Genomic DNA, 42890 nt, shown 5'->3' on the forward strand with positions numbered 1-42890 from the left:
GCGCTAGGTGGGGATTCAATTAATGGATTAAAGGTAACCAGTCAATGGCAGCAGCGTCATCACCTACCATTCAATATTAGACTATTGTGGCAAGCGCCAGATTTAAGCTCATTAGTAAACGCGTTATTGAATGATGCGATCCCCAGTGTACATAGTTTGAATTCGGTTATTACGACGGGGCCAAACCTTTTCTGTTTACATGAAGGTAGTGGACTCACAATAGCTTACCGACCACTAGCTCAGCGTTTAGAAGGGCGAGTAAATTGCATTGGTATTGCACCTGATGATGCTTTTGATATGCAATCTGATCTGCAACAATTGGCAAACCACTACGCGAGTGAAATTTTACGTTATCAGCAATCAGGGCCTTATTATTTAGCTGGTTGGTCAATGGGTGCACCGATAGCTTTGTTGGTAGCAAATGCACTTTCAGATTTGGGCCATACAGTTTCAATGGTGCAACTAATTGACAGTTGGAATCCATTTGAATACCAAAACAGCGAGGTCTTAATGTGGCATCAATGGGTCTCAAAGTGGGTTATGCAACATGTTATTGCGCAAGAAGATGAGGTTGAAGCTGTTGTTGAAACTTATATTGCAACCAATACTGAAGCAGTTATGCCATTGGTTGACTTATTGATGCAATATAAAGAGAGCTTTAGCGACGAGATTACTCATTTACCAGCGACAGAATTGGTAACATTAATTCAAGTTGCATATCATTTGTACACTATCTCACGTCGACCAATAAATTATAAAGTGGTGAACGCTGAAAGCATACACTGTTGGTGGTCGAGTGATACATCTACAGAAAGTATTGCCAATTACTATTGTGGGCTGGATCAATCTCTCCCTGAAACTAAATTGGAGTATGATCACCAAGGCATTGTAATGAGTTCTGAGGTATTAGATAGCATTGAACAAGCGATGGAAAAATTTCTATAAGTGTAAATTACTTTAATAATAACTGAGTAAAAGTGCCGTTTTCTTATAGATAACGGCATTTTTTATTGTCTTCTTTTTATCCTTTGAAAAGAGACGATTAGAAGATGCTAACACTGGTATAAATGACCATAAATATTACAGAGCTGAAAAGGCGCACTATATCAAAATGTATAAGATGAAAAGTCCAATAAGATAAGCGGGTGATGAGTGTGAAGTGAGAGGTTAAGTAACCCAATACTGATGATCGGGTTACTGGCGAGATATTTTAGCTTAGTTCGAGTGCATTGGCGATTTCAGCAGAGCGAATGGCTAAGATCGATAAAAGAGAATCACTGATCCCATGTGTCGCTTCATTAATTCCTTGCGTGAATATTTTAGGTTTAAAGGTTTCGACAGTCCGTAATTGATAGTCGCGGGCAATATCATTTTCTAACCATTGAGTTACTGACTCTAATAAAGGTGGTCGCGAGGAATAATGATAGCCTGTTGCGAGTATCATATGGTCATACTTTTCAAACTGACTATTGTGCTGTCCGTGACGCAGGGTCAAACAGATCTTATCTCCAGAGAGAGTCGCTGCGTCAATATGGGTATTATTTTTGATGGAAAAACGGGTTTCGTTTTTTAGCTTTTGTGTGTATAGGCGACCGTATATATCATTTAATAATGGCTCATCGACAACTGCATAATTGGTATTTCTAAATTCAGTTAAAAATGCACTGCGTTGCTCAGGCGTATTTTGGTACATTAAATCAGTGTAGCGAGGGTCAAAGATTTCATTTACAAATGGGCTTGAATCAGCTGGTTTCATTGCCCCTGCACGGAAAACTAAGTCGACTTGCGGTTGATGAGGAATATTTTGCACATCCACGAAGATCTCTGCTGCACTTTGGCCAGCGCCAATTACTGCGACCTTTTCGCCGGGCTTTATTTTGTCTTTATTCATTAAATATTGAGACGAGTGCCAAACGTTTTTATGCTGAAATACATCATTAAATACGTCGGGTATTTTTGCATTACCACCGGGGCTTAAAATGATATTCTTGGCATGGCGAGTTTGCTCATGACCTTCACTGTTACGAGTGGTAATTGCTAAGAACTCAACCCCGTTTTGTTCGATGATAGGGATGATATCGGTCACCTCTTCAGCATAGTGACAGAAGTCGTTAAAATGTGATGCGGCCCAGCTTAAATAACTGTTAAATTCTAACCTTGATGGATAAAACGTTTTTAAATTAATATAGCTATCTAGTCTATTTTGATGATGCAAAAAGTTAGTGAAACTAAAGTGACTGGTCGGGTTCCTTTGCGTTACGAGATCTTTCAGGTAAGAAATTTGCATTGTCGTATCATCAAGTAACATCCCACCATGCCATAAGAAATTGGGTTGTTTCTCAATGAAGCAAACCTTGTCGGTGAGTTTACCTTGCTCTTGTAACGCAATGGCTAAAGCTAGGTTAGCTGGACCAAATCCTATCCCGATAACGTCGTATAATTTCATGTTTGCCTCATCAAAGCGCATTTGCATGCTGCTGTAACTATTAGTAGTCACCATGAGACGAAAGCTTATAATAATTATTTAGGTTTTCTTTATTTTCTTTGTGGTTTTTCATTTTATCGCGGTAAAACAGCGTTGTGAGAGAAAGTTTATTTAGGAATAATTACGATAGTCTAACTTTCTCTGTTGTTGCTTCGTCTAGAGGGTCTAACACAAAGTATGTGCATACGTAAGTTGATGACATACTTTAGACGATTTACTACCAGCGATTAGCGAAGAATTATGACCAGCGTTTGTGATGTCGAACTAAATAATTTGTCACTTAAAAACAAAGCGATTGAGCTCACACAGCACTTAGTGCGATTCCCTTCTATCACGCCTGATGATGCGGGCAGCTTTGATTATGTTTATCAGTATCTAAAAGGATTAGGGTTTACGTGCCAAGAGGTAACTAAGCATGGTGTACGTAATTTAATTGCAACACAAACATTTGGCCAAGGTAAAACGTTTGCGTTTGCTGGCCATTTAGATGTTGTGCCTGCTGGACCTACAGAGCTTTGGACCAGTCCCCCTTTCGCTGGCAATATTATATCAGAGCGTTTATATGGCCGAGGTGTTGCGGATATGAAAGGGGGCATAGCCTGTTTTATTGCCGCTGTAGAGGGACTATTGTCACAGTGCAATAAAGGCAAAATTATGTTGCTAATAACGTGTGATGAAGAGGGGGAAGCGGAACATGGTACATCGTGTATTATGGATACGCTAAACGCATTGGGTACAGCGTACTTACCTGATTATTGCTTGGTTGGTGAGCCCTCAAGTAAGTCGCAGTTGGGTGATACGGTTAAAATTGGTCGACGAGGCTCCTTATCTGGTCATGTTCGCGTATTTGGGCAGCAAGGGCATGTTGCCTATCCTCATAATTGTCAAAATGCAGCGCATAGCGCCATTGTGCTGAGCCAACGTTTATTGGCATTAGAGTGGGATAATGGGTCGATCACAATGCCAGGTACTAGCTTACAGATCACTCAACTCAATAGTGGGGAGTTTGTAGATAATACTGTACCGGGTACAACGGATATTTGCTTCAATATTCGTTATAGTAGCTTACACTCGGAACACTCCCTGAAACAATTGATAAAAAAAGCATTGCGCAGTGACGACGTTCGCTTTGAAATTGAATGGCAGCGACCTTGTGCTCCCTACTTTAATCAAGCTAATAAGTTTGTAAATACCTTGAATTCAGCGATTGAAAATACAGTAGGCATAAAACCCATATTGACGACGGATGGTGGAACATCGGATGGACGGTTTATCGCGTCACGCCACACTGAAGTGATTGAGTTTGGGTTGCGCAATGATAATATTCATCAAGTTAATGAATCAGCATCACTTTCTGATATTGGTGACTTAGCGATGATTTACAAACAAGTAATCGCTGCATTTTGTGTTGATGAAAGGTGAGTTAGTTCCTTCAGAGAAATTGCTTTGGTCTAGGTGTTTTACGAACATGGGGCAATAGACTCTTTTAACGAGAAGGTATTAGGCAATATAGTAACTGCTTTTCGGTTCTTATGATTTAAATGATACACCATTGTTAATTAAGTGTTTTTTTCGAACCTTTATAAATTTTGTTCCTATAATTTTGTCACGTCGTCAAAGATAGTTACTATTTAATGATGATGAGGGTCGAATGACAAGAGTTTGAAAAATCGCTATAAGTATTGCTGTATTACTCAGCGCCTCTGTTTATGCGTCGGATAATGTCAATGTGAATAGCGAAGTAAACGATATTGAAAAAATAGAAGTACTTGGCAAACACTACCGTAATATTGGTGCAACAGGATTACCGCTTGCCATTGGTGATACACCACAATCGATTTCTTTAATTGATGCTGAATATATTGTATTGTATGACTTAAACTCTGTGGGTGAAGCGTTAGAACACAGTACGGCAATTCATACAGATCCTTCACCTTCTGGGCGTGACCGTTTTACGTATGCAAGAGGCTTTGCGATGAACCGTTATTTAGTTGACGGTATGGTCTCGGCGGGTCGCTCTTTTCAAAGTTCATTGCTTGATGCCAGTATGTTTGAGACGGTTGAAGTGATCCGCGGCTCAACAGGTATGCTACAGGAAGTCGGCCAGCCGTCAGGGACTGTTAATCTTATTCAAAAACGCGCACAAGAGGGTTTTTCTGGTTACGTAAATGCTGAACTAGGCTCTTGGGGTAAGCGTCGAGTTGAGGGGGATGTGACAGGTGCACTGACCAATGATGGTTCAATAAAAGCACGTGCGGTTGCGGTTTACGAAAACGTAGATTCTTTTCAAGAGCGTGTTAATACCGCACGTAAAGTGATTTACGGGACAATCAGCGCTGAGTTAACTGATGACCTTTCGGCTTCTGTATTTTGGTCGCAACAAGAAGATGAACTGGATGAGTATTCAGGCGGTTTACCATTTAGCTATAACGATGGCTTTGCGTTTCACGGTGACATTGGTCACAATGACAACCCAAGCTGGGTGTATGAAGATGTCAATCAAGATAGTGTGATGGTTGATCTACAATATTCTTTGAATGATGATTGGTCCATTCAGGGCCGCTACCATCGCTCAGATGTTGAATCAGACGGTATTTATTTTAGTGCAGATTCATTACCGGATGTTGAGTCTGGATTCTATTATTCGTACTTTAATCACTCTGATCGCAAGAATGAAAGTGAGCGGGCTGAGATCAATTTAACCGGTAACTTTATACTTTTAAACCGTGAGCATAATGTCACGTTTAGTGTAGCAGATGCCAGCTTTTCAGAAATTGAAACGCGTACATTTCCTCCGAGCTATCCTGATATAAATGCGAATGATCCTAGCAGTAGCTTAAGTATTCCAAAACCGTTATTTTCTGATCCTTCAATCACCAATTCAGAACAAGAATCTAAGAACTACCGTATTGCGGCTAATTTAAGTTTTGCGGAATCGCTTAATATTCTATTGGGTGCAAATTATAAAGACATTGATTCACGTGCAGGCGCTGGCGATATCTTGAGTGATTGGGTCAACGATAGTGATACTAGCCTATACATTGGCGCAACTTATGATGTAACAGAAGCGGTTTCGGTGTATAGCAGCTATACCGACATTTTTGAATTACCAATGGTGTTCGATAAAAATGGCGATTTACTTGATCCAACCGTTGGTAAAAATAGGGAAATCGGTGCACGTTATTCAACACTTGATGGTAATTTAAATATTGATGTGGCTTTATTTAAGATTAATCAAGAAAATTTCCCTATTACAGACACGAGCGCAGCAGCAGCCCGTATTTATAAGTCAGTCGATGGCGTAGAGTCGAAAGGCTATGAAATTGAAATCAGTGGTTATATTAATGATCATTGGCGCGCATCAATCGCGTATAGTAATTTAAGTCTGTCAGATAACAATGAAGGCCGTATTTCTAAAATTGTGCCTGATAAAGTGGCTAAGTTTAATACGGATTATGAGTTTGACGGCTCGTTAGCAGGGTTAACGGTCGGTGGCTTTATTAATTGGACGGGTGAAAGGCATGGCTTTATTGCTAACCCTGATTGGAGCTTTCGCTATCCAGAGTTAAGTGCTTATACTGTCATTGGTTTAGTGGCAAGCTATGACGTGACGGATAACCTAAGTATTAAAGCAAATATTAATAATGCATTTGACAAAGAATATGAAGGTAAGGTTTCGTGGTTTAGTAGCAGACCTGGCACCCCTCGTAATTACTCTGCACAGATAAATTATCGATTCTAAGATCGCCATACAGTGATACCCAAAAAAGGAGGCATATGCCTCCTTTTTGCTAATGATAAACCGAATTAAATAGGCTTAAAAAGTGGCGCCGCCGTCAATAGTAAGCACTTGCATTGTGGTGTGTGAGGAGAGCTTTGACGCAATAAAAACAACACTACGCGCTATTTCATTCGCAGTGGCAATTTTCTGTAATGGGATCCCCAGTTTATATTCTTGGGCAAAACCTGCAATGACATTGTTAGCACCAGACTCATCTAGCCACATGCCCGTTTGCATCGGGGTGAGCGTGGAACCAGGGGCTATCACGTTACAGCGTATGCCATAATTAGCAAGCTCTAATCCCGCAGTGAGTGTTAACTGAGTAACCGCCGCTTTGGATGCGCAATACGCTGCCATTTTTTGTCTAGGGGTATTCGCTGCATTTGAACCAACCGTGACGATGCTGCCGTTTTGCGTGGTTTTAAAGTGTTCATAACAGGCTTTTATAAATAAAAAAACGGCACTGCTATTAATAGTTTGGCATTGCATCCATTGCGCGAGAGAGAGTTGTTCAATGGTTTCAAACTCTAAAACGCCTGCGACATTAATCAAATTATAAGGTGCTAAACCTTGAGCAACCAATTGACTTAATATTGCTTCTAGTTCCGTTAATTTTGCTAAATCACACTGTACAGATTTATAGAGACAAGCGGTATCGCTGAAGTGTTTGTCAAAGCCGATGACTTTGGCCCCTAGCTTTGCGAAATGCTGCGCAGCGCTGAGCCCAATCCCTTGACCTACTCCGGTTATCCACACGACTTTGTCTTGGTATTCTGCCTTTAATTGTGCATCAAACGACATACTCAGGCTCCTTTATAAGACATTGTACAAGCTCAGATAAGGTAAGAGTCGGCTGATTTGCCCAGTGTATCGCGGCATCAAAAACCTGTGCTTGGATGGCATTGACTTGGCTTGGTTGATACCGTGCTTCGTTCACATCAAAGTCAATGTTCGCAGGGGTATCACCTAGCAAATGAATTTGCAGCATGATGTCATCAGTGGTGCCCGCACTGAGAATATGGCTATGGGTTTCAATGCCTGCATATTTCGGGTTGCTCGTAAACGGCAGCAAGTTAATGGTTGGACCAAAGACGGTCAATGATTTACCTTGCTTTTGCCGGTCGCGTTTTAAAGACTCTACCCGGTAGCTTTGTAATTGTTTCAATGCTTTTATCTGCAGGTTCACTAATGTGGTGGTGTCTTGCAATGTCATACTTTTCGTTAAGTTCAGTGGTAAAGGTAATACATTGCTTTGTACACAAGGCGCTGATAACTCAGCCATTGATTGACGATTCATCATGATAAGGCCGAGTGTGACATGATAATGCTGAGTTTTAGCAATTAATGCGGCGGCGATCGCAGCTAATAGTATTTCCGAGCTACTAGAGTTAATTAATGAAGCGGCCGATTGAATAGTTTGCCATTGAGTGCGCGTAAATTTCTGACTAGTTCTTTTATTTACGGTAGTGACGTCGGCTTTACTGTCGCTAAAGCTGTGAACTTCGCCTATATCATCCAGCCATTGGTTTAATGTTTCGCGTGCCGAATCAACCGTAGCTAAATAGGCGGTTTGTTGCTGTGCCTCCAGCAAGGTTTGTTGATCAGAAAAGCGTAAATTTGGCAGCGTTTTATTTTTCATGAGTGCGTTATAGCTGCGACTCAATGCTTGGCTAAATAGGCCAAATCCATAGCCGTCTAATAATAAGTGGTGCGCTAAAATCATCAAATAATCTTGAGACTCTCCTCTAAGGAGTTGCAACTGCATTAGTGGCTGTGATGATAAGTCAAATGACTGGCAAAACTTTGGAGCCATAAATTGTTGAGCATATTCAGCTATGTGTTCAATATCATGCTCAAGTTGAATGACCTCAATCACAGGGGGCGTATGTGTCGGTTGTAACGCCGGTGTGTAATCTGCATCATGCGGAAAGCGACAACTTAAGGTATCACTGGATTGCCAAACATGATTGAAAGCATGTTGCAGCGTCGTTGCTGCAACTTTACCTTTGAATACCATACATTCAGCAACATTAAATAACTCACCTCGGCCACTAATGGTGTGGAGTAACCACATGGCATGCTGAGATGTCGTCAGTGGCAGAGGTTTTGCTATTGGTTGAGTCATTAGGCGTCCTTGCGTTCTTCCAGCAATTCAACCCATGCAGATAGGGTTGGAATTTGCGCTAGTTCGATGAAGTTAGTCTCAATACCTTGTTGTTGCCACAATGCAATGAGGTTCATGACTTGTACTGAATCTAACCCATAGTCAATCAGGCTTTCGAATTCATCAAATTCATCTGGTTCACAGTCGATAAGTGGCAGAATATGTGCTTTAAGCCCGTCAAGAGAGGTTAAATCTAATGTTTCTTCACCTAATACTTGCGCGGTATTGACGACTTTTCCGCAGCGCTGCGCAACGAAATTCAGCGCCATCTGATGTTCATCATAACTAAAGTCAGCAACGGCATCGGCTATGACAAATGGTTTAATATCACGCATAAATGCATCAACGGCGGTGGTCATTACACCAATATGCGCATAAATGCCGACGATAAGTAATTGGTCGCGGTCTGAGCTTATTAAGCGTTCCTCAAAATCACACTTTTGAAATGCACTGTAACGCCATTTGGTTAAAACAATGTCTTTGTCAGTTGGGGCAAGTGCATCAATGACAGGCTGCTGCGTTGGGTCTTGTAGGCCATCCCCCCACATATCACGTAATAAACCGCGTTCCTGAGTGCCTTGCTTAATAGGCTGAGCAGTGTAATAAACAGGAATATCATGCTCATAGCAATAATGTTTTAATGCTTGTATATTGGCGATAATGGCATCGATTAGGGGGTTGTTCTCACCGTAAAAATTAATGAAATAATGCTGCATATCATGGATAAGCAACGCAGCGCGTTGCGGATCAACTTGCCACTCAACACGGTTCTGGGGCAGTTGTGCTTCTCGTGGTAATGGGTAATGACTTAACTTTGGAATACTCATAATTAATCTTATTGTTGTTCAAATGTAGCACGCAGTGCTTTTTTATTGACCTTACCGACTGCAGTTAATGGCAGTGCTGCAACGAATTGGAATTTATCCGGAACTTTAAAATCAGCGATACCTAATTGGCGTAAGTATTTTCGCAGCACTAAGGCGGACAGTTTGGTTGTTGGGTTTTCTTGCAGTACGATAAAGGCGCAGCTTTTCTCTCCAAGGGTGCTGTCTGGCATCGACACGATAGCCACATGTGCAATGTCGTCATGACCTAAAAGTAAATTTTCCACCTCTTCGGCGGCAATTTTCTCACCGCCGCGATTTATTTGATCCTTGTCTCTACCTTCAACAACTAAATGTCCTGATGGTAACTGTTTAACTAGATCGCCGGAGCTATAAAACCCTTCATCATCAAACGCATCAGCATTGTGGAGCGGAGACTTATAATACCCCCTAAAAGTGTATGGCCCACGCGTAAGCAATCTGCCAACGGTACCTGATGGAACGTCATTTCCTTGTTCATCAACAATTTTAATTTCGTCATCAGGGCTAATGGGTTTACCTTGAGTATTTATGACAGACCATATGTCGTCATCATGACGTGTGTAATTGACCAGGCCTTCAGCCATGCCAAATACTTGCTGTAATTGACAGCCTAAAATGGGTTCGACTTGTTCAGCAACGCTAATACTCAGCTTTGCGCCACCCACTTGGATGAGTTTTAGACTCGTTAAGTCATATCCAGCTTGCGCCGCATGACTGAGCCATAACTGGAGCGCTGGTGGTACTAATGCTGTGTGGGTTATTTGGTAGTGCTCAATTAATGAAAAACAGCTCGTTGGACTGGGATCAGCTGCCAGTACCACGCTCCCTCCCACGTGGAATACGCCAAGCGCACCAGGTGAACTTAACGGAAAGTTATGTGGTGCGGGTAAGGCACATAAATAGCGTGTTTCGCCATCAAGTTGGCAGATTTCTGCACTGGCAACCACACTATATAAATAGTCATTGTGGGTGCGAGGTATTAACTTGGGTGTACCGGTACTGCCACCACTTAGTTGAAAGAACGCGACGTCACTGGGATTTAACGCGGGAGCATTGAACTGCTGATCTAGTAAGTAGGCCTGTTTTAATTCACTATTGCCTTTGTGATGATCTACTATCACCGTGCTAAGGCAATTAAAGCGATTAAATAATTTATGAGTGAATTGATCATCGTTAAATAGCTCATGCATAGAAGAGGCTATAATGAGCGTAGGTTGTAGTATTTCACAGTAGCTTTGTAATTCGGTTTTTTGATGGTTAAAGAGTGCGCACACCGGTGCGATGCCGAGTTTAAGCAACGCAAAGTAGCTAATATAAAACTCAATACAATTGGGCAGTTGGATAAGAGCCGTATCGTGCTGCTTTAAGCCTTTTTGCGCCAAACTAGCGGCTAAATTACTACTATATTGCGATAATTGCTGGTAACTAACCGAGCGCTTGCCATCTGCGAGCGCGATACCATTACTATTGGTTGCGAGCTGTTCTTCAAGTAAGCAAGTTAATGGCTTGTCTTGCCAATACCCTTTTTCACGATATCGCTGTGCTAAATCGGTTGGCCAAGGAGTGTATTCAATGCTCATAATTCAGCTTTCTCTTTTAGGTTGGATAATTGCTGAATATCTTTTAGCTCTAAGCCTAATGCATTCAGCATTGTTTTTAATTTAGCATCTGTTTCTTGCCATTCGAGGGCTGGCTCCGAGGCCGATACGATACCTGCACCCGCAAATAAACGAGCTTGATATTTCTCAAGTTGGGCGCAGCGGATCACCACCACCCATTCGCCATTGCCATGTTGATCACACCAACCAATAATACCTGAGAATAAATCTCGACTATGTTTTTCAAGGTCTAAAATGTGTGAGTAGGCTGCTTTAGTTGGTTTGCCACATAAAGCAGGCGATGGGTGTAATTTATTAGCGATATCAAGAATGTGCGTATGCTGGTTTTGTAATTCACCTTTTAATTCGGTAGATAAATGCCACATAGTTGCTGTGCTTAATAGCGAGGGTTCGAGTGGCACATCTAATGTGTTACAAAAAGGGGTAAGCACTTTTTCCATATCTTCAATCACGACAGCGTGTTCAAAGCGATCTTTATGGGAGTTAAAAAGTGCTTTTTTATGCTTGGCCTCTTGCTCCGCTGAAGCTGCTCTGGGGATTGATCCAGCTAATGGGTTGCTTAAAACATGTGGGCCATGCTTGGCTAATAGCAATTCAGGGCTGACCCCCATGAGTGTTCTATGATCATTGACAGGAAATGAAAAGTGGTAACCATTGCGACTTTGTTGCAGCAGCTGTGATAAAACAAGCTCTTTATTTATTGGGTCTTTAAACGTGAGATCGACTTGTTTACTCAGGACTATTTTTTCTAATGTTGTTTCGGAAAATAGCTGTTTTGCAGCATTGACGGATGACTTAAATTGCGCTTGATTTTGTAAATATGTCACAGCTTCTATGTGATTTACTTTTTTATTTAAGGTGCTTAGCTCTGCCTTTAACCAGCTACTGATGGCCGGTCTTTCCCAGCGTGTGGTTTTATTTGGGATGATGAAGTGGGCTTGTTGTGTTTTGCAAAAAGGCAGAACTCCAAACGCTAAAGTACCCTCTGGTTGCTTAGTGAGCTGCTGCTGCACGGTTTCAACTAATTGCTGAGTATTGTTGATAGGTGATGTAAAACGACTTTTGATCCCTTGGGTAACAATACATTGTTCCCCAGACATAAATAAACAGTCGCGTTGACTTTGAAAGTTTAGTGTTTTGTTGGGGTCTGGCATTTCAAAAGCATGCTTCATATACATAAGTCACCTTGTCGTGATGGTACAGCTGTGCGCAGATTAACGATGTAATCTGACGCAAACATTATTTTTTCAAGACGAGGGTCATTGCAAAAGATTTAGTCTCTTACTCGCGATTAGCACTGTAGTGTGCAATATGCTTTGGTAATTTAGGGCAGTCATTACAGTGAGATTTATTTGGGACATCATGTAATAAGCAGCAGTGGTTACGGATCCGATAGGTGCCGAAAGAGTTTGTAAGCATAATGGGTTTACTGTAAAGCGGGTTAATATGGCCATTGATATAACGCTCACTCAGCAACATACGCTTTTCGTTTGCCAAGTGTTCTGAGTGACCGAGTGCGTGCTCAATAGCATGTAAGAATTGGTTGAACCGAAAAGTACAATTACTCCAAAGCACTTTATTTGAGATCGAAAAATGCTGCTCTAGCCAATCATGAAGCGGGGCTAAATGATTGAAAATGAGGTCTGAATAGCGGGTTTCTATGCTTGTACCATATAAACTCATACCTTGATCTGGCAGCTGTAGTTGTTGTAATTGTGTATGCCAAAAGACGCTTTTTAACGATAACGTCAGCGGTTGCTGTAAAACAGTATGGGCGATAATAATACTGGGAAGTATTTGCAAAGTGTAATGCATATGCCAAACAGAGGCTTGGCTTCTTGACTTTGCTACTCCTTTGCTCAGTGCAAAAGTACTCACTTCATGGCGTAGCATGCCATTTTTCATCTGCTCATCAAGCGTGAACGCAGTATGTCCAGTGTGTAAGCCAACCCCTTTACCATAGTTGGCAAAAGGGCCGCTTAAATAAGGGGATAGAATGGGCAGCATATGACGGTATAGAGCCTTTAGTTTATGTGTATAAGTGAACTTTCTATGACTAAGACGAATTGACACTGAATTTTTTTACTGGATCCTCGTCTTGTATCTAATTGAACTAAGTTAGGGTTAATTGTGTTAGGGCATTTAATAAAAAAAACGCGTTGGCGTTTTCTCGCTACCGCTGCGAGCAGTGTGCTGTTTGGATTGATCAGTGTATCGCTTGTCGCACTGATTAATGAGATCATTAATAGTGAAAGTGACCAGCTAGATCAAAAGTTTATCTACTTTGCAGTTTTGGCGATATCTGGAGTGGCTTTGCAATTGTTTTCTAAACTTATATCAGAACAATTGAGTGAACAAAGTCAGGCTGTGATAAGAAGTCAGGTTGCAGAGCTGGTTATTTCTGCCAAATTAGAGAGTATGGAAAAGCAAGGGGGCGCAAAAATTAAATCATGCCTCACGGAGCATAGCTTAAAAGTTGCTACTTTCTTTAAAAACTTACCTAACATACTGACGAATGCCATGATTGTTCTGGGTAGTCTGGGATATATGGCTTGGCTCGATTGGCAGGTGTTTTTATTTGCTTTATTAACCTTATTTTTGGGCTCTGCAGGTTACAGTTTGGCAAATGCGAAGGCGTATAAAAAGGTGTCAGAAGCAGCAAGGTTGCAAGATGAGCTTTTTGTACACTTTGATGCGATTGTCGAGGGTGCAAAAGAACTTAAATTGAATCAGAGCAAACGGCAAGTATTTTTAAAGGACGTCTTAGGCCAAGCCATTGATAAATTGAAAACGCGTAGAGTCGCTGGGGCGAGTATTTACCATTTAGCTGCGTCTTGGGGTGGGTTTAGTATTTTTGCTTTTATTGGTGGGACGCTTTATTACTTGTCAGGCGTTGACTCTGATAGTGGCAAGATCATGTCAGGATTTGCGCTGTTATTTTTATACATGCTTACTCCATTGGAGGTTATGCTCGAAGCGATCCCGCGTGCTTTTGAAGCGAAAGCATCAGCCAAGACAATTGCGGAGTTTCAAGATGATCTTGAACAAATAGAGCAGTATTCCAATCAAAAAATAACCAGCTTCTCTCAGCTACATGTTAAAGAATTAAGTCATAGTTATTACCATGAACAAAGTGATGAAGTCTTTGCGCTTTCCCCTATAAATCTGACGATTAATGCCGGAGAGTTAATTTACTTAGTCGGAGGCAATGGCAGTGGAAAAACCACCTTTGCGAAAGTGTTTAGTGGTTTGTATGCCGCTAACAATGGACATATTACTGTTGATAACACCATAATAGAGGCGCCCAGTTTAGATAATTACCGCCAACTATTTAGCACAGTGTTTACGGATTTTTATTTATTTGACCGTTTATTAGGCGTTGCTAATCAAGCATTAGAAGATAAGGGTAATGCACTTATTAAAAAGTTAAACTTACATCATAAAGTGGCTATTAAGGATGGTGCGTTTACCACCAGAGACTTATCTCAGGGGCAAAGAAAGCGTTTAGCATTAGTTGTTGCTTATTTAGAAGATCGTGCATTTTACTTATTTGACGAATGGGCGGCCGATCAAGATCCGTTATTCAAAGATGTATTTTATAAGGAATTATTACCAGAACTTACGGTCAGAGGTAAAACGGTATTGGTGATCACCCATGATGACAAGTACTTCCATTTGGCTGATAGGTTGCTGAAGATGGAAAATGGTAAATTAACAGAAGTACCTGTGATGAAGAACACGCAAAGTATTGCTTAATAGGAAGTAATACAACAAAAAGCCCGCGTAATGTACACGGGCTTTTTTTATTTCATTTTTAAATCACACGAGAAAAACGGGTGTTTTGTAGTTGGTTTTGTAAATAGACATCAAAGCACATACAAATAATTCGAATGAACAAGTTACCTTTACGAGTAATGGTAATATGAGACTCAGACAGTATGACTAACCCGTCATCGATCAAGGGTTGTAAGCTTTTGAGCTCCCGCTCGAAATACTCAAAAAAATGAATTGAATGGGCATGTTCAATGTCTGCAATACGCAATGAAAAATGGCAAATAAGTTGTTTGATGATATCAGCTCTAAGTACATCATCGGGATTGAGTATCACGCCTTTGCTCAGTGCGCAGCCTGTTTCTGAAATCGTCTGATAATAGCTTTTTAGCGCTTTATGGTTTTGTAGTATGGCGTTGCCAATTTGTGAAATTGACGAGACGCCTAAACCAAGTAAGTCACACTCGCCATGTGTTGTGTAGCCTTGGAAGTTACGATGCAGTTTACCCGTGTTTTGCGCAATGGCGAGTTCATCCGCTTTTTTGGCAAAATGGTCCATGCCAATAAATTGATATCCCGCCTCATTCATTTGCAGTAGGGTATTTTTAAATATGTCCAACTTTTGCTGAGGGGTTGGCATGTCAGACTCTTTCAGTTTACGTTGCGCAGCAAATCGCTCTGGTAGATGCGCATAGTTAAAAACCGAGACACGATCAGGACTCAGGGCAATGAGTTGCTTGATGCTATCAGCAAAGCTTTCAGGCGTTTGGTGAGGTAAACCATAAATCATATCGGTATTAATTGACGCGAAACCGAGTTCACGCGCTTGACGAACTAAGGTAATTACACCATCAACATGCTGTGGACGATTGACCGCAGCTTGTACTTGATCGTTAAAGTCTTGAATGCCAAAAGACACTCTGTTGAATTTAAGCGTGTGTAAGGTCTTCAACATATTTTGCTCTAAAGCGCGTGGGTCTATTTCAATACCCCGCTGTGCATCATCTTGAAAGTAAAAATGTTGCTCTAATATTGATATTAACCGTGTCATTTGTGTAGCAGTTAAAAACGTCGGTGTTCCTCCCCCGAGATGCAGTTGCTCTATTTTATACGCTTTAAAAAGAGGTGCTTGCAATTGAACTTCTTTTTCTAGGTGATCTAAGTAGACATCGGCTTTTGATTGATGACGAGTGATTATTTTATTGCAACCACAGTAATAGCAGAGTTGGTGACAAAAAGGGATATGAATGTACAGTGAGAGTGAATGGCTGCTTGAACGCTCAATGGCAGTGAGTAAATCGCTTTGCTGGGAGCCACTTTGTAAAGATAATGCGGTGGGATAAGAGGTGTATCTTGGTCCTGACACATTATATTTATTGATCAGGGTATCATCCCAGGTAGGTGTATTCATGACGACGGCACTCACTATTACTAAAAATGAATAGTGTAAAAGAGAAGTGGATGCTGCGTGTTGATCTATCGCAAATCAACACATGCCAGCTTTTGGCATGTGTTGTGGGCAGGTGTTTAAAGCTTAAATTGATTCACCGTGCTATTTAAGGCCCGTGCTAAGTCATTTAAGTCCTTTGCTTCATCAGCTAAGGTGTGGGCGTGATGAGCGGTACTGTTTACTAAGTCGTTGATGGCATTTAAGCTGCTGTTAATGTCTTCTGCAACCACGGTCTGCTGCTCTGTCGAGGTGGCAATTTGATGGCTTTGATCTTGTACTGTGGTTACTGAGCCTGAAATATCTTGCAGCGAGTCGAGTACATCTTGCGTTTGCGATACTGACCCTTCAGCCTGCTGCTGTCCTTGTTGCATCATGGTGGATGCTTGTTGCGCTATTTGCTGCAACTTAGAGATCATCTTTTGAATGTCGTCAGTAGATTCCTGTGTACGACTCGCCAAAGAGCGTACTTCGTCAGCTACAACCGCAAAACCACGGCCTTGTTCACCGGCTCTTGCCGCTTCAATAGCGGCATTAAGCGCAAGTAAGTTCGTTTGCTCTGCGATGCTATTGATCACATCAATCACTGCACCGATGTTACTGGTTTCTTGCTCAAGCCCCGCGACAACTTTGGCAGCTTCACCAATATGAGTTGCTAGATTGGTCATATCAGCCTGTGCTTGAGTTGAGCGAGTGGTGCCTTCATTTGTCATACGTTGCACCAGTTCAGCTGCTTGGTTAGTCTCTTGTGCATTGCGTGATATTTCGGTGACAGTCGCAGCCATTTGTGTCACAGCCGCACTTACACTATCAACTTGCTCTTTTTCTTGTTGAATTTCATGATTGGTACTGGATGAGACGGCACTGAGTTGTTCTGATGCGTTGCCCAGCTGTGAGGCTTGCGCTGCGGTATCTAGCATCATGGCACGTAATTTATCAATAAAGGTATTCATGTGCTGAGCTAATTGCCCCACTTCATCCTTACTGGTGATATTGATACGGCGTGTTAAATCGCCATCTCCAGAGGCTATTTCTCTCATTGTCTCTGTTAATGTGGTAATGGGTTTGGTAATTAAATGTGTGGCCCATAAAATCATTAATACAATAATTAAGATAATAACGATGACCGAAACAGTCGTGGTCATGACCGCTTCTTCTACTGGTGCGTTAATTAAGCTGACAGGGATCATGAGTCCAACATGCCAATCGAGAATAGGGCTATCTAATTGCACACTATTAAAAATTACGTAGTATTCATTTCCCTTAAACATGACATATGCGGTGCCCGCAGCGTTATTTTTTATTGCACTATTGAGTGCATTAAAGCCAGAGGTATTATTGAATTGCTTTTCTAATCCATCCAATCCCTCTTTGCCATTGGGGCCTTCATCAGTAATGGATAATTGATGGCCTGTTTGCTCTGATAAATGCACGACTTTTAAATCACTATCTAATAAAAACCCGTACCCTTGATTATTAAATCGAATGTCTTCTACCAGCGCGTTGACATTGGCCATTTGCAAATCAATACCGGCAATACCAATGAGCTGACGTTGATCATTATAGATAGGCTCTTTTATCACCGCAGAGACGTCACCCGTATTGGCATCCACCGAGACAGGGCTAACATGTAAGCCACCCATCTTCATGGCTTCTGGCCACCAACCCCGCTTATATGCGTAATACTCGCGGCCATCAGAAAAGCGAGAGGTCCGCTCGTTTTCTTTAAAGTACTCCCCGGTGATGGCGGAGGCAAAGAAGGTTGATAAAATATTATCATCGTTCACTGTCAGGTTAACGAAGTCTTTATTGACCTCAAGGTAACCAGGTTGAGTGTCAAGCTTACTTTCTCTTTGGTCATATTGGCTGAAGAAATTAACCAAGCTGGTGTTATTAGCAAAAGTCGTGACTAACTTACCGTATTGTGCAAAAAATGCTTCCATAGAGAGCTTTTCTGAATACAGATGGCTTTGCGCTTCTCTTTCAATACTATTGCGTGATAATGAAGCGATATGGTTAACAAAATAACTTGAGGCGATGATAAGTAAAACGGAGATGGTACCGCCAATAAGCAAGAGGATCTTTTTCCTCAAAGATAAGTTTTCAAGCATGTCATATTCTTTTTATTAGGATTGAGCAAAGCTTAATCAAACCATAACTCTGCGTGCTTTACCACTTTTGAGGCACTGATAACAAATAATAGCGCGGGTGATCTGTCAGTATTTATTCACACTTGTAATGATTTATTGCGAAATACCAACGACTGATGAGTGTGGAATAGGTTTAGTGTATAAACAAAAAACGCCCACTGAGGGCGTTTTTAGTAAAACTCGATAACAAGTTAGCTGCGAGGGCCAGCCTGTTTAATGGCGTCTGAGACGTCATACTTCGTAAAGTTTTCTTGGAAATCTGCTGCTAATTTTGCAGCGTACTCAGCATACTTAGCTTTGTCTTCCCACGTATTGATTGGGTTAAGCAAATTAGCATCAACACCTGGTACAGCCACTGGCACGTCTAGGTTCAGTGATTCAATGTGCGTTGTTTCAACATCGGCCAAAGTACCTGATACAATCGCATCAATGACAGCACGAGTTGTTGGAATATCAAAGCGTTTACCAATGCCATAAGGGCCACCTGTCCAGCCTGTATTCACAAGGTATACTTTTGCATCAAATTCACGCACACGCTTCATAAGTAGCTCTGCATATACGCCAGCAGGGCGTGGGAAGAAAGGTGCGCCGAAACAAGTCGAGAAAGTTGATTCAATATCAGATGTTGACCCAATCTCCGTTGACCCTACCTTTGCGGTATAACCACTTAAAAAGTGGTATGCAGCTGCTTCTTCAGATAAAACAGACACTGGTGGTAAAACACCACTTACGTCACAGGTTAAGAATACCACTGCTTTTGGCTCACCAGCACGGTTTTCAACTTTACGCTTTTCAACATGCTCCAGTGGATAAGCAGCACGCGTGTTTTGCGTTAAGCTAGTATCGTTGAAATCAGGGGTGCGGTTTTCATCTAATACAACGTTTTCTAGAATTGTCCCAAACTTGATGGCATTCCAAATAACAGGCTCATTCTTCTGAGATAAGTCGATACATTTTGCGTAACAACCCCCTTCGATATTAAATACGCTGCCCGGTGCCCAGCCATGTTCATCATCACCGATTAAGAAGCGAGTTGGATCCGCTGATAATGTTGTTTTACCTGTGCCAGATAAACCGAAGAACAATGCAGTATCACCTGCTTCACCCACGTTAGCACTACAGTGCATTGGTAGAACGCCTTTTGCAGGAAGCAAGAAGTTCTGTACAGAGAACATCGATTTCTTCATTTCACCTGCGTAGTGCATGCCAGCAAGTAATACTTTGCGTTCTGCAAAGTTAATGATCACAGTGCCATCACTATTTGTGCCGTCGCGCTCAGGATCACAAACAAATGAAGGCACATTCATAACTTGCCACTGTGGTAAGTCGGCGCTGTTATATTTTTTAGGTTCAATAAACATGTTTTTTGCAAAAATGTGGTGCCACGCAGTTTCAGTGGTAACCACAACTGGTAAATAATGCTCAGGATCAGCACCCACTTCAAGGTGAGAGACGAAGTGGTCACCGCTTTGCACATGTGCTTCAACACGTGTCCAAAGAGCATCAAATTTATCAGCATCGAATGGGCGGTTGACCTTACCCCATTGGATATCATTTTCAGTGCTTTGCTCTTTAACGATAAAACGGTCATTTGGAGAGCGTCCAGTGCGACGGCCTGTTTTTGCAACGAATGCTCCGTTTGCTGCCAAAGTTCCTTCGCCGCGAGAGATGGCGAGTTCGACAAGTTCAGCTGCAGTTAAATCGACAAAACGAGTAGCGCTTGAAGTCATGTTATTACCTAAAATGTGAGAATTGAACGGGATAGCTCTGAGTTCTTACTAACCTTAAGCTGAATTGATAGTAACAGATGATATTGAGATATTCGAGCCTTTGTAGGGCCTGAAATCACATTAATTTGTCAAAAAACTTGAATAATTTCAATGATACCGGTGTCATTGAAAGTCACATTTAAATGACACCGGTATCATTTTTTAAACACAAAAAAGCCGTCATTTTGACGGCTTGGTATTCAATTTAGGTGCAACCGTATATTTAGTTAAAAATATTGCGAATATCTTGTTCATCGAAGCGGTAATCTGTTAGGCAGTAGTGGCAGCTAATGACCACTTCGCCTTGCGCTTGTACATCTTCTAATAACGCTTCTTGGCCAACATTCACTAATGCGGCAATGGTTTTATCACGGCTACAACCACAAACAAAGTTGATTTCCTGTGGCTCAAACAACTGTGGGTTATCTTCATGGTATAGACGAGTTAACACTGTCTGTGCGTCTAGCTCTAATAACTCTTCATCTTTTACCGTATGGCTTAACGCCTCTAAATGGGTAAAATCCTGTTGAGATTTCTCCTTATTAACAGGCAGAACCTGCAAAAATAGACCCGCAGCTTTCACATTATCGGTATCAGTTTGGGTCGCAAACCATAGTCGAGTGGTGAGCTGCTCTGATTGTGTAAAGTAGTCTTCAATACATTCTGCTAATGTGTCTTTCGTTAGCGGAACAATACCTTGGTAACGTTCGCCTTTAATCGGTGTAATCGTGATGACCATATGGCCATGACCCATTAAATCGGAGATACGGCTGCCCATTACTTCACTTTGCATGCGTGCAATGCCACGCATGTTTTGTTGGTGGTCACCATTAATAACAGCATATTTTACCGGGCCATCGCCTTGCAGTTGCACAGCAATGTCTCCTTCAAACTTTAGCGTTGCAGTCAGTAAACTGGTCGCGACTAACAATTCCCCTAATAAGTGCTTCACGGGCTCTGGGTAGTCATGACCTGCGACAATGTCGTTAAAGGTCTGTGAAATTTGGACAAGTTCGCCGCGAACATCAAGTTCGTCAAAAATATAGCGATGTAGTAAATCGGGTTGCATTGATTAAATCCTAGCTTGATTTCAGTTTTAACAGTTCGCGTCTTTGCTTTTTATCCGGTTTGTTAACAGGATGTGGTGCAAAAAAACTATTGTTTTTTCTTGCGATGGCATTTTCTTCGCGTTTACGGATACTATATTCCGACTCTAGGTACGCTGTATGGGCTATTGGCGCGGCTTGTCTCTTGTCAAAAAGCACTAAAATAGTTACTTCTTTTTCATCGAAGCCCTGTGCAAGCTTTATCGTAGCGCCTACCTCAGTGATTTTACTGGGTTTACAGCGTTGGCCGTTATAGTGTACTTTACCTCCCTGTATCATTTCACGTGCGAGCGCTCTTGTTTTATAAAACCGAGTGGCCCAAAGCCATTTGTCGAGTCTGACTCCCACATTTTTTTCGTCTGATACAGATGAATTTTTAGTCACAATTTATTAACCATGTAGAGTGTGAATTAATAGTCGAAATCTAACATATTTTGACATTGAACAAAAGTTTGCAAGGAAGGCCTTACGATAGGCTTGAGCTGCATTATTGAGTGTGTATTCTGAGTAACTTAAAGTGTCATATTTGGGTGCTTGTTGAATTTTTGCTTAAAGGGTACACTGGGCTGTTACCGTAGAATAAGAAAAGTCGCATATGGAATTACAACTACACCAGTTACAGAAAGCTTTATTGGCATTACCTCACGCTAAGTTGAGCCGTGCAGTCGTGCTGCTAGTTGTTGTGTATATTGCTTATCTATTATCACAAATGTTCTGGTTGTTATGGCCACAGCCAGTTAATCAGCCTCTTCTGAGTCAATCATCTGTTTATGCGGCGGGCAATAAGACAATAAATACTCAAACAATTACAGCTCAACATTTGTTCGGCCGGGCTGATGCCAAAGCACAAGTAAAGCCAGAACCCATTATCTCTGATGCACCTGAGACAACGTTAAATGTGAGATTGACCGGTATTGTTGCGGTGAGTTTAGACGATGGTGCAGGCTTAGCGATTATTGAATCTCAAGGTCGACAATCAACTTATGAAGTGAAAGAAGCGATTCAAGGCACGCGTGCCAAATTATCTAGAGTATTACCCGATCGCGTTATTTTAGATGTCAGTGGCCGATTTGAAACATTGATGTTAGACGGCATAGAGTATTCGAAAAATGTGGCGATGCCAGTCGCATCAAAAGCAAATAAGGCTCCCTCTAGCAATAGAAAAATAAGTGAACGTGCTACGTCACAGTTAGCAGATCGTCGTGATGAATTATTGAAAGAGCCTGGCAAATTATTTGATTATATAAGAATTTCTCGGGCGATGAAGGATGGCAAGCTCATAGGATATCGATTAAGCCCAGGCAAAGACCCTGAACTTTTTCGTGAAATGGGGCTCAAAAATAATGACTTAGCGGTTGCAATAAACGGCTATCAACTCACGGATATGAAACAGGCTATGTCTGCTATGAATGAGCTACGGAATAGCTCAGATGCAAGCATAACAGTTGAACGAGATGGGCAAACTATGTCGGTGCAATTTAGCCTGTAAAGATACTAATTTTGGAGTTTAAAAAAATGGGTAATAAGCTACACCTCACAACAATCAAAAAAGGGTTAGCTAAGTATGCAGCTCTCATGTTTGCCGCTGGTATATCTTTGTCAGTTTCTGCTGTTGAATATGCAGCAAACTTTAAGGGGACTGATATCAATGAATTCATTTACATTATCAGCAAAAACTTAAACAAAACCATCATTATCGACCCGAATGTGCGTGGTAATATTAACGTGCGCAGCTATGAGTTGATGGATGAAGCCATCTATTATCAATTTTTCCTGAATGTATTAGAAGTATATGGCTACTCTGTCATGGAAATGGACAGCGGTGTGCTAAAAGTCGTACGTAGCTCTGATGGCAAAAAGGGCAACGTGCCCCTGGTTAAAGGTCAAGAGTTTGGTAATGGCGATGTCATGGTAACACGCGTTATTCGTGTTAAAAATGTCAGCGTTCAAGAGTTAGGCCCGTTGATCAGGCAATTTAGTGATCAAAAAGACGGTGGGCATGTTACAAACTTTAGTTCTGCGAATGTCATGATGTTAACGGGCCATGCTGCATCAGTGAATAGACTAGTAGATATTATCCGGTCGGTTGACCAAGCAGGTGACAAGCGTGTTGAGATCATCAATCTTAAACATGCAACGGCAGACGATGTTGTCAAAGTAGTTGAAAGTATTTATAAAGGCACAGGTAAAAACAGTGTGCCTGAGTTTTTGATCCCAAAAGTGGTTGCAGATAACAGAACTAACAGTGTGATTGTCAGTGGTGAATCTCAAGCGCGTAGCCGTGCGACTGATTTGATAAAGCGTTTAGACGGCGAGCTGGAAAGCCAAGGTAATACCAAGGTATTTTATCTTAATTATGCGACCGCTGAAGACCTAGTTAAAGTGCTACAAGGGGTGAGTAAAACGCTGCAAGAAGAGAAGAAAGCCGGTAATAATAAATCGTCTCGTTCTCGTAATAATAGAAATGATACCAGTATTGAGGCCCACGCTGATTCGAATTCTCTGGTTATCACGGCGCAACCAGACACCATGCGCTCTTTAACTTCCGTCATCGAAAAGCTAGATATTCGCCGTGCGCAAGTGTTAGTTGAAGCCATCGTTGTTGAAGTACAAGAAGGCGACGGTGTTAACTTTGGCTTACAATGGATCTCAGAAAAAGGCGGTATGCTGCAATTTAATAACGGCAGCACAGTGCCTGTGGGGTCTTTAGCTGTTGCCGCGAAGTTGGCGCAAGACAAAGAAGTTAAAGGGACCATTGTTGGTACTGATGATAATGCGGTGTCTAACACTGTGCGAACCGAAGAAGGTGACTTAGGTCCTTTGGGCAAGTTGCTTGGCGGTGTTAATGGCTTGGCTATGGGTATTGTTAAAAATGACTGGGGCGCGATTGTTCAAGCTATCTCAACGGATACGAAATCTAACATTCTAGCCACTCCTTCTATTACCACCATGGACAACGAAGAAGCGTCGATGATTGTGGGCCAAGAAGTTCCTATCATTACTGGTTCAACCTCGGGTGACAATAATTCTAACCCATTCCAAACCGTAGACCGTCAAGAAGTGGGTATTAAACTTAAAGTAACCCCGCAAATTAATGATGGCAGTGCAGTGCAGTTGACCATCGAACAAGAAGTATCGAGTGTCAGCGGGGCAACAGCGGTTGATATTTCCGTCAATAAACGTGCGATTAATACCACGGTGATTGCTGATGACGGTGGCATGGTTATTTTAGGGGGCTTGATCGATGAAGATGTTCAAGAAAGTGTCTCTAAAGTGCCGTTGTTAGGAGATATTCCGTTTATAGGTCACTTGTTTAAGTCAACCAACACCAAAAAGAGCAAACGTAACTTATTAGTCTTTATTCGCCCAACGATTGTACGTGATAGTCGTAGCATGAATGAATTGAGCCACGCTAAATATAACTTTATCCGCAGCGAACAAGTCAAGCGTAATGAAGCGGGTATTCAATTGATGCCATCGGAAGATACGCCTATTTTACCTGAGTGGGATGATGCATTGGTATTACCACCGACGTACGAAGAATTCTTAAGTGGTAAGAACAATAAAGAGCAAGAAAGTAATGACTGATAGCCAACTTGATACGCTGGCTGAAGTAAGTGCAGAGGTGCCAGTGCAAGATGATAGCGAACAAGGTGGACGTTTACGTTTACCGTTTGCGTATGCACGAAGAGAAGGGGTTTTACTCAGTGAAACCCCTGATGAGCTGACTGTGTTTTATCGGGGGGAGCTTTCAGTCAATACATTATTGGAAGTTCGCCGTGTCGCTGGTGGTGGCTTTAAGCTAATACAATTGGATGATGATAAATTTGAGCTGCTGTTGGAAGAATCTTATCAACGTGATAGTTCTGAAACGCAGCAAATGATGGAAGACATTGGCAACGAAGTTGATTTATTTTCTCTGGCGGAAGAGCTTCCACAAACGGAAGACTTATTGGCTGCAGATGATGATGCTCCAATCATTAAATTGATCAATGCGATGCTCAGCGAAGCGATAAAAGAAGGTGCATCAGATATTCACATTGAAACCTTTGAACAAGCATTAGTGATCCGTTTTCGGGTTGATGGTGTGCTGAAAGAGGTATTAAAACCGAATCGTAAATTGGCCTCTTTGTTGGTATCGCGTATTAAAGTTATGGCGAAGCTTGATATCGCTGAAAAGCGAATTCCTCAAGATGGCCGGATCAGCTTACGTATAGCAGGTCGAGCCGTTGATGTCCGGGTATCAACGATGCCTTCAAGCTTTGGCGAGCGTGTTGTTTTACGCCTATTAGATAAAAATAATGCGCGTTTGAACCTCGAAGATTTAGGGATGACTGAACGAAACCGTGAATTGTTTGCCGGTATTATTGCTAAGCCACACGGTATTATTTTGGTTACAGGCCCAACGGGGTCAGGTAAAAGTACCACGTTATATGCGGGTATGAGCCAAATAAACTCCAAAGACCGAAATATTCTCACAGTCGAAGATCCGATTGAATATGAGATCCCCGGTATTGGTCAAACCCAAGTTAATGCAAAAGTTGATATGACATTTGCTCGGGGTTTACGGGCGATACTGCGTCAAGACCCGGATGTGGTCATGGTCGGTGAGATTCGAGATTTAGAAACAGGTCAGATTGCAGTTCAGGCATCTTTGACTGGTCACTTAGTGATGTCAACATTACACACAAATACCGCTTCAGGTGCGATTACCCGAATGGAAGATATGGGCGTTGAGCCATTCCTACTTTCATCATCTTTACTTGGTGTGTTGTCACAGCGCTTAGTGAGAACCTTGTGCCCTAACTGTAAAGAAGCACACTACGCGGATGATGGAGAGTGTGAATTACTTGGCATTCCAAAGGGAGAGAACACCACCATTTATCGTGCAGTTGGTTGTGAAGAGTGTAATTACAACGGCTACAAAGGCCGAACGGGGATCCATGAGTTATTGATTGTCGATGAGCATATACGAGAGCTGATCCATAACGGCAAGGGTGAACAAGCGGTAGAGAAATATATCCGCACACATAGCCCGAGTATTCGCCAAGATGGTTGTTCGCGCGTATTAGCGGGTAAGACAACGCTAGAAGAAGTATTGCGAGTGACTCGCGAGGAAGGTTAAGCATGGCTGCATTTGAATACCGCGCTTTGGATAGCAAAGGCAAAGAAAAAAAAGGCATACTAGAAGCCGATACGGCAAAACAAGTGCGACAGATGCTACGTGAAAAGGCGCTGATGCCTTTGGAAGTCGCGCCTGCTGCAGAAAAAGACAAGCAACAGTCGTCAGATGGTTTTCAGCTTTTTAAAGGTTATAAGCCGTCGGTTGCGGATTTGGCCTTGGTTACACGTCAATTAGCGACGTTGATCCAGTCATCTTTACCGGTTGAAGCCGCAGTGATGGCGGTGGCTGAGCAGTGTGAAAAGCCACGTCTTAAACGCATGCTTATGTCAGTTCGCTCTAAGGTGGTTGAGGGATATACCCTTGCCGATGGCATGTCTGAGTTTCCCCATGTATTTGATAACTTGTACCGCGCGATGGTTGCTGCGGGTGAGAAGTCGGGTCACTTAGACCAAGTACTCAATCGTCTTGCTGATTATACCGAACAGCGCCAACATATGCGCAGTCAAATTACCCAAGCGATGGTCTACCCAACTATTTTGGTTATTTTTGCAATCGCCATTGTGTCTGTTTTGTTGGGCACTGTGGTGCCACAAATTTTAAAAACTTTTGAAAAGTCAAAACAAGTACTCCCTTGGACGACCGAGTGGGTTATGGCGGCAAGTAACTTTGTCCAGTCTTATTGGATGATTAGCCTTGTGGTGATAGTAGGGGGAACATTTGGTATAAAGCAAGCGCTCAAACGCCCTAAAGTTCGGTTTTGGTATGACAGTCAAATAATGATTTTACCAGGTATTGGCAAGATCAGCCGAAGCATTAATACCGCGCGTTTTGCACGAACACTCAGTATTCTATCATCAAGCTCGGTGCCCTTATTAGAGGGCATGAAGATTGCGGGTAAGGTTCTTGAGAATCAAAAAATAAAGTTTGCAGTCGCGGAAGCGGCCACGCGAGTAAGTGAAGGTGCGAGCCTACGCGCAGCTTTGCAGCAAACGAAATTGTTCCCACCGATGATGCTACATATGATTGCCAGTGGTGAAAAGTCTGGTGAGCTAGAGCAAATGTTAGAACGTGCTGCAAATAACCAAGACAGAGAATTTGAAAGTATGGTCAGTGTGTCGTTAGCGTTGCTAGAGCCTGCCATGATAGCCAGCATGGCGATAATTGTATTGTTTATCGTGATGGCAATTTTACAACCTATTATGGCAATGAACCAAGCGATTGGTTTGTAGTCAAAAATAGTGGTTATGTCGTTTAGTACATAAGAGAACTAATAATTAATTGAGGTATATATTGTGAAAAAACAAGGTGGTTTCTCACTGTTAGAAGTGATGGTAGTACTGGTGATCATTGGCATGATTATGTCGATTGTTGCACCTAATATTATGGGTCAACAAGAAGAAGCGCAAATAGATAAAGCACACTTAGATATTCAACAACTTGAAGATGCCATGAGCATGTATAAGTTGAAAAATAAAAAGTACCCAACTACTGAGCAAGGGCTGGAAGCGCTGGTAACTGAAACAACCATAGATCCAGTGCCAAAGCGTTTCCCTGACGGTGGCTATATTTCTGAATTACCAGAAGATCCATGGGGTAACCCTTATCAATTATTGAGCCCAGGTGAGATGGGTAAAATTGATATCTTTTCAATGGGTCCAGATGGTGAAGTGGGGACTGAAGATGACATCGGTAACTGGGACCCTGAAGAGCAGTCTTAAGTGCTTGTCATATTATGATGAATAAAAACCACCTTACACCGATGAAACGTCAGCAAGGGTTTAGCCTAATTGAAATCCTTGTTGTGCTGACGATCATTGCATTTGCTACCAAGTTAGTCACCTATAACTTGGATGGCAATATGGAAGAGGCGCTTGAAAAAAAGGCGCTTCGAACGCACGGTGTGATCAACTTGGCATCGGAGTTTGCGGTTTTAAACCAGGTTGAACTGGGGTTTCATTTAGACAAAAAAACACTCGAGTTTTTGGTTTTTGATGGGGATAAATGGGTTACCTTTGAGGGTGAAGACTTATATAAACCCATTAAGTTCGAAGATGATTACAGAGTAAACTTAACCATTGAAGGACTCGATTGGGCACAAGATAATTTATTAGAACAATCAAACTGGCGAGAGTTAATGGGCACCGGCGATGAAGCCAGTTTACTGGAGCTTAAAAAGCTAAAAGTGCCACAAGTATTACTTTTATCTTCAGGCGAAGTCAGTGCGTTTCAGTTGAGCCTGACGTTAGATGAAGACCCTGAAAGTGATTATTTCATTGAAGGTGAATTCATCGCACCTGTTAATTTACGCCGAGAGCCAGAATGAAGCAAAAATCAGCAGGCTTTACGCTGTTAGAAGTGATGGTTGCTCTGAGTATTTGTGCAATGGCTGGTATTGCTGCAATGCAAGTCACCGGTGAACACATCACCCATGTGGGCTCTTTAGAAGAGCAAACTTACGCGTCTTGGGTCGCCGAAAATCAAATGGTGATGATGCGTTCAAGCGGTGAAAAGTGGACTGGCAAGAATGGTAAAAAAGGCGAAGAAGAGCTTGCGGGGCAAACGTGGTATTGGCAGCAGTCAGTGACCAAAACCGAAGATGCCAGCTTTGTGAAAGTGACAGTGACGGTTTATCAAGATGAAGAGTTAAAATACTCCATTTATGATTTGACGACTTTTATGTTGAAAGGTAAATAATAATGCGTCAACGCGGTTTTACCTTATTAGAAGTGATGGTGGCGCTGGGGATTTTAGCGTTTGTTATTTTAGCGACTCATCAGATCTTGAATTCAACGCTTAGAGCGAAAGAAACCTCAGAAGAAGTCATTGGAGAGCTCGAATCGCTGCAAACCGCGTTTCGTTTGATGGACCAAGATTTTAATCAAATGACAAAGCGCGAAGTACGCAATGAAGCCGGTGATAATAACGAGAGTTATATTATTCACGGACGTTATGTCGTAAATAGCCAATACGACGGGATTGTGTTTGTGCGTGATGGCTGGACTAATCCCATTAACCTATTACCTCGTTCAGAGCTACAAGCGGTGGGCTATCGTGTTGTTGATGATAACTTGGAGCGTATTTATCGAATTTATGTGGATGAACTCGATGGATCAGAGCCTCGCGTGCAGGTGGTATTGAAAAATATTGAAGAGCTTAAATTTGAGTTCTTAGATGACAAACAAAAATGGCAAGAAGACTGGAAGAAAAAAGCACTGCCTTTAGCCGTCGCGGTTACTATTCAATTTAAAGATGCCGAGCCAATTCGTCGCTTATTCTTAACACCGGGTGATGGCAAAGAGCAGCAGGCTAGCAGTGCCTCGGGTAATGGTCGAAATAACTCGAACAATGACCCTAATTCAAATAATGGGCAGCGGGTATCGGGAGACCGTTCATGAGAGAGCAACGTGGTGCCGCATTAATTATTGTGCTTTTTATTGTCGCTTTGGCTGCCACGATTGCCGCTGAAATGGCATCTAATTTAATGGTGCAAGTACAAAGAGCGCAAAATATTCAGTCACACCAGCAAGCTAAGTGGTACAGCTATGGTGCAGAAGAATTAATAAAAAAAGTGCTGATTGAAACAAAAAAAGAAGACCCAGATAAAGTACATTTAGGCCAAGCGTGGGCGCGGGAAGAAGTACCTTACCCTGTTGATGATGGTACTTTAAGTGGTGAAGTTACTGATTTACAAGCCTGCTTAAACTTAAATGCCTTGGCTGCGCCCAAAGACGATAATCAGTCAGGGAGCACAGTAAAAACGAACGCCGCACATGTTGCACTATTAGAGCTATTGAAGAATATAGAAGATTTACCGCTAGAAGAAAGTGAAGATGCATTAGCCGATAGCTTGTATGACTGGTTAGATAAAGACAGTATGACGTATGGCTCTGGGGCCGAAGAAGATGAATATATGTCTCGACAAACCCCTTATTTAACTGCGAATAATTTATTAGCGTCAGTATCAGAACTGAGAGTCATTAAAGGGTTTAACCCGCTTGTAATGAAAAAGCTATTACCTTATGTGTGCGTTATCCCGGGTAATACAGAGTTAAATATTAATGTGAATACCGTTAAATCGGAGCAAGCGTTGTTGCTAAGTGCATTAGTTGATGGTTTATCTGAATCTGGCGCTGAAGCAGTTATTTCAGCACGTCCAGAAAAAGGATTTGATACAGTGGATGAATTCTATGCGGAAGTGGCAAATCAAGGTTCAGGCAAAGGCTCTAAACCCAGTAAGCTATTTACCGTAGATAGTAATTATTTTAAGTTACGCGCGAAAGCTGAATTTGATGAAAGGCTTTTTACTATGACCTCAATTATACAAATAAACCAAGGTCAAGCGACTATCTTAGCGCGCAAATTTGGAGGCGTACAGTGACAGAAAAATTGGTGATCCGAGTTGGTCAGTCTCAGCAAGACTCGGTACATTGGTTAATATTTTCGGCTCACGATGAGCAGATAATTGCCAGTGGTGAATTAACAAATGGTGGTGAGTTATCCCAGCTAACAGAGAAAGCTGCAACACGTGAAACCGCGCTGCTATTACCAAGCTCTCAAGTGCAATTAAAAGCCGTGGCATTACCAACCAAATGGAACCGCAAATTAGAGCAAGCTTTGCCATTTATGCTTGAAGAGCAACTGGCATGTGATGTCGATGATGTGTTTATTGCAATCGGTAAGCCTGTTCAAGAAGATGAGCAACACAGCATACAAATTGCTTTGTGTGATCAAGCTTGGTTACAGGCGTGGATCACGCTATTTGCTGACTTTGATATTGAGCTGCATCGTGTTACGCCAGATGCCTTATTGCTCCCTGAACCAGAGCATAAAACATTAGCGATGGTGGAATTAGCAGATCAGTGGTTGTGTCGTTTTGGTCAATGGCATATTAGTGCAATAGAAAGAAATTGGGGCGCTGATTACTTACATGCATTAGCCCCTGATAGCATTGAGCACTATAGCCCCGCAGAATCAGTGCCTGATGTAGCCCCGAAGGTGGCGAAGCAAAGTGACTATGACTTGCCGTTGGCCATCTTTGCAAAAGAGATGAAAAATCAGAGCTTTAATTTACAGCAAGGGGTTTTTGCTGCGGCGAAAAAACAGCCACAATGGTGGCGTGATTGGCGCAGTGGTGTGATAGCTGCTGGGGTTGCTGTACTATCTTTCGTCGCTGTAAAGAGTACGCAGTTAGTAATTTATCAGTCGCAGGCTGATGACTACCGAGCTCAGGCTGTTGATGTTTATAAAAAGGCATTTCCAGGGAAAGTGGTTCGCCCCCATTTATTACGTCAGCAAATAAAAAATGAATTGGCAGGCTTGAGTGGCGCAGAACAAGGTGGCTTCTTAGAGTTAACAAACCATTTTGTGGCTGTATATGGTGAAGTGAAGGACTTTACGCCTGAGACATTACGCTATGACCGTCGTCGTAATGAATTACGTATTCGTGCTCAAGCAGGTGGTTTTCAAACGTTTGGCCAAGTGAAAGCGATTCTAGAGCAGCGTGGTTTAAATGTTCAGCAGGGCTCATTAAACAATGATGGTGATGTGGTCATCGGTGAGATCCGTTTACGAGGTGAGTCGTGAAGCAGCAAATTATAAAACAGTGGCAGTCACTTAAAGAGCAAGAGCAGCGTTTGCTGCTGTTAGCTGGCGGTATTTTTATCATTTTTGTTTTAGTGATGGGGGTCTTTCGACCATTAACTGAAGGTGTTAATAAAGCATACAAAGATAAACAGCGTCAGCAAGAGTTGGTGGCATGGGTAAATAGCAGCGTTGGGACATTAAAATCAAGCGCCTCTATAAAAAATACCAGCCGTGTAAATCTATCTCAATTGGTGAATCGCACCCGTGGTAAATACGGTATCAATATCAGTAAAATGCAACCAAGCGATGGCGCATTGAGAGTAAATATTGACTCTGTTGAGTTTAATCATTTGATAGCGTGGATTGATGAGTTAACGAATAAGCATGGTTTAAAAGTAGAGAACCTGGATATTGCTCAGGGAGATTTACCTGGGTACGTACGTGTCAGTCGCTTAGTATTAGAGAAGTAAAAGATGAAGAGAATAATTAGCTTGGCGTTGACCTTAGTCGTGGCATTTTTGGCGTTTACACTGTACACCATGCCCGCTGCTGTGTTTATACAACTAGTAGATAAACAGCTCCCCCCGTCATTAAAATTGGGGGTGATCACGGGCACTGTGTGGCAAGGGAAGGTCAGTGAGGTACGTGTAAATAATATCCAATTGAATAATGTGCGCTGGGATCTGCAAGCCAGTGCGCTGATCTTTGGCGACGTAAAAGGCAATATCAACTTTGGTAATGCCAAAGACAAACGTGAGATTTCAGGAAAAGGCCTATTTGTTGTCAGTCTAATGAATGAATCTGTCACGTTAACGGATACCACAGTCAGGTTTAGTGTTGAGCAAGCGATGTCACAGGTAACATTGCCCTTGCCTGTTCAAGCCAAAGGACGCGTGTTATTAGACATTGATACGTTTAGTACAGGTATGCCGTATTGTCAGGCACTATCAGGCGAAATACGTAGCCCAGGTATTAGTGTACAAGGGTTAAGTGGGTGGTTTGATATTGGTGCATTAGGTGGAGAGCTGAGTTGTAAATCAGGTGATATTGCAGTACTTGTGGACCCTGATAATAACTTAGGGTTACAAGCCGATGCTGTGCTTGCCGAGCATTTTCAATTTAGAGTTGCGGGTAATATAAAGCCACAAGCGTCATTACCAAAAGAAGTGCATGATGCCGTAAAGTTTTTAGGCAGGCCAGATGCCGAAGGCCGTTACCCGGTGAACTTATAATGATGAATGAGCTTGAATTCAGTTACACTGAGGCACATCAACGGGTACTCACGGAGTATTTATTGGGGCGAAAGGGCGCTTTTAATTTAGCGCAGGTATCGGGTTATTTATTCGCTCAGATTTGTTCCCCTGATGCGGTGGAAGTAGAGCAATGGATAGCCATTATTACCGCTGATGATAATGCATTAGCGGAGGATGTCATGTTTGCATTTATGGCATTTCATCATGATATTAGTGAACGTGTTTACACTGAGCAATACCGTTTAGAGTGGGATAAGAAAAGCAGTTACACATGTCGTCATCATTGGAGCCAAGGGTTCTTAGTTGGTACGGAACCTTATTATGAAAAGTTACTCAATGCTCAGGCCTTGCCCGATGAATTGAAGCAAGCGCTACAAATGGCAACAGAGCAGTTAAGCTTTTTCTCCTTGGCGGAGTCTCAGGTAAGGGAATATTGCCAAAAAACGGGGGCGGTGCCGATGGAATTTATCGCGCAGCAGGTTGAACTCGCAAGTGAGTTTGCCAATGGCTATGCACAATTAATTGAAGCCGCCGCATTAAGCAGTGGCTTATATGATGCAGAGAGCGATTTCTAGCCTATTTCTAATTCAATATGTGTGCAGCCTTTAGCGCAGCGCACAACACCTTGTTTGATGCTCTGTGTGGCCAAGTCTAGAGACAAGGGTTTACGACATGTTTCGCATAAAATTGTCTTCCCCTGACCTAACTTTTTTAACAGTGCTTTTTGCTGGTTAAACGAGGCTGCTCGGGCCTTGTTAAGCTGACTAAAATCCATTACATCCCCTTCGTCTGATGAAGTGCTTCCGTAGTTATGTCACACACTTGCATTAAAGTAGGGCCATACAGATACAGGTTCATATCACTTTCTTTACAGTAGCGTAAATGAAATGCTCTGAGCTTATCATCGGTTGCCAATGCAGCATCAACATAGCTTTGTTCTTCTGCACTGAGTGATAAGGTTCGACTGATGATATCTCTTGCTTGTTTTGCTGCTGGGCTACGTTGCACTTTGCTCGATTCACTAAGTATATCAACCCCTTGATTTAGCAATGCCTCTCTGGGTTCTTTGATCATCGGGTGATCAATGGTAAATAAGCCCAGTACCACAATGACTAATATTAAAAATTTCTTCATAACGATGGCAACTTTGATCTCGGTAACATGACAACGGGTACCAGTGTAATAAAATGCGTGTTTTAAAAGCAAGTGAAGTAGACATTTCCTTTATTTAAAATAATGCCTTTAGGTGTATGGGTAAATGGCTAAAGCGTTATCTTTGGTCAGCTTTACTGATTAGTTTAGTGATTCTTATGTGAATTTATATCCATAACTTACTAAGCTTGCTTATAATATCCATATTATTAATAGGGTCACTGTAGCAAGTAGCCTGTCGATCGTAGCGGCTTAAGGAGCTGAGATGGACAATGAAATCAAAGTAAAGACTATCCCTAGTGAGGTTAAGATACAAAAACCGGATAACCTCCAACCGGACAGGTTTAATCCTCGTAATCGTATTTATGTTCGTGCTGTTAAAGGTTTACACCAAGTACTACGGCAGAGGGTAGGGTTTATTGGTATGTTGGCGTTTATGCTACTGCCATGGGTCCATTTTCATGGGCAGCAAGCTGTCTTGTTTGATTTATTTGAGCAGCAGTTCAACATATTTGGCCTTACTTTATTACCACAAGACTTAACTATTCTTGCTTTTATTTTAATGATTGCAGCATTTGCACTGTTTTTTGTGACCACGTTTTATGGTCGAGTATGGTGTGGCTATACCTGTCCACAAACAGTTTGGACGTTTATTTTTATATGGTTTGAAGAGAAGTGCGAAGGCAAGGCAAATCAACGTAAAAAGCTCGATCAACGTGAGATGAATTTTGACAAGCTGTGGCGAAAAACGGCCAAACACAGTTGTTGGGTGCTCTTTTCACTGTACACGGCGATCACATTTGCAGGCTATTTTACCCCTATTCGTACACTCTTGCCGGAGCTGTTAACACTCTCGGCAAGTAGTTATGCCCTATGGAGCATTGCTGTTTTTACCGTATGTACCTATGGTAATGCTGGTTGGATGCGGGAGATCATGTGTTTACACATATGCCCGTATTCACGTTTTCAATCTGCAATGTTTGATAAAGATACCTTTACTGTCAGCTATGATGAAAAACGCGGCGAATCCCGTGGACCTCGTTCTCGCAAGCAAGATCCCAAAGAGCTGGAGTTAGGCGATTGTATTGACTGTAACTTATGTGTGCAAGTGTGCCCAACAGGTATCGATATTCGTAATGGCTTACAATATGAATGCATCAATTGCGGCGCATGTATTGATGCTTGTGATGGCGTGATGGAAAAAATGAATTATGCTCCGGGGCTCATTTCATACACCACAGAGCGTAATCTCGAAACATCATCCGAGCAAACCAAAGTTGTTCGAAGTAAGCTGGTGGGTTATTTACTCATTTTAGTGGTGTTGTGCGTCGCATTAGTAGCGAACATCACGATGCGTAAGCCGATGGAGCTCGATATTATTAGAGACAGGAACCAACTATATCGAGTGAATTATGAGGGCCTGATAGAAAATACCTATACGCTGAAGGTCATTAATAAAGCGCAAGCATCTCAAACATACTCTGTGTCGATAAAAGGGCTCAGTAACTATGAAGTCATTGGCAAATTGGTGTTGCACGTTGAAGCGGGTCGTTCTATGAACCTGCCATTATCGGTGATCATTGACCCGTATGATTTGAAAAAGCCAGTGACAGAGTTTGAATTTGTTATTGCGCCAGTCGATAACCCTCAGCAACAGTTATCGCAGCGGACAAACTTCTTTAAAGGACGATAATTCAGTACACTATAGTGATAAGATAAAAGCGGGGCTTACCCCGCTTTTTTAATATTTGAGAGAAGTATGAGTGAATTTAGCTTTGCCAACTTAACACCAGACTTAATTTTAGATGCCATTGAGAGCATTGGAATTTATCCAGAGTCAGGTCTATTAGCACTAAATAGCTATGAAAACCGTGTTTATCAATTTAGAGCAGATGACAATTGTCGATATGTGGTGAAGTTTTATCGGCCGCAGCGCTGGAGTGATGAACAAATACAGGAAGAACATCAATTTTCACTGAGTCTCATTGAGGCTGAAGTACCTGTGGTTGCGCCTATTCAGCGAGATGGACAAACTTTATTCGAGTATCAGGGCTATCGCTTTACCTTGTTTCCAAGTGTGGGTGGACGCCAATTTGAAATGGATAATTTAGATCAACTCGAGATGTTAGGTCGTTATATTGGTCGTTTACACAGTGTGGCGGGAGGTCGGACGTTTACACATCGGCCGACCATCAACACACAAGATTATTTAGAGCGTGCACGCGAGTCAATCTTGTCCAGCCAGTTGCTGTCGACGTATATGGAAACGCCATTTTTAACCATCTTAGATCAGCTCATAGAAAAAACGCAGAACGCGTATTACGATACGGCACAAATACGTTTGCATGGAGACTGCCATGCTGGCAATATCTTGTGGTCAAATAATAAATTACTGCTTGTTGACTTAGATGATTGCCGACAAGGGCCCGCGATTCAAGATCTTTGGATGATGCTCAATGGTGATAGGCAAGAAAAAGCCATGCAATTAGATACGATGTTGTGTGGATATGAGGAATTTAACAGCTTTGACCAGCGCCAGTTAGGGTTGATTGAACCATTAAGGGCTATGAGAATGGTGCATTATATGGGCTGGTTGGCAACAAGATGGCAAGATCCTGCATTCCCCCGGAACTTTTCGTGGTTTGCGACAGACAAATACTGGGAGCAACAGGTTTTGGCACTAAAAGAACAATATGCGGCATTAAATGAACCCGCATTGAAACTAATTCCATAAATTTGAGAGAGACCGATGTTAAAAAAGATACAACTATCCATCCTGTTACTTTGTTTACCATTATTTGCGATGGCAGCAGATTTTACTGACGGTAAGCATTACCAAACATTGACGACTGAAAAAAGTGCATCACCTAAGGTGACAGAATTCTTTTCTTTTTACTGCCCACACTGTTTTAAATTTGAACCAATAGCGAAAGCCCTGGCGGATAACTTACCTAAAGGTGCGGTATTTGAAAAAAGCCACGTTAATTTTTTGGGTGGTTTACCTGCGCAAGTACAAAGTAATTTGAGCTACGCCTATATTGTCGCCAAAAGTGTCGGTAAAGGTGATGAAATTGCAGCAAAGTTATTTGACAGCATTCATATTAAAAAAGCACCTTTAGATAATATTGCTGATCTAAAAACATTGCTTGAGGTTAATGGTATTACTGGTGCACAATTTGATGCGGCACTGGCGACAATGCCAATTATAAGCGAAGAGGCGGCGATGCAAGATGCGCAAGAGAAGTTTTCAAAAGCAGGCGCACTCACAGGTGTTCCTACTTTTATTGTTAATGATAAATACAAAATCAACGTGAGTGAGCTACAAAGCCAAGATGAACTTAATGAGCTTGTAAAGCACCTGCTGAAAAAATAAGAATTGGAGTAAAAAATGTTAAAGGTAATTAAAGCGGCTGCGGTTGCCATGATGATGCCACTGTTGGCCAATGCAGCAGTATTTGAAGAAGGCGTTCACTATGAAGTGATCTCCGAACGTGGCACTAAGAAGCCAGAAGTAACCGAGTACTTTTCATTTTATTGCCCGGCTTGTAATGCATTTGAGCCGTTGATTGCGAAAGTGAAGCCTAAATTAGATGATGGTGTAAAGTTTAAGAAAAGCCATGTAGATTTTGTTGGGACTCGAGACGAAAAAGTGCAAAAAATCATGAGCAATGCATTAGCTACCGCAGAAGTGTTACCTCAAAAAGATCAGATAGTGAGTGCTATTTTTACTCATTTACATGGTACACGCGGTAAGATTAATGAGCTGGCTGATATGAAAGATATTTTTGTTGCTCAAGGGGTAGATGGCGACAAGTTTGATAAGCTTTATAAGAGCTTTTCTGTTCGTACTAAAGCTTCTAAAATGGTGCGCATGCAAAAGCAAATGCAAGATAAGCGCGCTTTGACTGGCGTGCCAACCTTTGTGGTTAATGGTAAGTACAAACTACGTTTGCGTGAATCTAAAACGACGACACCAGAACAAATTAGTGAGTTAATTAATTATCTTGCTGCGAAGTAATAATTTGTTAGACTCAAAAAGCCTCGCATAAGTGGGGCTTTTTGTTTTAGGAGTATTAAGTTTGGATAAAGTGCTTGTGTCTAGCTGCTTGCTCGGCCAACCAGTGCGGTACGATGGCAAAACACAGACGTTGAGGCACCCATTAATCTCTCAGCTTATTGCGCAGCAAAGGGTGGTGTCATTTTGTCCTGAAGTGGCGGGGGGCTTACCCATTCCTAGAGAGCCTGCTGAGATTGTTGAATCACGCATAGTCACGAATAACGGCGTTGATTTATCAGCTGAATTTGCACGAGGGGCCACATTGGCTTTGGCTCAATGCCAAGCCAATAATATACGGTTTGCTTTGTTGAAAGAGTCGAGCCCATCTTGTGGCAGAAATACTATTTATGATGGGACACATAGTGGTCGTAAAGTGACGGGGATGGGTTGGACAGCTCAACTTCTAGAACAAAATGGTATTCATGTGTTTAGTGAAGAACAACTCCCAGTACTTAACAAAGTACTGGGGTAAAGCGGATTTACTTGCGCTGTAAAAATACACCGGACTCTACATGATGGGTGTACGGAAACTGATCGAAAATAGCGATGCGAGACACTTTGTGAGTTTCGCAGAGTAAGTCTAGATCACGTTCTAGCGTGTCTGGGTTGCATGAGATATAGATAACATTGTCGTAATTTGCGACGAGGCGACAGGTTAGTTCATCCATGCCGGCACGGGGTGGATCAACAAGAATTGTTTGGCAATTATATGCTTTAAGGTCAATGCCATTTAATCGTGAGAAGCTACGTTCACCTTTCATTGCTTGGGTAAACTCTTCACTAGACATGCGTAAGATGTCTAAATTGTCTACTTTATTCGCGGCAATATTAAATTGCGCAGAATGAACTGACGGTTTAGATATTTCTGTTGCAAGCACTTTATCAAAGCTGCCTGCTAGCGCAATTGAAAAATTTCCGTTCCCACAATAAAGCTCGAGTAAATCGTTTTCTAATGGTGCACACAGTGATTGTGCCCAGGTAAGCATTTTTTCGTTTACTACGGCATTTGGTTGGGTAAAGCTATTCTCTACTTGCTGATACGTATAAGTCTGCCCATTGACGTTTAATTGTTCGGTGACATAGTCATGTTCGAAAATCACTTTTTGCTTTCTAGCTCGACCAATAAAATCAATTTTATAAGTTTGCTTTAACTCAGCGCGCAGTGTCTCCATTGCTGCTTGCCAATGTTCACCAAGTGGTTTGTGGTAAAGTAAGCTAATAAGGATTTCACCGCTCAGTGTAGATAGATAATCAATTTGAAACAGTTTGCGACGTAGTATTTCATTGTCGCGTAATTTAACCATCATGACTGCCATTAGCTCACTGATAAGCGGGGCTGCGGGGTCAAATTGATCAACGCGGATTTTCTGTTTTGTCGCTTGGTCAAACATGATGTGGTATAAATCGTCACCTTCATGCCAAACTCTAAACTCAGCACGTTGTCGATACTGTGTTTTTGGTGAGTCGTATACTTCTAATTCAGGTGCATCAAAACGCGTGAATTGTTGAGAAATGCGCTGCTGCTTTTCTTCAAGCTGCTGGGCATAAGTGGAAGTATCAATTGTTATGACGGCCATGATCAGAATTACCTTACTAAATAGAGACGCGCTATTTTAGGCGTCGTTGCCGATTTGTCCAGTTAATCGCAAAAAATCCGTTTACTTTCTATACTAAAAGTCTTTAGGTTTATATAAACTGGCCGATAACGAAGTCATTACGGTTGGCTTTTCAGCCTACTTGTCTCACCGTGTGGAGCCACGTTATGAAAATAGGACAACTCAATCAATTACTTAACCCTGCAAATTCTTACAAAGCAGGTAATAACAAACCATTTATGCCGACTATTCAGAATAATGCAGATAGTTACTCCGGCGATAAAAGTAAATTGGCTGCGAAATTTTTAGATGACAAACTTGCCGAAGCGTTGGGTATTGAGAAGAAGCCAGAAAAAGAAAAGCCACTGTTTGATTTTGAATCTATCGTAAAAAATGTTTTAGATTTCGTAAAAGGTGCTGTAAATAAGGCTAAAGCTAACGGCAAAGATGATAATGAACTCAGAAATATGCTAGGTGAGGCTCGAAAGGGTGTAAAGCTGGGGATTGATGAAGCCACTGATGCACTTAAAGAGAGCAGTGTTTTTAATAATGAAATTGAAGAAGGCATCGAAAAGTCTAGAGAGGGTATTTTTAGCGGGCTTGATGAATTTGAAAAGTCATTATTTGAACCTCAGCCAGATAAAATGTCGGTTACTTCAGCGCAGTATGCGAGTTTATCAAATCAAGCAGATTATAGCTTCACGACTGCAGAAGGTGATGAAGTTGTGATCTCATTCAGTGATGCTTACTCGCAGAATAAAGGAGCAAGCTACAACAAAGAAGGCAATAACGAAGGCGTTGCTTATGCAGAAGAAAACAAGCAAGAAGTGAGCTTCTCCATTAGTGTGAATGGCGATTTAAATGAAGATGAACAAAAAGCCATTAATGAAATGATGAAGGACATTCGTAATGTCAGTGATTCATTTTTCAGTGGTGAATATGATGATGCATTTGAAAAAGCGAAAGAGCTGAATATAGATAACGATCAAATAGCAAACTTCACTATGGACCTCAGGCAGACGAAGACCACAGCAGCTATTAGCCAATATCAGCAAAGCAATCCACTGAAAGATTTAGAAAAAGCACTACAACCGCTTGATAAGCAACTTGAGAGTATTAATGAAAGTGGTAAGGCATTTAGAATAGAAAGTCAGTTACCTGATATTTTAGAATGGATGAACCAAGGTCAATCAAGACTCAATGAATTCTTAGATTATGCGCAGGGCTTTTTTAACCAATTAAATCAGCAAGAAGATAGCGCACAATAATTAGGGATTCATTTTCTGCTGCGTGCGTGGCACACTTCGCTTAATAGATAGCGGCGGAGCGCAAGCGTGTCACCACATATACTCGTATTTGATTCAGGGATTGGCGGAACCAGTGTTCTGGAGCATATAAAAGCAAGCATACCGAGTGCACATTTTAGCTATGTCATGGATAATGCGCTTTTACCTTATGGCTTGCAGTCTGAACAAACGATTCGGTCACGTTTAGCGTCGTTAGTTCAGTATATTGAAGCGCAAGAGCTCAACGTTGATATTATTGTTATTGCCTGTAATACCGCCTCTACTTCTGCACTTGCCGCCACTCGACATTTAACGACGATACCGGTTGTTGGGGTTGTGCCAGCGATTAAACCTGCAGTGCGTTTTAGTTGCACTAATCACATTGCTTTGTTAGCAACCCCAGCCACTTCAAATAATGCTTATACACATGGTTTGATAGAGCAGTTTGCACAAGGGTCGCGTGTTGACCGCCATCATTCCACTTCCTTGGTTAAATTTGCTGAAGCACTTTACTGGGATCGGCCTATCAATGAGGCGGAGGTCGCCACTGAATTACAACGTATAGGGATCGCGACTAAAGTTGATACCATTGTATTAGGATGTACGCATTTTCCTATACTCAAACCTTATCTCAAAAGCTTTTATGGCTCAGGGGTTACATTAGTTGATTCTGGAGAAGCGATAGCAAGGAGAGTGAGATCGTTATTAGTTCAAGTAAACAACTGCCCAGCTAATTTAGATGCCAATGATTTACTAATAGAAAAGCCGTTGCAGTTTTATGCAACGGCTCCAGATAAAATTAGCCCTAATGCGCAAAGCATTAAATTAATAAGCCTTAACAGTTTTAGTGACTAGCGATTTCTTCCTCATTGTCGTATTGCTTTTGTTTTGCAGCTCTTACTTTCAGTGTGCGCTGCTGGAACTCTTGATCATTTAAAGCAGAGATTGCTTTATCGGCATCGAGTTCTGCCATTTCAACAAACCCAAACCCACGACGTTTGCCTGTATTTTTATCTTTTAATAGTCGAACACTAAAAACCTGTCCTTGTTCAGAGAAGAGCTCCCGTACTACGCCTTCATTGGCCTTATAAGGTAAGTTACCTACGTACAGAGTTTTAGTTTTTACTTCTTGTTTAGCTTCTTGTGCCTCGCCAGAAGTAAAAATGACAGCAAAACCACCTACAAGAATACCTGCGGCAAAAAGGATAGGGGCGCTTAATGCAATATTAGATAATACAAATTGCAATATAAGAAAACCAATCACAGCAAGTGCAAAGGTGATTATAAAAGGCTTTTGATCTGATGATTTCATAATTGATCTACCAATAAACAGGGGATAAACATTAATTTAACAAAACGAGTGGCTATATTAGCGATATATATAAACTTCGCAATAATAAAACAGTAAATAACGAAGAATACAGTATTAAAAATAAACAAAAATAACAAATAATGCGAGTTTTGCTGATTTTTTATTCGAACAAACAGAAAGATCAAAAAAAGGCTTGATCAAAAAAAGGATCGCCCTATAATGCGACCCCACTGACACGGAGCGCTACGCTAACTTAGCAAAGCAAAACGAGGTCAGCGTTAAGTAAAATTTAGTTTAGCTTTTCACTTAAGAAAATGTTTAAAATTAAGTGTTGACAAAAAAATAGGACAGCGTAATATGCGCAGCCCT

General features: G+C 41.8%; 40 protein-coding genes. 24 read left to right on the forward strand and 16 right to left on the reverse strand.

Annotated elements, in window-relative coordinates:
• Window positions 1–945, forward strand: a 945-nt coding sequence (locus CWC18_RS11455) for a thioesterase domain-containing protein (RefSeq protein ID WP_138592873.1), incomplete at its 5' end; no start/stop codon positions are given.
• A gap of 265 nt (window positions 946–1210) precedes the next feature.
• Here the strand turns inward: CWC18_RS11455 and CWC18_RS11460 are convergent.
• Window positions 1211–2446, reverse strand: coding sequence for a lysine N(6)-hydroxylase/L-ornithine N(5)-oxygenase family protein (locus tag CWC18_RS11460; protein ID WP_171041092.1), 1236 nt, complete (start codon window positions 2444–2446; stop codon window positions 1211–1213).
• Between the two features lie 279 nt (window positions 2447–2725).
• Between CWC18_RS11460 and dapE the strand changes: the two genes are divergently transcribed.
• Window positions 2726–3907 (forward strand): succinyl-diaminopimelate desuccinylase, encoded by a 1182-nt coding sequence (gene dapE / locus CWC18_RS11465; RefSeq protein WP_138675295.1) that lies wholly within the window; start codon window positions 2726–2728, stop codon window positions 3905–3907.
• A 307-nt stretch (window positions 3908–4214) separates the two neighbouring features.
• Complete coding sequence (locus CWC18_RS11470) at window positions 4215–6227, forward strand: TonB-dependent siderophore receptor (protein ID WP_171041093.1); 2013 nt, start codon at window positions 4215–4217, stop codon at window positions 6225–6227.
• Between the two features lie 75 nt (window positions 6228–6302).
• On the opposite strand, the gene CWC18_RS11475 is transcribed toward CWC18_RS11470, so the two are convergent.
• From CWC18_RS11475 to fhuF, 6 genes are all read right to left on the reverse strand, one after another.
• Window positions 6303–7067 (reverse strand): SDR family NAD(P)-dependent oxidoreductase, encoded by a 765-nt coding sequence (locus CWC18_RS11475; RefSeq protein ID WP_138592877.1) that lies wholly within the window; start codon window positions 7065–7067, stop codon window positions 6303–6305.
• Window positions 7057–8391: a condensation domain-containing protein gene (locus tag CWC18_RS11480; protein WP_138592878.1), complete on the reverse strand. Its 1335-nt coding sequence runs from the start codon at window positions 8389–8391 to the stop codon at window positions 7057–7059. Before CWC18_RS11480 ends, CWC18_RS11475 begins: the two co-directional genes overlap by 11 nt.
• On the reverse strand, window positions 8391–9257 hold the full coding sequence (locus CWC18_RS11485) for an isochorismatase family protein (RefSeq protein WP_138592879.1): 867 nt from the start codon (window positions 9255–9257) through the stop codon (window positions 8391–8393). Before CWC18_RS11485 ends, CWC18_RS11480 begins: the two co-directional genes overlap by 1 nt.
• Before the next feature lie 8 nt (window positions 9258–9265).
• The gene (locus CWC18_RS11490) at window positions 9266–10876 is read right to left on the reverse strand and encodes a (2,3-dihydroxybenzoyl)adenylate synthase (RefSeq protein WP_138592880.1); all 1611 of its coding nucleotides are present in this window, start codon (window positions 10874–10876) and stop codon (window positions 9266–9268) included.
• Window positions 10873–12093: an isochorismate synthase gene (locus CWC18_RS11495; RefSeq protein WP_138675297.1), complete on the reverse strand. Its 1221-nt coding sequence runs from the start codon at window positions 12091–12093 to the stop codon at window positions 10873–10875. The genes CWC18_RS11490 and CWC18_RS11495 overlap by 4 nt, the downstream gene beginning before the upstream one ends.
• A 103-nt stretch (window positions 12094–12196) precedes the next feature.
• Complete coding sequence (fhuF, locus tag CWC18_RS11500) at window positions 12197–12922, reverse strand: siderophore-iron reductase FhuF (RefSeq protein WP_138675298.1); 726 nt, start codon at window positions 12920–12922, stop codon at window positions 12197–12199.
• Window positions 12923–13045: 123 nt separating this feature from the next.
• Here fhuF and CWC18_RS11505 point away from each other — a divergent pair, with 123 nt between their 5' ends.
• Entirely contained in the window at window positions 13046–14671 is a 1626-nt protein-coding gene (locus CWC18_RS11505) for a cyclic peptide export ABC transporter (protein WP_138675299.1), read from the forward strand.
• Between the two features lie 58 nt (window positions 14672–14729).
• On the opposite strand, the gene hemN is transcribed toward CWC18_RS11505, so the two are convergent.
• The 5 genes from hemN to hslR all read right to left on the reverse strand — a co-directional run bounded on the left by hemN (window position 14730) and on the right by hslR (window position 21542).
• Complete coding sequence (gene hemN / locus CWC18_RS11510) at window positions 14730–16097, reverse strand: oxygen-independent coproporphyrinogen III oxidase (protein WP_138675300.1); 1368 nt, start codon at window positions 16095–16097, stop codon at window positions 14730–14732.
• 116 nt (window positions 16098–16213) lie between these two features.
• The gene (locus tag CWC18_RS11515; RefSeq protein ID WP_138592885.1) at window positions 16214–18244 is read right to left on the reverse strand and encodes a methyl-accepting chemotaxis protein; all 2031 of its coding nucleotides are present in this window, start codon (window positions 18242–18244) and stop codon (window positions 16214–16216) included.
• 230 nt (window positions 18245–18474) lie between these two features.
• On the reverse strand, window positions 18475–20013 hold the full coding sequence (locus tag CWC18_RS11520) for a phosphoenolpyruvate carboxykinase (RefSeq protein WP_138675301.1): 1539 nt from the start codon (window positions 20011–20013) through the stop codon (window positions 18475–18477).
• 262 nt (window positions 20014–20275) lie between these two features.
• Window positions 20276–21121: an Hsp33 family molecular chaperone HslO gene (gene hslO / locus CWC18_RS11525; RefSeq protein WP_138592887.1), complete on the reverse strand. Its 846-nt coding sequence runs from the start codon at window positions 21119–21121 to the stop codon at window positions 20276–20278.
• Window positions 21122–21131: 10 nt separating this feature from the next.
• Window positions 21132–21542 (reverse strand): ribosome-associated heat shock protein Hsp15, encoded by a 411-nt coding sequence (hslR, locus tag CWC18_RS11530; RefSeq protein WP_138592888.1) that lies wholly within the window; start codon window positions 21540–21542, stop codon window positions 21132–21134.
• Window positions 21543–21753: 211 nt separating this feature from the next.
• Between hslR and gspC the strand changes: the two genes are divergently transcribed.
• The 13 genes from gspC (at window position 21754) to CWC18_RS11595 (ending at window position 33694) form a co-directional block, all read left to right on the forward strand.
• Window positions 21754–22647 carry a type II secretion system protein GspC gene (gene gspC, locus CWC18_RS11535; RefSeq protein WP_138675302.1) on the forward strand — a complete coding sequence of 298 codons (894 nt, stop codon included), beginning with the start codon at window positions 21754–21756 and terminating at the stop codon, window positions 22645–22647.
• A gap of 26 nt (window positions 22648–22673) precedes the next feature.
• Window positions 22674–24746: a type II secretion system secretin GspD gene (gene gspD, locus CWC18_RS11540; RefSeq protein ID WP_138592890.1), complete on the forward strand. Its 2073-nt coding sequence runs from the start codon at window positions 22674–22676 to the stop codon at window positions 24744–24746.
• Window positions 24739–26283: a type II secretion system ATPase GspE gene (gene gspE / locus CWC18_RS11545; protein WP_138592891.1), complete on the forward strand. Its 1545-nt coding sequence runs from the start codon at window positions 24739–24741 to the stop codon at window positions 26281–26283. The genes gspD and gspE overlap by 8 nt, the downstream gene beginning before the upstream one ends.
• A gap of 2 nt (window positions 26284–26285) precedes the next feature.
• Complete coding sequence (gene gspF, locus CWC18_RS11550) at window positions 26286–27512, forward strand: type II secretion system inner membrane protein GspF (RefSeq protein ID WP_138592892.1); 1227 nt, start codon at window positions 26286–26288, stop codon at window positions 27510–27512.
• Between the two features lie 63 nt (window positions 27513–27575).
• Window positions 27576–28001: a type II secretion system major pseudopilin GspG gene (gene gspG, locus CWC18_RS11555; RefSeq protein WP_010365427.1), complete on the forward strand. Its 426-nt coding sequence runs from the start codon at window positions 27576–27578 to the stop codon at window positions 27999–28001.
• A gap of 14 nt (window positions 28002–28015) precedes the next feature.
• Window positions 28016–28606, forward strand: a complete 591-nt coding sequence (locus CWC18_RS11560) for a prepilin-type N-terminal cleavage/methylation domain-containing protein (RefSeq protein ID WP_249930108.1) — start codon at window positions 28016–28018, stop codon at window positions 28604–28606.
• A complete protein-coding gene (gene gspI / locus CWC18_RS11565; protein ID WP_138592893.1) occupies window positions 28603–28977 on the forward strand; it encodes a type II secretion system minor pseudopilin GspI in 375 nt (124 codons plus the stop codon). The genes CWC18_RS11560 and gspI overlap by 4 nt, the downstream gene beginning before the upstream one ends.
• Before the next feature lie 2 nt (window positions 28978–28979).
• On the forward strand, window positions 28980–29678 hold the full coding sequence (gene gspJ / locus CWC18_RS11570) for a type II secretion system minor pseudopilin GspJ (RefSeq protein ID WP_138592894.1): 699 nt from the start codon (window positions 28980–28982) through the stop codon (window positions 29676–29678).
• Window positions 29675–30661, forward strand: a complete 987-nt coding sequence (gene gspK / locus CWC18_RS11575; RefSeq protein WP_138592895.1) for a type II secretion system minor pseudopilin GspK — start codon at window positions 29675–29677, stop codon at window positions 30659–30661. The genes gspJ and gspK overlap by 4 nt, the downstream gene beginning before the upstream one ends.
• Window positions 30658–31866, forward strand: a complete 1209-nt coding sequence (gene gspL, locus CWC18_RS11580) for a type II secretion system protein GspL (protein ID WP_138592896.1) — start codon at window positions 30658–30660, stop codon at window positions 31864–31866. The genes gspK and gspL overlap by 4 nt, the downstream gene beginning before the upstream one ends.
• Window positions 31863–32336, forward strand: coding sequence for a type II secretion system protein GspM (gene gspM, locus CWC18_RS11585; protein ID WP_138675303.1), 474 nt, complete (start codon window positions 31863–31865; stop codon window positions 32334–32336). The genes gspL and gspM overlap by 4 nt, the downstream gene beginning before the upstream one ends.
• Window positions 32337–32339: 3 nt before the next feature.
• Window positions 32340–33098 (forward strand): type II secretion system protein N, encoded by a 759-nt coding sequence (locus CWC18_RS11590; protein ID WP_138592898.1) that lies wholly within the window; start codon window positions 32340–32342, stop codon window positions 33096–33098.
• The gene (locus tag CWC18_RS11595) at window positions 33098–33694 is read left to right on the forward strand and encodes a UPF0149 family protein (protein ID WP_249930110.1); all 597 of its coding nucleotides are present in this window, start codon (window positions 33098–33100) and stop codon (window positions 33692–33694) included. Before CWC18_RS11590 ends, CWC18_RS11595 begins: the two co-directional genes overlap by 1 nt.
• On the opposite strand, the gene CWC18_RS11600 is transcribed toward CWC18_RS11595, so the two are convergent.
• Together CWC18_RS11600 and CWC18_RS11605 are read right to left on the reverse strand one after the other, a co-directional pair.
• Window positions 33691–33894, reverse strand: a complete 204-nt coding sequence (locus CWC18_RS11600) for a hypothetical protein (protein ID WP_138592899.1) — start codon at window positions 33892–33894, stop codon at window positions 33691–33693. The genes CWC18_RS11595 and CWC18_RS11600 overlap by 4 nt on opposite strands.
• Complete coding sequence (locus CWC18_RS11605; protein WP_138592900.1) at window positions 33894–34253, reverse strand: hypothetical protein; 360 nt, start codon at window positions 34251–34253, stop codon at window positions 33894–33896. Before CWC18_RS11605 ends, CWC18_RS11600 begins: the two co-directional genes overlap by 1 nt.
• Before the next feature lie 283 nt (window positions 34254–34536).
• On the opposite strand from CWC18_RS11605, the gene ccoG reads away from it, so the two are divergent.
• The 5 genes from ccoG (at window position 34537) to CWC18_RS11630 (ending at window position 38800) form a co-directional block, all read left to right on the forward strand.
• Complete coding sequence (ccoG, locus tag CWC18_RS11610; RefSeq protein WP_138592901.1) at window positions 34537–35964, forward strand: cytochrome c oxidase accessory protein CcoG; 1428 nt, start codon at window positions 34537–34539, stop codon at window positions 35962–35964.
• A 66-nt stretch (window positions 35965–36030) separates the two neighbouring features.
• Complete coding sequence (locus CWC18_RS11615; RefSeq protein WP_138592902.1) at window positions 36031–37005, forward strand: serine/threonine protein kinase; 975 nt, start codon at window positions 36031–36033, stop codon at window positions 37003–37005.
• Between the two features lie 15 nt (window positions 37006–37020).
• Window positions 37021–37644: a thiol:disulfide interchange protein DsbA/DsbL gene (locus CWC18_RS11620; protein ID WP_138592903.1), complete on the forward strand. Its 624-nt coding sequence runs from the start codon at window positions 37021–37023 to the stop codon at window positions 37642–37644.
• Between the two features lie 15 nt (window positions 37645–37659).
• Window positions 37660–38289, forward strand: coding sequence for a thiol:disulfide interchange protein DsbA/DsbL (locus CWC18_RS11625; protein WP_119859545.1), 630 nt, complete (start codon window positions 37660–37662; stop codon window positions 38287–38289).
• A 61-nt stretch (window positions 38290–38350) separates the two neighbouring features.
• Window positions 38351–38800: a DUF523 domain-containing protein gene (locus CWC18_RS11630; protein WP_138592904.1), complete on the forward strand. Its 450-nt coding sequence runs from the start codon at window positions 38351–38353 to the stop codon at window positions 38798–38800.
• A gap of 7 nt (window positions 38801–38807) precedes the next feature.
• Here the strand turns inward: CWC18_RS11630 and trmA are convergent, their stop codons facing one another.
• Window positions 38808–39905 carry a tRNA (uridine(54)-C5)-methyltransferase TrmA gene (gene trmA, locus CWC18_RS11635; protein ID WP_138592905.1) on the reverse strand — a complete coding sequence of 366 codons (1098 nt, stop codon included), beginning with the start codon at window positions 39903–39905 and terminating at the stop codon, window positions 38808–38810.
• Between the two features lie 185 nt (window positions 39906–40090).
• Here trmA and CWC18_RS11640 point away from each other — a divergent pair, with 185 nt between their 5' ends.
• Entirely contained in the window at window positions 40091–41191 is a 1101-nt protein-coding gene (locus tag CWC18_RS11640; RefSeq protein ID WP_138592906.1) for a DUF5610 domain-containing protein, read from the forward strand.
• A 66-nt stretch (window positions 41192–41257) separates the two neighbouring features.
• Complete coding sequence (murI, locus tag CWC18_RS11645) at window positions 41258–42064, forward strand: glutamate racemase (RefSeq protein ID WP_138592907.1); 807 nt, start codon at window positions 41258–41260, stop codon at window positions 42062–42064.
• On the opposite strand, the gene CWC18_RS11650 is transcribed toward murI, so the two are convergent.
• A complete protein-coding gene (locus CWC18_RS11650) occupies window positions 42054–42521 on the reverse strand; it encodes an RNA recognition motif domain-containing protein (protein ID WP_138592908.1) in 468 nt (155 codons plus the stop codon). The two genes, murI and CWC18_RS11650, sit on opposite strands and share 11 nt — an antisense overlap.
• Window positions 42522–42890 lie beyond the last annotated feature (369 nt).

This window comes from Pseudoalteromonas aurantia (assembly GCF_005886875.1).
GTDB lineage: Bacteria > Pseudomonadota > Gammaproteobacteria > Enterobacterales > Alteromonadaceae > Pseudoalteromonas > Pseudoalteromonas aurantia_A.

Excerpts from the sequence above, each read along its gene's own strand:
- CWC18_RS11460 (WP_171041092.1), bottom strand. The coding sequence starts at position 2,446 with ATGAAATTATACGACGTTATCGGGATAGGATTTGGTCCAGCTAACCTA.
- gspC (WP_138675302.1), top strand. The coding sequence starts at position 21,754 with ATGGAATTACAACTACACCAGTTACAGAAAGCTTTATTGGCATTACCT.
- CWC18_RS11475 (WP_138592877.1), bottom strand. The coding sequence starts at position 7,067 with ATGTCGTTTGATGCACAATTAAAGGCAGAATACCAAGACAAAGTCGTG.
- CWC18_RS11480 (WP_138592878.1), bottom strand. The coding sequence starts at position 8,391 with ATGACTCAACCAATAGCAAAACCTCTGCCACTGACGACATCTCAGCAT.
- CWC18_RS11650 (WP_138592908.1), bottom strand. The coding sequence starts at position 42,521 with ATGAAATCATCAGATCAAAAGCCTTTTATAATCACCTTTGCACTTGCT.
- CWC18_RS11590 (WP_138592898.1), top strand. The coding sequence starts at position 32,340 with ATGAAGAGAATAATTAGCTTGGCGTTGACCTTAGTCGTGGCATTTTTG.
- CWC18_RS11625 (WP_119859545.1), top strand. The coding sequence starts at position 37,660 with ATGTTAAAGGTAATTAAAGCGGCTGCGGTTGCCATGATGATGCCACTG.
- CWC18_RS11485 (WP_138592879.1), bottom strand. The coding sequence starts at position 9,257 with ATGAGTATTCCAAAGTTAAGTCATTACCCATTACCACGAGAAGCACAA.
- trmA (WP_138592905.1), bottom strand. The coding sequence starts at position 39,905 with ATGGCCGTCATAACAATTGATACTTCCACTTATGCCCAGCAGCTTGAA.
- gspF (WP_138592892.1), top strand. The coding sequence starts at position 26,286 with ATGGCTGCATTTGAATACCGCGCTTTGGATAGCAAAGGCAAAGAAAAA.
- ccoG (WP_138592901.1), top strand. The coding sequence starts at position 34,537 with ATGGACAATGAAATCAAAGTAAAGACTATCCCTAGTGAGGTTAAGATA.
- hslO (WP_138592887.1), bottom strand. The coding sequence starts at position 21,121 with ATGCAACCCGATTTACTACATCGCTATATTTTTGACGAACTTGATGTT.
- CWC18_RS11495 (WP_138675297.1), bottom strand. The coding sequence starts at position 12,093 with ATGTATATGAAGCATGCTTTTGAAATGCCAGACCCCAACAAAACACTA.
- fhuF (WP_138675298.1), bottom strand. The coding sequence starts at position 12,922 with ATGCTGCCCATTCTATCCCCTTATTTAAGCGGCCCTTTTGCCAACTAT.
- CWC18_RS11600 (WP_138592899.1), bottom strand. The coding sequence starts at position 33,894 with ATGGATTTTAGTCAGCTTAACAAGGCCCGAGCAGCCTCGTTTAACCAG.
- gspI (WP_138592893.1), top strand. The coding sequence starts at position 28,603 with ATGAAGCAAAAATCAGCAGGCTTTACGCTGTTAGAAGTGATGGTTGCT.
- gspD (WP_138592890.1), top strand. The coding sequence starts at position 22,674 with ATGGGTAATAAGCTACACCTCACAACAATCAAAAAAGGGTTAGCTAAG.
- gspJ (WP_138592894.1), top strand. The coding sequence starts at position 28,980 with ATGCGTCAACGCGGTTTTACCTTATTAGAAGTGATGGTGGCGCTGGGG.
- CWC18_RS11595 (WP_249930110.1), top strand. The coding sequence starts at position 33,098 with ATGATGAATGAGCTTGAATTCAGTTACACTGAGGCACATCAACGGGTA.
- CWC18_RS11620 (WP_138592903.1), top strand. The coding sequence starts at position 37,021 with ATGTTAAAAAAGATACAACTATCCATCCTGTTACTTTGTTTACCATTA.
- CWC18_RS11605 (WP_138592900.1), bottom strand. The coding sequence starts at position 34,253 with ATGAAGAAATTTTTAATATTAGTCATTGTGGTACTGGGCTTATTTACC.
- CWC18_RS11615 (WP_138592902.1), top strand. The coding sequence starts at position 36,031 with ATGAGTGAATTTAGCTTTGCCAACTTAACACCAGACTTAATTTTAGAT.
- gspE (WP_138592891.1), top strand. The coding sequence starts at position 24,739 with ATGACTGATAGCCAACTTGATACGCTGGCTGAAGTAAGTGCAGAGGTG.
- hemN (WP_138675300.1), bottom strand. The coding sequence starts at position 16,097 with ATGAATACACCTACCTGGGATGATACCCTGATCAATAAATATAATGTG.
- CWC18_RS11520 (WP_138675301.1), bottom strand. The coding sequence starts at position 20,013 with ATGACTTCAAGCGCTACTCGTTTTGTCGATTTAACTGCAGCTGAACTT.
- CWC18_RS11515 (WP_138592885.1), bottom strand. The coding sequence starts at position 18,244 with ATGCTTGAAAACTTATCTTTGAGGAAAAAGATCCTCTTGCTTATTGGC.
- dapE (WP_138675295.1), top strand. The coding sequence starts at position 2,726 with ATGACCAGCGTTTGTGATGTCGAACTAAATAATTTGTCACTTAAAAAC.
- gspK (WP_138592895.1), top strand. The coding sequence starts at position 29,675 with ATGAGAGAGCAACGTGGTGCCGCATTAATTATTGTGCTTTTTATTGTC.
- CWC18_RS11640 (WP_138592906.1), top strand. The coding sequence starts at position 40,091 with ATGAAAATAGGACAACTCAATCAATTACTTAACCCTGCAAATTCTTAC.
- CWC18_RS11490 (WP_138592880.1), bottom strand. The coding sequence starts at position 10,876 with ATGAGCATTGAATACACTCCTTGGCCAACCGATTTAGCACAGCGATAT.
- CWC18_RS11560 (WP_249930108.1), top strand. The coding sequence starts at position 28,016 with ATGATGAATAAAAACCACCTTACACCGATGAAACGTCAGCAAGGGTTT.